Annotated in this window: 49 protein-coding genes and 6 pseudogenes (2 of these 55 only partly in view); 39 read left to right on the plus strand and 16 right to left on the minus strand. The window is 73.1% G+C overall.

Annotated elements, in window-relative coordinates:
* The 6 genes and pseudogenes from QUE40_RS06880 to QUE40_RS19825 all read left to right on the plus strand — a co-directional run.
* Positions 1-57, plus strand: partial view of an SAV_6107 family HEPN domain-containing protein gene (locus QUE40_RS06880; protein ID WP_289232695.1) — the end only. It extends 489 nt beyond the left edge of the window; 57 of the gene's 546 nt are visible here — the last part of the coding sequence; its start codon lies off the left edge, out of view; it ends in the stop codon at positions 55-57.
* 3 nt (positions 58-60) lie between these two features.
* Positions 61-591 (plus strand): PHP domain-containing protein, encoded by a 531-nt coding sequence (locus QUE40_RS06885; RefSeq protein WP_289232696.1) that lies wholly within the window; start codon positions 61-63, stop codon positions 589-591.
* Between the two features lie 25 nt (positions 592-616).
* Positions 617-3,910, plus strand: coding sequence for a DNA polymerase III subunit alpha (gene dnaE, locus QUE40_RS06890; protein ID WP_289232697.1), 3,294 nt, complete (start codon positions 617-619; stop codon positions 3,908-3,910).
* Between the two features lie 8 nt (positions 3,911-3,918).
* Positions 3,919-4,101 carry a hypothetical protein gene (locus QUE40_RS06895; protein ID WP_289232698.1) on the plus strand — a complete coding sequence of 61 codons (183 nt, stop codon included), beginning with the start codon at positions 3,919-3,921 and terminating at the stop codon, positions 4,099-4,101.
* Complete coding sequence (dinB, locus tag QUE40_RS06900) at positions 4,098-5,267, plus strand: DNA polymerase IV (RefSeq protein WP_142005024.1); 1,170 nt, start codon at positions 4,098-4,100, stop codon at positions 5,265-5,267. The genes QUE40_RS06895 and dinB overlap by 4 nt, the downstream gene beginning before the upstream one ends.
* A gap of 479 nt (positions 5,268-5,746) precedes the next feature.
* Positions 5,747-5,962, plus strand: a pseudogene (locus tag QUE40_RS19825) (DUF3040 domain-containing protein); the annotation flags it as partial.
* Positions 5,963-6,186: 224 nt separating this feature from the next.
* Here the strand turns inward: QUE40_RS19825 and QUE40_RS06910 are convergent.
* Positions 6,187-6,669, minus strand: coding sequence for a DUF456 domain-containing protein (locus QUE40_RS06910; protein ID WP_289232700.1), 483 nt, complete (start codon positions 6,667-6,669; stop codon positions 6,187-6,189).
* A 101-nt stretch (positions 6,670-6,770) separates the two neighbouring features.
* Positions 6,771-6,992: a DUF7455 domain-containing protein gene (locus tag QUE40_RS06915; RefSeq protein WP_142005027.1), complete on the minus strand. Its 222-nt coding sequence runs from the start codon at positions 6,990-6,992 to the stop codon at positions 6,771-6,773.
* A gap of 286 nt (positions 6,993-7,278) precedes the next feature.
* Between QUE40_RS06915 and QUE40_RS06920 the strand changes: the two genes are divergently transcribed.
* Positions 7,279-9,414, plus strand: coding sequence for a DNA gyrase/topoisomerase IV subunit B (locus tag QUE40_RS06920; protein WP_142005028.1), 2,136 nt, complete (start codon positions 7,279-7,281; stop codon positions 9,412-9,414).
* On the opposite strand, the gene QUE40_RS06925 is transcribed toward QUE40_RS06920, so the two are convergent.
* A complete protein-coding gene (locus QUE40_RS06925; protein ID WP_289232701.1) occupies positions 9,384-10,142 on the minus strand; it encodes a copper homeostasis protein CutC in 759 nt (252 codons plus the stop codon). The two genes, QUE40_RS06920 and QUE40_RS06925, sit on opposite strands and share 31 nt — an antisense overlap.
* Before the next feature lie 19 nt (positions 10,143-10,161).
* Between QUE40_RS06925 and QUE40_RS06930 the strand changes: the two genes are divergently transcribed.
* A complete protein-coding gene (locus QUE40_RS06930; protein WP_289232702.1) occupies positions 10,162-11,679 on the plus strand; it encodes a M81 family metallopeptidase in 1,518 nt (505 codons plus the stop codon).
* On the opposite strand, the gene QUE40_RS06935 is transcribed toward QUE40_RS06930, so the two are convergent.
* Complete coding sequence (locus QUE40_RS06935) at positions 11,661-13,160, minus strand: fused MFS/spermidine synthase (protein ID WP_289232703.1); 1,500 nt, start codon at positions 13,158-13,160, stop codon at positions 11,661-11,663. The genes QUE40_RS06930 and QUE40_RS06935 overlap by 19 nt on opposite strands.
* A gap of 69 nt (positions 13,161-13,229) precedes the next feature.
* Between QUE40_RS06935 and QUE40_RS06940 the strand changes: the two genes are divergently transcribed.
* The 3 genes from QUE40_RS06940 to QUE40_RS06950 are packed head-to-tail and all read left to right on the plus strand — an operon-like array spanning position 13,230 to position 14,583.
* On the plus strand, positions 13,230-13,808 hold the full coding sequence (locus QUE40_RS06940) for an HhH-GPD-type base excision DNA repair protein (RefSeq protein ID WP_289232704.1): 579 nt from the start codon (positions 13,230-13,232) through the stop codon (positions 13,806-13,808).
* 32 nt (positions 13,809-13,840) lie between these two features.
* On the plus strand, positions 13,841-14,203 hold the full coding sequence (locus QUE40_RS06945; RefSeq protein ID WP_142005032.1) for a YidH family protein: 363 nt from the start codon (positions 13,841-13,843) through the stop codon (positions 14,201-14,203).
* Positions 14,200-14,583, plus strand: a complete 384-nt coding sequence (locus QUE40_RS06950; protein ID WP_289232705.1) for a DUF202 domain-containing protein — start codon at positions 14,200-14,202, stop codon at positions 14,581-14,583. Before QUE40_RS06945 ends, QUE40_RS06950 begins: the two co-directional genes overlap by 4 nt.
* Before the next feature lie 11 nt (positions 14,584-14,594).
* Here QUE40_RS06950 and QUE40_RS06955 read toward each other — a convergent pair whose 3' ends face one another.
* A complete protein-coding gene (locus tag QUE40_RS06955; protein WP_289232706.1) occupies positions 14,595-15,017 on the minus strand; it encodes a hypothetical protein in 423 nt (140 codons plus the stop codon).
* A gap of 361 nt (positions 15,018-15,378) precedes the next feature.
* Here QUE40_RS06955 and QUE40_RS06960 point away from each other — a divergent pair, with 361 nt between their 5' ends.
* Positions 15,379-16,845, plus strand: coding sequence for an APC family permease (locus tag QUE40_RS06960; protein ID WP_236022283.1), 1,467 nt, complete (start codon positions 15,379-15,381; stop codon positions 16,843-16,845).
* Between the two features lie 80 nt (positions 16,846-16,925).
* Here the strand turns inward: QUE40_RS06960 and QUE40_RS06965 are convergent, their stop codons facing one another.
* The 6 genes and pseudogenes from QUE40_RS06965 to QUE40_RS06985 all read right to left on the minus strand — a co-directional run bounded on the left by QUE40_RS06965 (position 16,926) and on the right by QUE40_RS06985 (position 22,665).
* Positions 16,926-17,135 (minus strand): hypothetical protein, encoded by a 210-nt coding sequence (locus tag QUE40_RS06965; protein ID WP_289232707.1) that lies wholly within the window; start codon positions 17,133-17,135, stop codon positions 16,926-16,928.
* Between the two features lie 173 nt (positions 17,136-17,308).
* A pseudogene (locus QUE40_RS19005) lies at positions 17,309-17,728 on the minus strand (sucrase ferredoxin); the annotation flags it as partial.
* 293 nt (positions 17,729-18,021) lie between these two features.
* A pseudogene (locus QUE40_RS06970) lies at positions 18,022-20,462 on the minus strand (DNA gyrase/topoisomerase IV subunit A).
* Positions 20,463-20,585: 123 nt separating this feature from the next.
* Positions 20,586-21,149: an NADPH-dependent FMN reductase gene (locus QUE40_RS06975; RefSeq protein WP_142005036.1), complete on the minus strand. Its 564-nt coding sequence runs from the start codon at positions 21,147-21,149 to the stop codon at positions 20,586-20,588.
* Between the two features lie 59 nt (positions 21,150-21,208).
* Positions 21,209-21,805, minus strand: a complete 597-nt coding sequence (locus QUE40_RS06980) for a dienelactone hydrolase family protein (protein ID WP_289232708.1) — start codon at positions 21,803-21,805, stop codon at positions 21,209-21,211.
* Positions 21,806-21,906: 101 nt separating this feature from the next.
* Complete coding sequence (locus QUE40_RS06985; protein ID WP_433997050.1) at positions 21,907-22,665, minus strand: LLM class F420-dependent oxidoreductase; 759 nt, start codon at positions 22,663-22,665, stop codon at positions 21,907-21,909.
* Positions 22,666-22,682: 17 nt separating this feature from the next.
* Between QUE40_RS06985 and QUE40_RS06990 the strand changes: the two genes are divergently transcribed.
* Positions 22,683-23,756 (plus strand): alpha-hydroxy acid oxidase, encoded by a 1,074-nt coding sequence (locus QUE40_RS06990; RefSeq protein ID WP_289232709.1) that lies wholly within the window; start codon positions 22,683-22,685, stop codon positions 23,754-23,756.
* Between the two features lie 281 nt (positions 23,757-24,037).
* Here QUE40_RS06990 and QUE40_RS06995 read toward each other — a convergent pair whose 3' ends face one another.
* Both QUE40_RS06995 and QUE40_RS07000 read right to left on the minus strand, forming a co-directional pair.
* Positions 24,038-24,658, minus strand: coding sequence for a nitroreductase family protein (locus tag QUE40_RS06995; protein WP_289232710.1), 621 nt, complete (start codon positions 24,656-24,658; stop codon positions 24,038-24,040).
* On the minus strand, positions 24,658-25,413 hold the full coding sequence (locus tag QUE40_RS07000; protein WP_289232711.1) for a type 1 glutamine amidotransferase: 756 nt from the start codon (positions 25,411-25,413) through the stop codon (positions 24,658-24,660). The genes QUE40_RS06995 and QUE40_RS07000 overlap by 1 nt, the downstream gene beginning before the upstream one ends.
* Before the next feature lie 49 nt (positions 25,414-25,462).
* Here QUE40_RS07000 and QUE40_RS07005 point away from each other — a divergent pair, with 49 nt between their 5' ends.
* The 7 genes and pseudogenes from QUE40_RS07005 (at position 25,463) to QUE40_RS07035 (ending at position 34,942) form a co-directional block, all read left to right on the plus strand.
* Positions 25,463-25,951, plus strand: a complete 489-nt coding sequence (locus QUE40_RS07005; protein ID WP_289232712.1) for an RNA polymerase sigma factor — start codon at positions 25,463-25,465, stop codon at positions 25,949-25,951.
* The gene (locus QUE40_RS07010; RefSeq protein ID WP_289232713.1) at positions 25,948-27,603 is read left to right on the plus strand and encodes a WD40/YVTN/BNR-like repeat-containing protein; all 1,656 of its coding nucleotides are present in this window, start codon (positions 25,948-25,950) and stop codon (positions 27,601-27,603) included. Before QUE40_RS07005 ends, QUE40_RS07010 begins: the two co-directional genes overlap by 4 nt.
* A pseudogene (locus QUE40_RS07015) lies at positions 27,600-30,274 on the plus strand (bifunctional acetate--CoA ligase family protein/GNAT family N-acetyltransferase). Before QUE40_RS07010 ends, QUE40_RS07015 begins: the two are co-directional and overlap by 4 nt.
* A gap of 21 nt (positions 30,275-30,295) precedes the next feature.
* Positions 30,296-30,916: a DUF5998 family protein gene (locus QUE40_RS07020; RefSeq protein WP_236022285.1), complete on the plus strand. Its 621-nt coding sequence runs from the start codon at positions 30,296-30,298 to the stop codon at positions 30,914-30,916.
* Positions 30,917-30,920: 4 nt separating this feature from the next.
* Positions 30,921-31,991, plus strand: a complete 1,071-nt coding sequence (locus QUE40_RS07025; protein ID WP_289232714.1) for an alkaline phosphatase family protein — start codon at positions 30,921-30,923, stop codon at positions 31,989-31,991.
* A 123-nt stretch (positions 31,992-32,114) separates the two neighbouring features.
* Entirely contained in the window at positions 32,115-32,810 is a 696-nt protein-coding gene (locus QUE40_RS07030; RefSeq protein ID WP_142005046.1) for a thymidine kinase, read from the plus strand.
* A 284-nt stretch (positions 32,811-33,094) separates the two neighbouring features.
* A complete protein-coding gene (locus QUE40_RS07035) occupies positions 33,095-34,942 on the plus strand; it encodes an MFS transporter (protein WP_289232715.1) in 1,848 nt (615 codons plus the stop codon).
* 70 nt (positions 34,943-35,012) lie between these two features.
* Here QUE40_RS07035 and sepH read toward each other — a convergent pair whose 3' ends face one another.
* Complete coding sequence (sepH, locus tag QUE40_RS07040; protein WP_289232716.1) at positions 35,013-36,668, minus strand: septation protein SepH; 1,656 nt, start codon at positions 36,666-36,668, stop codon at positions 35,013-35,015.
* Between the two features lie 123 nt (positions 36,669-36,791).
* On the opposite strand from sepH, the gene QUE40_RS07045 reads away from it, so the two are divergent.
* The 6 genes from QUE40_RS07045 to QUE40_RS07070 all read left to right on the plus strand — a co-directional run bounded on the left by QUE40_RS07045 (position 36,792) and on the right by QUE40_RS07070 (position 41,268).
* Positions 36,792-38,057, plus strand: a complete 1,266-nt coding sequence (locus QUE40_RS07045) for a ferrochelatase (protein ID WP_338070554.1) — start codon at positions 36,792-36,794, stop codon at positions 38,055-38,057.
* Complete coding sequence (locus QUE40_RS07050) at positions 38,057-38,887, plus strand: inositol monophosphatase family protein (protein ID WP_289232717.1); 831 nt, start codon at positions 38,057-38,059, stop codon at positions 38,885-38,887. The genes QUE40_RS07045 and QUE40_RS07050 overlap by 1 nt, the downstream gene beginning before the upstream one ends.
* 284 nt (positions 38,888-39,171) lie before the next feature.
* Positions 39,172-39,471 carry a DUF4193 domain-containing protein gene (locus QUE40_RS07055; protein ID WP_142005049.1) on the plus strand — a complete coding sequence of 100 codons (300 nt, stop codon included), beginning with the start codon at positions 39,172-39,174 and terminating at the stop codon, positions 39,469-39,471.
* A 3-nt stretch (positions 39,472-39,474) separates the two neighbouring features.
* Positions 39,475-39,990 (plus strand): dUTP diphosphatase, encoded by a 516-nt coding sequence (dut, locus tag QUE40_RS07060; RefSeq protein WP_142005050.1) that lies wholly within the window; start codon positions 39,475-39,477, stop codon positions 39,988-39,990.
* Between the two features lie 4 nt (positions 39,991-39,994).
* Entirely contained in the window at positions 39,995-40,873 is an 879-nt protein-coding gene (locus tag QUE40_RS07065) for a DUF3710 domain-containing protein (RefSeq protein ID WP_289232718.1), read from the plus strand.
* Positions 40,874-40,875: 2 nt separating this feature from the next.
* Entirely contained in the window at positions 40,876-41,268 is a 393-nt protein-coding gene (locus tag QUE40_RS07070) for an OB-fold nucleic acid binding domain-containing protein (RefSeq protein WP_236022287.1), read from the plus strand.
* Positions 41,269-41,315: 47 nt separating this feature from the next.
* On the opposite strand, the gene QUE40_RS07075 is transcribed toward QUE40_RS07070, so the two are convergent.
* Both QUE40_RS07075 and QUE40_RS07080 read right to left on the minus strand, forming a co-directional pair.
* Positions 41,316-42,011 carry a potassium channel family protein gene (locus QUE40_RS07075; RefSeq protein WP_142005052.1) on the minus strand — a complete coding sequence of 232 codons (696 nt, stop codon included), beginning with the start codon at positions 42,009-42,011 and terminating at the stop codon, positions 41,316-41,318.
* Positions 42,012-42,027: 16 nt separating this feature from the next.
* Positions 42,028-42,674 (minus strand): annotated as a pseudogene (locus QUE40_RS07080) (potassium channel family protein); the annotation flags it as partial.
* A gap of 74 nt (positions 42,675-42,748) precedes the next feature.
* Here QUE40_RS07080 and QUE40_RS07085 point away from each other — a divergent pair.
* From QUE40_RS07085 to dxs, 13 genes and pseudogenes are all read left to right on the plus strand, one after another.
* Positions 42,749-44,752: an APC family permease gene (locus QUE40_RS07085; RefSeq protein ID WP_142005054.1), complete on the plus strand. Its 2,004-nt coding sequence runs from the start codon at positions 42,749-42,751 to the stop codon at positions 44,750-44,752.
* A pseudogene (locus tag QUE40_RS19010) lies at positions 44,749-44,946 on the plus strand (TRAM domain-containing protein); the annotation flags it as partial. The gene QUE40_RS07085 and the pseudogene QUE40_RS19010, both read left to right, overlap by 4 nt.
* Positions 44,947-45,080: 134 nt before the next feature.
* Complete coding sequence (locus tag QUE40_RS19015; protein ID WP_350227186.1) at positions 45,081-45,851, plus strand: class I SAM-dependent RNA methyltransferase; 771 nt, start codon at positions 45,081-45,083, stop codon at positions 45,849-45,851.
* On the plus strand, positions 45,845-46,066 hold the full coding sequence (locus tag QUE40_RS19020) for a hypothetical protein (RefSeq protein WP_350227092.1): 222 nt from the start codon (positions 45,845-45,847) through the stop codon (positions 46,064-46,066). Before QUE40_RS19015 ends, QUE40_RS19020 begins: the two co-directional genes overlap by 7 nt.
* 131 nt (positions 46,067-46,197) lie before the next feature.
* Positions 46,198-48,882 carry an aconitate hydratase AcnA gene (gene acnA / locus QUE40_RS07095; RefSeq protein ID WP_289232719.1) on the plus strand — a complete coding sequence of 895 codons (2,685 nt, stop codon included), beginning with the start codon at positions 46,198-46,200 and terminating at the stop codon, positions 48,880-48,882.
* A gap of 137 nt (positions 48,883-49,019) precedes the next feature.
* Positions 49,020-50,384, plus strand: a complete 1,365-nt coding sequence (locus tag QUE40_RS07100) for a C39 family peptidase (protein WP_289232720.1) — start codon at positions 49,020-49,022, stop codon at positions 50,382-50,384.
* 265 nt (positions 50,385-50,649) lie between these two features.
* Positions 50,650-51,408, plus strand: coding sequence for an ABC transporter ATP-binding protein (locus tag QUE40_RS07105; RefSeq protein ID WP_236022288.1), 759 nt, complete (start codon positions 50,650-50,652; stop codon positions 51,406-51,408).
* A complete protein-coding gene (locus QUE40_RS07110) occupies positions 51,405-52,274 on the plus strand; it encodes an ABC transporter ATP-binding protein (protein ID WP_289232721.1) in 870 nt (289 codons plus the stop codon). The genes QUE40_RS07105 and QUE40_RS07110 overlap by 4 nt, the downstream gene beginning before the upstream one ends.
* 2 nt (positions 52,275-52,276) lie before the next feature.
* On the plus strand, positions 52,277-53,161 hold the full coding sequence (locus QUE40_RS07115) for a branched-chain amino acid ABC transporter permease (RefSeq protein ID WP_142005060.1): 885 nt from the start codon (positions 52,277-52,279) through the stop codon (positions 53,159-53,161).
* Positions 53,154-54,350, plus strand: a complete 1,197-nt coding sequence (locus tag QUE40_RS07120; RefSeq protein WP_211344535.1) for a branched-chain amino acid ABC transporter permease — start codon at positions 53,154-53,156, stop codon at positions 54,348-54,350. Before QUE40_RS07115 ends, QUE40_RS07120 begins: the two co-directional genes overlap by 8 nt.
* Positions 54,347-55,624: an ABC transporter substrate-binding protein gene (locus QUE40_RS07125; RefSeq protein WP_142005061.1), complete on the plus strand. Its 1,278-nt coding sequence runs from the start codon at positions 54,347-54,349 to the stop codon at positions 55,622-55,624. The genes QUE40_RS07120 and QUE40_RS07125 overlap by 4 nt, the downstream gene beginning before the upstream one ends.
* A gap of 108 nt (positions 55,625-55,732) precedes the next feature.
* The gene (locus QUE40_RS07130; protein ID WP_170206790.1) at positions 55,733-56,101 is read left to right on the plus strand and encodes a hypothetical protein; all 369 of its coding nucleotides are present in this window, start codon (positions 55,733-55,735) and stop codon (positions 56,099-56,101) included.
* Between the two features lie 160 nt (positions 56,102-56,261).
* On the plus strand, positions 56,262-57,671 hold the 5' portion of the coding sequence (gene dxs, locus QUE40_RS07135) for a 1-deoxy-D-xylulose-5-phosphate synthase (RefSeq protein WP_289232722.1). Its footprint extends 465 nt past the window's final position; 1,410 of the gene's 1,875 nt are visible here — the first part of the coding sequence; the start codon lies at positions 56,262-56,264; its stop codon lies off the right edge, out of view.

Raw genomic sequence — 57,671 nt, forward strand, 5'->3', positions numbered from 1 at the left:
GGGCTGCCGGTGCAGGCCTCGGTCACCACCTGCATCACCCCGATCACCCGAGCCTGAGTCGTGAGCGCCGAGTTCAGCCACCTGCACGTGGCCTCCTCCTTCTCGTTGCGCTACGGCGCCTCGCCACCCGCCGAGCTGGTCGCGCGGGCGGTCGAGCAGGGCCAGGGCCGGCTCGCGCTCACCGACCGCGACGGGCTGTACGGCGCGGTCCGCTTCGCCCAGGCCTGTCACGAGGCCCGGGTCGAGCCGGTGCTCGGTGTCGACCTCGCGCTGCGCCCCTCACCGGTGCAGCCCCCACCGGCGGCCGGCGGCGCGCGGCGGCGCAGCGCCCCGGTCAAGGGCGGGGCGCTGCGCGACGACCAGCACCCGCGCATCACCGTGCTCGCCCGCGGTCAGCAGGCCGGGCTCGCCCCCGGCGCCGGGTGGGCCGCCCTGTGCCGGGTCGTCTCGGCGACCCACCTCGCGGGGAGCGCGGATCGCCCTGCTCGACCGCGCCGAGCTGGCCCGGTGGGTCGTCACCGGTGGCCCGACCGGCGGTGGCCCGACCGAAAGCAGAGGGGACGGGGAGTCGCCCCTGGCCGGCGACGGTGACCGCGCGGGTGTCCCGGCGCTCACCGTGCTGCTCGGACCCTGGTCCGACGTCGGGCAGGCGTTGCTGCAGCGCCAGCACGCCCTGGCCCGGGAGCTGCTGCGGCAGTGGCAGCAGCTGCTGCCACCCGCCTCGCTGGTGATCGAGGTCGTCTGCCACGCCGGTCCGCCCGGCACGCCGGCGAGCCTCCAGCACGCCGCGGCGCTGTGGGGTCTGGCGCTCGAGGCCGAGGTGCCCGCGGTGCTCACCGCCGCGGCCCGGCACGCCGCGCCCGACGAGGCCGCCACCGTCGACGTGCTCGACGCCGCCCGCCGCATGGTCGCGCTCGACACCCGCCACCTCGACCGGATCACCCGCGCCGGCCACCTGGCCCCCACCGCGGTCATGCAGCGCACCGCCCACGAGGTCGCCGACGCGGTCGGGGTGGTCGGCGGTCGCCCCGCCCGCGCGGCCGACCTGCTCACCGCCACCGAGCGACTGGCCGAGGAGTGCGTCCAGCACCCCCGCCGCGACCTCGGCATCGGCAGCGTCCACCTGCCCGAGCCGCACGTGCTCGGCCTCACCGGGCAGGACCCGCAGCAGGTGCTGACCGAGCGCTGCCGCGCCGCGGTGCCGACCCGCTATGCCGGCGCCCGCGACGCCGAGCTGCGCCGGGTGCAGCAGCGCCTCGACGACGAGCTGGGAGTCGTGCGGCAGCTGGGCTACCCGACCTACTTCCTCACCGTCGCCAAGGTGTGCGACCTGATCCGCGAGATGGACGTGCGGGTGGCGGCGCGCGGCTCGGGAGCGGGCAGCATCATCACCTACCTGCTCGGCATCAGCGGGGTCGAGCCGCTGCGCCACGACCTGCTGATGGAGCGGTTCTGCTCCCCGCTGCGGGCCCAGCTGCCCGACATCGACGTCGACGTCGAGTCGGCCCGGCGCACCGAGGTCTACGAGCGCATCCTCGACCGGTTCGGCGGCGACCGGGTCACCTGCGTGTCGATGATGGACACCTACCGGGTGCGGCACGCGATCCGCGACGTCGGGTCGGCGCTCGGCATGGCTCCGGTCGAGATCGACGCCATCGCCAAGGCCTTCCCGCACATCCGCGCGCGCGACGCGCGGTCGGCGATCCAGGAGCTTCCCGAGCTGCGCTCCCGCGGCCTGGGAGCACCCCAGCTGGAGCTGCTCTTCGAGCTGGTCGAGCGGGTCGACGGGCTGCCGCGGCACATCGCGCTGCACCCGTGCGGCGTGGTGCTGTCCGACGGCGGGCTGCTCGACCGCACCCCGGTCGAGGCCAGCTGGCTGGGGTTCCCGATGAGCCAGTTCGACAAGGACGACGTCGAGGCGCTGGGGCTGCTCAAGCTCGACGTGCTCGGCATCCGCATGCAGTCGGCGATGACGCACGCCGTCGCCGAGATCGAGCGGGTCGACGGCACCCGCATCGACCTCGACGACCGCGCCCAGGTGCCGCTCGACGACGAGCGCACCTTCGAGCTGGTGCGCTCCACCCGCACGCTCGGCTGCTTCCAGATCGAGTCGCCGGGCCAGCGCGAGCTGGTCGGCAAGTTCGCGCCCGAGACGTTCGAGGACCTGGTCATCGACATCTCGCTGTTCCGGCCGGGGCCGGTGAAGTCCGACATGGTCACCCCGTTCCTCGAGGCGCGGCAGGGCTGGCGCGAGCCGACCTACCTGCACCCCAGCCTCGAGCCGGCGCTGCGCAGCACCGGCGGGGTCGTGGTCTTCCACGAGCAGGTGCTGCAGATCGTCGCCGAGACCACCGGGGTCACCCTCGCCCAGGCCGACGAGGTGCGCCGGGCACTGGGCTCCCCGGCCGGGCAGGAGGAGGTCGAGCGCTGGTGGCGGCCGGCGGCGGCGGCGCGGGGATACGACCCCGACGACGTCGACCGCATCTGGGCGGTGCTGGCGGCGTTCGCCTCGTTCGGCTTCTGCAAGGCGCACGCGGCGGCGTTCGCCCTGCCGACCTACCAGTCGGCCTGGCTCAAGGCGCACCACCCGGCGGCCTTCCTCGCCGGGGTGCTCACCCACGACCCGGGGATGTATCCCAAGCGGCTGATCCTGGCCGACGCCCGCCAGCTCGGCATCCGGGTGCTGGGCCTCGACGTCAACCGCTCCGGCCGTGACTACCTCGTCGAGCGGGTCGAGTCCGACGCCGTCGTGTCGCACGCGCCGCACGAGGCCGACCTCGCCGACCCGCGCGACCTGGCGCGCTCGTTCGACCGCAGCGGCGCCGGTTGCGGCATCCGCATCGCTCTCGCCGACGTCAAGGGGATCACCGACGCCGAGATCGACCGGGTGGTCGCAGGGCAGCCCTACGCCTCGCTCGCCGACTTCTGGCAGCGGTCCCGAGTGAGTCGGCCGGTCGTCGAAAGACTCGTGCTGGCAGGCGGTTTCGACGACCTGTACGCCCTGCGCGACACCGCGCGACGTGGCCGGATGACCCGGCGCGACCTGCTGCTGCACATCAGCGAGCTCGACCGGTGGAGCCACTCCTTCACCCCGTCCGGCCGGCGCAGCACCCGGCGCCCGCGCGTGCTGCCGATGCCGCGCGAGCAGCGCGGCACCCCCGACGCCCCCGGCGCGCCACCGGCCCCCGGCGCGCCACCGACCTCCAGCACCCCGCAGGTCCCGGGGCGCCCCGACCCCGCCCAGCTGGCCGCGGCCCAGGCGCAGGGTGCGCGCCCCTCGGCCCGGCCGGCGGCGCCACCGCCGGCCCAGCTGCTGCTCGACCTCGGCGACGAGCCCGAGCTCACCGCCGGGTCCGGGTTGCCCGAGATGACCGACGAGGAGCGGGTGCAGGCCGAGCTGGAGATCCTCGGGCTCGACGTCAGCACGCACGTGGTGTCCCGCTACGCGCCGCTGCTCGAGGCGCTCGACGTGGCTCGCTCGGGCGACCTGGTGCGCCGGCGCAGCGGTGCCGAGCTGTGGGTCGCCGGAGTCAAGGTCGCCACCCAGACGCCGCCGGTGCGCTCGGGCCGCCGGGTCGTCTTCCTCACCCTCGACGACTCCACCGGTCCGGTCGACGCGACCTTCTTCGAAGACGTCCAGGGGCCCTATGCCGCCACCGTCTTCCACTCCTGGCTGCTGCTGGTGCGGGGCGTGCTGCGCCGCACCGGTCCGCGGGGGTCTCGCTGCGCGCGACGGGCGCCTGGGAGCTCGGTCCGCTGTGGGACGCCTGGCAGCTGGGCGGTCTGCCCGAGGTGCAACAGGCCTTGGCCACGGCCGAGACGACCGCCCGCCAGCTCGCCGAGGCCGGCGCCGCCTATGCCGACTCCGCGGCGGCAGGGGCCGCCCGGTCCCGCTCGTCCCGACCGGTGATGACACCGGTGACGGGGGAGCCGGGCTCCGCCGGCAGCACCGGGGTCGGGGCCGACGGCCGCCGCCGGGTGCTGGTGCACGCCTCGGGCTTCAAGCAGTCGCCCTACGCCGACATCCGGCCCGCCGGCGACGACACCCGTCAGGCGCCGCGCAAGCTGTGGCACTCCAGCCCCGGGAGCTCCGGCCGATGAGACGACACCGCGTGATCCTGCACGCCGACATGGACGCCTTCTTCGCCTCGGTCTCGATGATCGAGCGACCCGACCTGGTCGGCCACCCGGTCGCGGTCGGGGGCAGCGGCAACCGGGGCGTGGTGCTGGCGGCCACCTATCCCGCCCGGGTCTTCGGGGTGCACTCCGGCATGCCGATGGCCAGGGCGCGGCGGCTGTGCCCCCACCTGGTGGTGCTGCGGCCCGACTCCGAGCGATACCAACAGGTCTCGGGCTCGGTGATGCAGCTGTTCCGCACCGTCACCCCGTTCGTCGAGCCGGTGTCGATGGAGGAGGCGTTCCTCGACGTGACCGGGGTGCCCGAAGACCCGGTGCAGCTCGCCCACCGGCTGCGCGACCAGGTCAGCGACGAGCAGGGCATCACCTGCTCGGTCGGGGTCGCGCCCTCCAAGGTCGTGGCCAAGATCGCCTCCCGTGCGGCCAAGCCCGACGGGTTGCGGGTGGTCGCACCGCCCGACGTGGTCGCCTTCCTGCACCCGCTGCCGGTCGGTGAGCTGTGGGGCGTGGGCGAGCGCACCGAGGAGGTGCTGCTGCGGCTGGGGCTGCGCACGGTCGGCGACATCGCCCACACCCCCGTGCAGACGCTGCGGCGGGCGCTCGGCGACGGCCAGGGCCGGCACCTGCACGAGATCGCCTGGGGGCGCGACGACCGGCGGGTCACGCCGCAGCAGCGCGAGCGCTCGATCGGGTCCGACGAGACCTTCTCCAGCGACGTCGACGACCCGGTCGAGATCCATCGCCGGTTGCTGCGGCTCGCCGACCGCACCACCGCCCGGGTGCGCTCGGCCGAGCTGGTCGGCCGCACGGTCACCCTCAAGGTGCGCTTCTCCGACTTCACCACCATCACCCGGTCCCGCACGCTGCGCCAGCACACCGACGTCAGCCACGAGGTCTACGCCACCGCGCGCGACCTCTACGACGCGCTCGGGCTGCAGCGCGCCCGGGTGCGGCTGGTGGGGGTGCGCATGGAGGGGCTGATCGACCGGGCCGGCTGCCCCGTCCAGCCCCGCCTCGACGAGCCCACCCACGGCTGGGCCGACGCCGACCGCGCGGTCGACCGGGCCAGCGCGCGGTTCGGGGCCGGTGCCGTGCGACCGGCGAGCCTGCTCGTCCAGACCGCCCGGTGAGCCTGCTCGTCCAGACCGCCGGTGAGCCCCTACCAGCCCGGCTCCCGCTCCGGCGGAGGACCGTCAGGGGGTGCGCTGGGGCGCACGGGGCGGCGGAGGTCCGCACGGGCGTACGCGTGTGCACGGTTTGGCGGAGGACCGTCAGGGGGTGCGCTGGGGCGCACGGGGCGGCGGAGGTCCGCACGGGCGTACGCCTGCTCGAGGCTGCGCCTCGCGGGAGCCGGGCACTTCGGGCGAGCGTTGATCGTTATGACGAGGAACACCGGTCGGGATGTCCCAAAGGGTGGGGCGATCGAGGCGTGAAACCAGTTCTGGAGCCACGTTTCCGGCGCACCCCTACCACCACGAAGGCTCGCGACCTATCCTTGACAGACACGGGGGAACGGTCGGTCCCACGCCGCACCGCAGGCCCGGTCGGCACGATCTGATGGAGGTGTCCAGTGCCGCTCTCCGAGCACGAGCAGCGACTGCTCGACCAGATGGAGCAGGCGCTGTACGACGACGACCCGAAGTTCGTCAGTCGCCTCGCCGAAGACCCCGCGCGCACGCACACGCGCAAGCGGATGATCATCGGCGGAGCCGTCGTGCTCGCCGGACTGGCCCTGATCGTGCTGGGCGTCGCCAGCCAGCTGATCTGGCTGGGCGGGATCGGGTTCGCCGTGATGGTCGCCGGCGGCGGCTACGCGCTCACCCCCGGTGAGAAGCGGGCCGGTCTCGGCACCGTCGGCGACGACGGCACCGTCACTCCGCACCGGCGCAGCAAGGGCTTCGGCCGGCGCCGCGGCGGCACCGGCGGCAGCACGGGTGCCACGCCCAGCCGCTCGCTCCCCGGCGTCGGGGGTCGCAGGGCAGCTTCATGCAGCGGATGGAAGACCGCTGGGAGAAGCGCCGCCGCTCCGACGAGTGGTGACGGCCCGCGTCAGCGGGTGACCAGCAGACCGATCACCCAGGTCACCGCGACCAGCACGGCCGCCGCGAGCTCGATCCCGATGCTCATGATCACGCCGCGCAGCGCGATCTTCGTCTGCCGCCACGCGGCCGACCAGCTGCGCAGCCGCGCGTTCTCCACGACGAGGACGCCCAGCACGAACCCCACGAACAGGCCCACCACCGGGATCACGAAGAAGCCGATCACTCCGGCGACCGCCCCGACCAGCAGCACCGGGGTCGGCACCCCGGCGGCCTTCATGCGGCGGCCCGGGACGGCGTACTGCACCACCCAGCCCACCGCGGCGATCAGGGTGCAGATGCCCAGCACGACCCAGCCGGCGGTGTCCTGACGCTCCAGGGCCCAGATGCCCACGCCCAGCAGGGTGATGATCAACCCGGGCAGGATGGGGATGACCAGGCCGACGATGCCCACGGCGATGAGCAGGGCGGCGAGCACCGAGACAGGTTCCATGGCGAGAAACCTAGTGGCTGGCGCCCGCGAGGCCGCGCATGACGAGGCCCCCACGCCGATCGGCGTGGGGGCCTCCTAGGACCTGTGCGAGCGGCGCTCGGTCAGGCCTGGGTCTCGGGGGTGCGCTCGGCGGCGGTGAGCCGGTCGCTCTCGTCGATGATCTCTTCGGCCACGTCTCGCAGCGCGTCGAGGTGACGACGGCCGTGGTGCGCGCAGAAGGTCAGCTCGCTCCCGCCGGCGAGGCGGGCACGGATGAAGGCCTGGGCGCCACACCGGTCGCACCGGTCGGCGGCAGTGAGGGTGGGGGCAACGGCGGTCGTCATGTCAACCATCCTCTCGTCTGGCGCCGAAGCGCCGTCGGTGACCTCCTGACGGGGGTCTACTCCTTACGACGAACGAACCAGCCGAGGAGTTGCGCCTTCGCCACTTCTCGGGCCGACCCTGCGGGGCCGGGATCCGGTCCGTCTCGTGCGTTCGCAGTGGACAACAGTCAAGCACGCGAGGTGATTCCCACCCGGCAACCCCCGCCGGTGTGGCGCAGGTCATGCCCGCGGGGGCTGCCGGGGCGCCTCCGGGGCGTCGTCGGTGCCAGGAGCTAGCCTCCAAGCCGTGACCACGCGTACCGCCAAGAAGAGCACGTCCGCCGCGTCCGAGTACTCCGCGCGGCACCTGCAGGTCCTCGAGGGCCTGGAGGCGGTGCGCAAGCGCCCGGGGATGTACGTCGGGTCGACCGACTCCCGCGGCCTCATGCACTGCCTGTGGGAGATCATCGACAACGCCGTCGACGAGGCCCTCGCCGGCGTCTGCGACCGCGTCGAGATCACCCTGCACCAGGACGGCTCGGTCGAGGTGGGCGACAACGGCCGGGGCATCCCGGTCGACGTCGAGCCGCGCACCGGACTGACCGGTGTCGAGGTGGTCTTCACCAAGCTGCACGCCGGCGGCAAGTTCGGCGGCGGGTCCTACGCCGCCTCGGGTGGTCTGCACGGCGTGGGCGCGTCGGTGGTCAACGCGCTGTCCAGCCGGCTCGACTGCGAGGTCGACCGCGGCGGCAAGGTCTATCGGATGAGCTTCCGGCGCGGTGAGCCCGGCCAGTTCGACGACCCCCGCTCCGGGCCGGGTCCGGAGTCGGAGTTCACCCCGTTCGTCAAGGGCAGCGAGCTCGAGGTCGTGGGGAAGGCCAAGCGCGGCGTGACCGGCTCGCGCGTCCGTTACTGGGCCGACCCGCAGATCTTCCTCAAGGGCGCCCAGTTCGACTACGACGGCCTCGTCCGCCGGGTGCGCCAGACCTCGTTCCTGGTGCCCGGCCTGACGCTGGTGATCCGCGACGAGCGCCGCCTGCCGGGCACGCCCGGCGAGGACGGGCCGCACGAGGAGGTCTTCCAGCACGACGGCGGCATCTCGGAGTTCACGACGTTCCTGGCCTCCGACCCGCCCGTCACCGACGTGTGGCGGCTGCAGGGTGAGGCGTCGTTCACCGAGACGGTGCCGGTGCTCGACGACAAGGGGCACATGGTCTCCCGCGAGGTCGAGCGCACCTGCGGTGTCGACGTGGCGCTGCGCTGGGGCAACGGTTACGACACCCACGTGCGCTCGTTCGTCAACATCATCGACACCCCCAAGGGCGGCACCCACGTCTCGGGCTTCGAGCAGGCGCTGATGAAGGTCTTCCGCAAGCAGCTCGAGACCAACGCGCGCCGCCTCAAGGTCGGCAACGACAAGGTCGAGAAGGACGACATCCTGGCCGGCCTCACGGCCGTGGTGACGGTGCGTCTGGCCGAGCCGCAGTTCGAGGGGCAGACCAAGGAGGTGCTCGGCACCTCCGCGGTGCGCGGGATCGTCAGCAAGGTGGTCGAGACCGAGCTCACCCAGCGGCTCACCTCGACCAAGCGCGACGACAAGGCCGCGGCCACCCAGCTGCTCGAGAAGGTCGTCGCCGAGATGAAGACGCGCATCTCGGCGCGCCTGCACAAGGAGACCCAGCGCCGCAAGACGGCCCTGGAGTCCTCGTCGCTGCCCGGCAAGCTGAAGGACTGCCGCAGCACCGACCCCGACCGCACCGAGCTGTTCATCGTCGAGGGTGACAGCGCGCTCGGCACGGCCAAGGACGCCCGCAGCTCCGACTTCCAGGCGTTGCTGCCGATCCGGGGCAAGATCCTCAACGTCCAGAAGGCCTCGGTCGGCGACATGCTCAAGAACGCCGAGTGCGCCGCGATCATCCAGGTGGTCGGGGCCGGGTCGGGGCGCAGCTTCGACCTCGACCTGGCGCGCTACGGCAAGGTCATCCTGATGACCGACGCCGACGTCGACGGTGCGCACATCCGCACGCTGCTGCTCACCCTGTTCTTCCGCTACATGCGGCCGCTGGTCGAGGCGGGCCGGGTGTTCGCCGCGGTGCCGCCGCTGCACCGCATCGAGACGGTCGCGAGCGGCCGCAAGAAGGGCGATCTGATCTACACCTACTCCGAGGCCGAGATGCGCCGCACGGTCGCCGACCTCACCAAGAAGGGCCGCTCGATCAAGCAGCCGATGCAGCGCTACAAGGGGCTCGGCGAGATGGACGCCCACCAGCTGGCCGAGACCACGATGGACCCCGAGCAGCGCACCCTGCGCCGGGTCACGATGGCCGACGCCGAGGCTGCGGAGCGGGTGTTCGACCTGCTGATGGGCAGCGACGTCGCCCCGCGCAAGGACTTCCTGATCAGCTCGGCGGATCAGCTGGAGCGCGAGCGGATCGACGCCTGACGATCGAGCGTCGACGCCTGACGATCAAGGGCGGCCAGCACCTCGCGTACCAGCGCGGGGTCGGTGGCCTCGGGCCAGCCCTCGGTCGCGGGGGCGCGCAGGTGCACCTGGTCGACGCCGCTCCTGCGGATCACCTCGGCGACGTTGTGCGCCCGGATCCCGCCGCCGGCCACGAGGTCGAGTCGCCCGGCGGCCTGCTCGCGCAGCTCAGCCAGGCGGGGTGCGCCGGTGAGGGCGTCGGCGGCGCCGCCGGAGGTCAGCACCGCGGCGACGCCGAGCTCGGCGAGCGTCTCCAGGGCGCGGGCCTGGTCGGGGACCTCGTCGAACGCCTTGTGGAAGACCACCGGCAGCGCGCCCGAGGCCTCGACGAGCCGGGCGGTGGCTTCCTCGTCGATCTGACGGTCGCCGGTAAGGACGCCGGTGACCACGCCCAGCCGGTCACGGTCCGCGCCGAACGTCTCGCGCAGCGCCGCGACGTCGTCGAGCATGACCGCGAGCTCGGTTGTGTCGTAACGGAATCCACCACCCCGAGGGCGGACCATGACCCGGACGGGGACGGTGGTGCGGGCCAGCACCTGGCGCACCGTCCCGAGGCTCGGGGTCGTCCCGCCCGCGCCGAGGTCGGCGCACAGCTCCAGCCGGTCGGCCCCGGCGTCGGCAGCGGCGACCGCGCTCGCCGCGTCGCCGACGCAGATCTCCACGAGGGCGCGGCCGGGTGGGGGAGTCACGCGTCCTAGTCTCGCCTGCGTGGACGTCTCAGCGCACGACCGGCCGCTGCGCATCGCCGTCACTGGCCTGCACATCGAGTCGAGCACCTTCAGCCCGCACCGCAGCACGGCCGAGGACTTCGAGGTGACTCGGGGCGAGGCCCTGCTGGCGCGCTACGCCTGGCTCGGGCCGGAGCGCGACCCGGAGCTGACCGACGGCGTCGAGTGGCTGCCGGTGCTGCACGCGCGAGCGCTGCCGGGCGGGGTGGTGGAGCGACAGGCGTACGACGGGTGGCGCGACGAGATCCTCGCTCGCACAACGGATCTCGGGCCGGTCGACGGCGTGCTGCTCGACATCCACGGTGCGATGACGGTGGAGGGGCTCGACGACGCCGAGGCCGATCTGCTCATCGCGATCCGTGGGGTCATCGGCCCGGAGCCGGTGGTGAGCGCGGCGATGGATCTGCACGGCAACGTGTCGGAGGAGCTGTTCGAGGCGGCCGACCTGCTCACCTGCTACCGGACGGCGCCGCACGTCGACGTGTGGGAGACGCGGGAGCGTGCGGCGCGAAACCTGTTGCGCTGCCTGCGATCCGGACGACGGCCCGCGAAGGCGTTGGTGCACGTCCCGGTGCTGCTGCCGGGCGAGATGACCAGCACCCGCGACGAACCCGCCGCCAGCCTGTATGCCGACGTCGCCCGCGTCGCCGACCGCACCGGCGTCATCGACGCCGCCGTCTGGGTCGGGTTCGCGTGGGCCGACCAGCCGCGCTGCTCGGGGGCCGTCGTCGTCACGGGGGAGGACACCGAGGCGGTCACGAGCGGCGCGAGCGAGCTGGCCGAGCAGTTCTGGGACGTGCGACGCGACTTCCGGTTCGTCGCTCCCGCAACGGATCTCGACGACTGCCTCGACCAGGCGATCGCGAGCATCGCGGAGCGCGGCGGGCCGTTCTTCGTCAGCGACTCCGGTGACAACCCGGGCGCCGGGGGAGCCGACGACGTCACGGTCGCCCTGAGCGCTCTGCTCGACCGGCCCGAGATCGCCGACGGCCGGGTGCGGGCGCTCCTCGTCTCGCTGGTCGACCCGGTGGCGGTCGACGCGCTCGACGGGCAGCCGCTCGGGGCGCGGGTCGACCTCGACGTCGGCGGTCGCATCGACGACCGCCCGCCCGGGGCGACGCGCCTGCGCGGGGTGCTGGAGGCACGCACGCCGGATCCGGACGGCGGCCGGGTCGTCAGCGTGCGCGTGGGCGGCCTGAGCGTGGTGCTGACCGAGCGACGGATGCAGTTCCACAGCCTGGATTCCTACGCGCGCCTCGGGCTGCACCCGGTCGAGGCCGCGCTCGACCTGGTCGTGGTGAAGATGGGTTACCTCGAGCCCGACCTGCACGCGGTCGCGAACGGCTGGCTGCTCGCGCTCACCCCCGGCGGGGTCGACCAGGACCTGCAGCGGCTGCCCTACCGCCGGATCCGGCGGCCGATGTTCCCGCTGGACGACCCGGCCGAGGCCTCGCTGCGGCCGCTCCTGCGTCCGACCCGTCAGCTCGCGGAGCGATAGGGCTGCAGCAGCTGGTCGACGGGCGCGTAGTCGTCGGTGAGCACCTGCGCGTCGCCGGTCCACGCGCGCGTCCCGGCCTCGTCCTGCGCGGTCCAGCCGGTGCCGCGCCGGTCGAGGCCGGCCTGGATGGCTTGGCGGTCCAGCGGCCGGTCGGAGGCGACCACGACCAGGTTGCCGCCGTCGGGGCCGGCGGCGGGGTCGAGCCCGACGTCGCGGGGCTGGCCGAGCACCAGCACGTTGTCGAACACCGTGCGCATCGTCGTGACCTCGGCCCGGGCGAAGGCCTGGTCGCCGTAGTCGATGAGGTTGGCGACGTAGACCCCGTCCGGCCGCAGCACCCGGCGCACCTCGCTCAGCGCCTCGCGGGTGGTGAGGTGCCACGGCACGCTCACGCCGCCGAACGCATCACCGACGACCAGGTCGCGGCTGCCGTCGGCGATCCGTCGCAGCCCGGTGCGGCCGTCCTCCACACGCACGTCCAGCCCCGGCACGTCGTCCATCCCGAGCTGCTGGCGGTTGATGCGCACCACGCCACCGTCGATCTCCGACACGACGCTGCGGGTGCCCGGTCGCTCGGCGGCGAGGTAACGCGGCATGGTGAGCCCGCCGGCGCCGAGGTGGTAGGCGTCGATCGCCTCGCCCTCGGGGAAGGCGGTGTCGGCGACCGAGGCCATGGCGCGGATGTACTCGAACTCCAGGTAGGTCGGGTCGTCGAGGTCGACGGCGGAGTGCTGCAGGTTGTCGAGCACCAGGGTGCGGGTGTCGCCGGACGAGGCGACGACGTTCGCGCAGTGGTACGTCGTCTCGACCTGGCAGCCGCCCGGCGCCGCGAGCGCGGCGAGCCCGCCGGCACCCACGGCGACGGCCATGGCGGCGGCGCCCGAGCGGGAGCGGGCGCGCCACATCAGCGGCAGCGCGGCCAGCACGAGCGCGGCGCCGAGACCGAGCAGGATGGTGCTCACGGGCACCCGCGAGATCAGCACGAACCCGGTCACGACCGTCCCGACGATCGCGCCGAGCGTGCCGATGCCGGAGAGCTGGCCGACGACCGTTCCGGTGCGCTCGAGGCTGTCGAGGCGCAGCTTCGTCGCGATCGGCGTGACCGCGGACAGCAGGGTGCCCGGGACCATGATCGTCAGCAGCGCGGCCAGCATCAGCAGGCCGGGACTCGTCTCGGCGACGGTGCGCAGCAGCGCCGGCGTGAGCGCGACGACGGCGCCGGAGATCCCGAGCGCCGGTCCGAGCAGACGCTGCGGGTCGGTCTGGTCGGCGACCCGGCCACCGCCCCACGACCCGAGGGCGATCGCGGCCAGCGCGATCCCGATGACCAGCGTGCTGGTCTCCAGGGTGAGCCCCAGATAGGGCGCCAGCAGCCGCAGCGCGACGATCTCCACGACCAGCACCGCCGCGGAGGAGCCGAAGACGAGCGCCACCGCCGATCGGTGGCTGAGGGTCGGCGCGGGCTCGTGCGGCTCGGTCACGCCGGCGATCGTATTGACCGGACCTGGGAGCACCCGCCGCGCCGCCGAGCGGCCAGTACCGTGAGCACCATGCCCACGCTGCACCTCGCCCAGGACGAGACCGCCGACCAGGTGCTGTCCGACGATCCCTTCGCGCTCCTCGTCGGGATGCTGCTGGATCAGCAGTTCCCGATGGAGCGTGCCTTCGCCGGACCCGCCAAGATCGTCGAACGCTTCGGCTCGATCGACCCGACCGAGATCGCGCAGGCCGACCCGGAGAAGTTCGCCGACCTGGCCGCGACGCCGCCGGCGATCCACCGCTACGGCCGCTCCATGGCCGGCCGCATCCAGCAGCTCGCCGCCGCGGTGCGCGACGAGTACGCCGGCGACGCGAGCACGATCTGGTCGACGGCGTCCAGCACCAAGGAGCTCGTCACCCGGCTGAAGGCCCTGCCCGGGTTCGGCGACCAGAAGGCGCGGATCTTCGCCGCGCTGCTGGCCAAGCAGCTCGGGGTGCAGCTCGACGACGGGTGGCGCGACACCATCGGCCCGTACGCCGAGGACGGCTCGTTCCGGTCCGTCGCCGACGTGGTCGACGAGGAGTCGCTGCAGAAGGTCCGTGACTTCAAGAAGGCGGCCAAGGCGAAGGCCAAGGCCGCCAAGGCCTGACCCGTGTGCCCGTCGGGGTCGAAGGAGCGCAGGTGAGCCGAGCGCGGGTGCCCAAGCGGATCTTCGAAGTGGGCGAGGAGCCCGATCCGCGTTTCTCCCTGGCCAACGAGCGCACCTTCCTGGCCTGGATCCGCACGTCCCTGGCCCTGCTCGCCGGCGGTGTCGCCGTCGAGGTGGTCTCGCTCGACATCGCGGGCGAGCTGCAGCTCGTGGTGGCGGTGCTGCTGGTGCTCGCCGGCATCGGGGCCGCGCTGCGCGCGTGGTTCGGCTGGTCGCGGGCGGAGCGGGCGATGCGGCTCGGGGAGCCCTTGCCCTCCACGGTGTTCGAGCCGTTGCTCGTCGGCCTGGTGGCCGGCGCCGGGCTGCTGCTGCTGATCGGGACGTTCCTGGAATGAGCCACGGCACGCACGCCGTGCCCGATCCGGGGCTGCAGGCCGAGCGCACCGCCCTGTCCTGGCGCCGCACCGCGCTCTCGGTCACCGTGGGCTCGCTGATCGCGCTGCGGTTCGGGCTGGAGAGCGACGACCCGGTCGGGTTGCTCGGCGTGGCCGGCGGCCTGCTCGGTCTGCTCTGGGCGGCCACGCTGTGGTGGAGCGGACGGCGCCGCGGCCGGCTGGCCCTGGCGCGGATGCGGCAGGACACCGGAGCGACCTGCCCCGACTGCCCGCCGATCGAGGACCGGTGGGCGAGCGCGCACCTGTTCGGCGCCGCGGCCGGAGCGGTAGTCGCCGGCGTCTGTTGCCTCGCCGTGGTGCTGCTGCTCGGTCTGCGCTGAGGCGGCCCGGGTCAGTCCTCGTGGTCCAGCCGCACCAGCGCGGCGGTGAACCGGGCCAGGTCGTCACCGGCCACCAGCGCGGCGAGGTCGTCGGCGTTCGTGGGCAGCCCCGCCTTGCGCGCGACCGCACGCACCTTGGCGTCGATCTGCGGCCGCAGCCCCGGCCAGACCTGCTGCACCTCGCGGCAGAAGATGTCGGCGCCGGTCGGACCGATGCGGGGAAACTCCTGCAGCAGCTTCTTGACCGCCGCCGGGTCGCCGTCGGCCTCGTCGCGCAGCCGGCGCAGGTCCCCCGATACCGCTCCTGCAGCAGGGTGGCCGCGTCGGTCAGGTAGTTCGCGGTGCTCTCGTCGTAACGCCGGTAGCCGCCCCGGCCCAGCGCGTCGACCCGCTGCTGCCACGTCGAGTCGAGAAGCCGCTCGGGCGTACGCCATCCCGCCTCGCGGATCTCGCGCAGCGACGCCACAGCGGCCTCGGCCGAGATCGGCGCGGAGAACAGCATCGACAGCATCAGCAGCTGGAACAGGGGAGCGGGCTTGTCGCGCAGGGTGATCCCCGCCTCGTCGGCGTACGTCCGTCCCAGGCGCTCCAGCACCTCCCGGGCCGTGCTGCGCGCGTCGTCGTCGTCGGCGGGGCTCACGTCGGCATCCTCCTCGCGATGGGTCGCCTCCACCCTGCGCGATCCGGCCGCGCCGCACCACGCGCGAGCGGGTGGGAAGCCCGGCGCGAAACGCCACCTGAACCGCACATGTCGATTTCCTGGACAGAAGGCCCCCGGCGCGCCACGGTTGGGGCATGAGCCAGCAAGCACCCGCGCCGTCGACCCAGCACCAGGGGGACACACCCGAGCTGAAGCGGGTGATGGGCCCCAAGCTCCTCCTGCTGTTCATCGTCGGCGACATCCTCGGCACCGGCATCTACGCGCTCACCGGCGAGGTCGCCGCCGAGGTCGGCGGCGCCGCCTGGGCCCCGTTCCTCGTGGCGTTCGCGGTGGCGATGGTCACCGCCTTCTCCTACCTGGAGCTGGTGACCAAGTACCCCCAGGCCGGCGGCGCCGCGGTCTACGTGCACAAGGCGTTCGGCATCCACTTCGTGACGTTCATCGTCTGCTTCACGGTGATGTGCTCGGGCATCACCTCGGCCTCGACGGCCTCGCGCGCGTTCGCGTCCAACTTCGCCGCCGGGCTCGACTGGGACGCCTCGTCCAACGCGATCATGCTCATCGCGCTCGGCTTCATGCTGCTGGTGATGACGATCAACCTGCGCGGCGTCGGCGAGAGCGTCAAGGCCAACGTGGTGCTGACGATGGTCGAGCTGTCCGGTCTGCTGCTGGTCATCTTCGTCGGCCTCTACGCCATGACCCAGGGCCGCGCCGACTTCTCCCAGGTCACCGTCTTCGAGAGCCCGAGCGACAAGAACACCTTCCTCGCGGTCACCGCCGCGACCTCGCTGGCGTTCTTCGCGATGGTCGGCTTCGAGGACTCGGTCAACATGGCCGAGGAGACCAAGGACCCGGCCAAGACCTTCCCCAAGATGATGATCACCGGCCTCGGGATCACCGGCACGATCTACGTGCTGGTCTCGATCTGCGCGGTGGCCCTGGTGCCGCTCAGCGATCTCGAGGGCAACGACACCCCGCTGGTCTCGGTGGTCCGGGCCGGCGCGCCGGGCCTGCCGATCGAGGACATCCTGCCGTGGATCTCGATGTTCGCGGTCGCCAACTCGGCCCTGATCAACATGCTGATGGCCAGCCGCCTGCTCTACGGCCTCGCCAAGCAGGACGTCCTGCCGCACCCGCTGGCGCGGGTCGGCGCCAAGCGCCGCGTGCCGTACGTCGCGGTCGGCTTCACCACCGCCATCTCGCTCGGCCTGATCACCTATGTCACCAGCCAGTCCGAGAGCAACGTCGTGAAGAACCTCGGCGGCACCACCTCGCTGCTGCTGCTCGCGGTGTTCACCGTCGTCAACGTCGCCGTCATCGTGCTGCGCGGCCGCGACGACTCCGAGGTGCCCGAGGAGGACCGCTTCCACGCGCCGCGCTGGCTGCCCTACGTCGGCGTCGTGACCTGCTTCTTCCTGGTGCTGCCCAAGGTGTCCGGTCGCGACAACGAGCAGTACGTCATCGCCGGCTGGCTCTTGCTGCTCGGCCTGATCCTGTGGGCGCTGACCTGGTTCCTCAACCGCGCGGTCTACTCCAAGCGCACCTACATGCGCGACCCCGACCACCTCGAGTCCGACGACATCGAAGGCCCGAGGAACTAGATCCTCTTGGTCTCGGCTCCTCCTCCGGGAGCCGCTTGCTGCGCTGCGCGCCGTCCCGGAGGAGGAACTGAGACAGAGAGCTACAAGACCTCCCAGGCGCGGACGGGGCCGAGGGGCTTGCGGCAGGAGTCGCGCAGCTCCGGCACGGTGACCCGGCGCAGGGCGACCCGGTCTTCCCGGCCGTCGCGATGACGTACGACCACGTCGAACCGGTCGGGGTCCAGCGCGTCGGGGTGCACGTCGGTCTCGACCCCGCCGTGCGCCAGCTCGCCCGAGCGCGCCCGCCACACGACCTCACCGGCCTGGGCCGGGGAGGCAGGCAGCTGCGCCCGCGGTTGTGCAGCGGGTCGTTGAGCTCGGCGGGGATGCGCCGGCGCTGCTCCTCGTCGAGCGCGCGCACCGCGAGGTCGGCGGTCAGCCGGCCCCACATCTGTCCTGACGGCAGCGTGATGGCGGTCGGCGCGAACCGGTGACCGCCGGTGTGCGAGCACTCCCACACGCGACCGGGCCGCGCCTGCGCCGCCGCCGTGACGACCGGCCGGCCACGCACCGCGCAGCACACGTCGCGCTTGCCGTTGGTGCACACCAGCAGCACCGCGTCGCGGGTCTCCTCCAGCAGCGGGAGCCGCGCGGTGACCCGGTCGGGGTCGTCGCCGAGCAGGGAGTCCCAGGGGAGGGTCAGCAGGTCGGCGGGGTCGTCGACCTCGCCCTCGAGGAGCCACGGGTCGCCGGTCAGCCCGCCGGCCACGATCACCTGGCGCGGCGCGTCGGGGTCGTGCTCGTCGGAGTGCTCGCCGGGGCGGCGGATCAGCAGCAGCCGACCACCCGCCTGCTCGCACGCTCGCGCGAGCTCGGCGCCGAGGCCCTCGTCGAGGTGCGACATCACCGAGGCCTCCCGCCCCCACGGACCGGTCTGCTCCAGGGCCACCCAGAAGTCGGCGCGCGACGCGGTGCCCGCGGCCGGGAGCGAGCTCTCCTCCCACAGCACGGAGCAGGCGTCGGGCTTGCTGACCGGTCGAGCACTCACCCGGTCAGCCTAGGAGCCGCGTGCGGTGTGGCCTGTGCCGCCCTCGTCGACGGCGGCCCACATACGACGAGGGCGGCACAGAAGTTTTCTGTGCCGCCCTCGTGCTATCTGTGCCGCCGTCGTCGGGCGGGGCCGGGCGTACGTCCGGCTCACCGGCCCGCACGCCTCACCTCACTCCGGGGGAGCGCACCACCGATCGCGGCGATCGGGCCGGGCGCGGCGGTGCCGGAGCCGTCGCGGCGCCCCTCGGCGGGCGGCAGGTCGACCGCGGTGCCCGACGCGCTCGCGGCGCGGGCCGGCTGCGTGCCGACCCAGGCCAGCAGCAGCTCGTCCTCGCCGCGCAGGAACCGGTGGCTGCGCACCCCGCCGGTGCCGCGGCCCTTGCGTGGGTACTCCGCGAACGGCGTCACCTTGATCGCGCCCGAGTCGGTGCCGGGCAGCGCGCCCGAGGACCCCGACACGGTCACCACGACGTTGTCGTCGCTCTCGCGCACGACGCCGAAGAAGCGCACGCGCGCGCCTGCCGAGAGGCGCACGCCGGCCATCCCGCCGGCCGTACGCCCTTGTGGCCGCACGAGACTCGCCGGGAACCGCAGCAGCTGGGCGTCGGTCGTGACGAACACCAGCTCGGCGTCGTCGGGCGCCGGTCCCGCCCCGACGACCTGGTCGCCGTCCTTGAGCGCGATGACCTCGAAGGAGTCCTTGCCGGCGGGGAAGTCGGGGAGACCCGCTTGACCACACCCTGCGCGGTGCCGAGCGCCAGCGGTGCCGCCTCGTCGTCGAGCGGCACGATGGTCAGCGGCTGCTCGCCCTGCGGCAGGTCGGCGTACGCCGCGAGCGGGGCCCCGCCGGACAGGTTCGGCGCGTCGTTGCTCGGGGGCAGCGTCGGCAGGTCCAGCGCGCCGATGCGCACGACCCGGCCGGCGCTGGTGACCACGCCGATGTCGCCCCGGGCGGTGGTGCGCACGGCGCCGATCACGGCGTCGTGCTTGCGCCGGTTGCCGCCCGTGCCGAGCGGGTCGGCGGTGGTGGTGCGCGCCAGCAGCCCGGTCGAGGACAGCAGCACCCAGCACGGGTCGTCGGCGACCTCCAGCGGCGTCGCGCTGGCCGCCGGCCGTCCGGCGGACTCCAGCAGGATCGTGCGGCGGGGCGTGCCGTGCTCCTTGGCGACGGCGGCGAGCTCGTCGGAGACCGTCTTGCGCAGCAGCTTCTCGTCGTCGAGGATCGCGCGCAGCCGCGCGATCTCCCGCTGCAGCTCGTCCCGGCGCTTCTCCAGCTCGATCTGGCTGAACTTCGTCAGCCGGCGCAGCTGCAGGTCGAGGATGTACGTCGCCTGCGGCTCGGACAGGTCGAACACCTGCATCAGCCGCTCGCGCGCGATCGCCGCGTCGTCGGAGGAGCGGACGATCTGGATGACCTCGTCGATGTCCAGGATCGCGACGAGCAGTCCCTCGACCAGGTGCAGGTCGCGCTCGTGCCGGTCGAGCCGGAACTGGGTGCGACGGCGTACGACGTCGATGCGGAAGTCGACGTAGACGGTCAGCAGCTCCTTGAGCCCTAGCGTGCGCGGCTGCCCCTCGACCAGCGCGACGTTGTTGATGCCGAACGACTCCTCCATCGGCGTGAGGCGATAGAGCGTCTCGAGCACCGCCTCGGGGTTGAAGCCGTTCTTGACCTCGATGACCAGCTGCAGGCCCTGCGTGCGGTCGGACAGGTCCTTGACGTCGGCGATGCCCTGGATCTTCTTGGCGTTGTGCAGGTCCTTGATGCGCTCGATGACCTTCTCGGGGCCGATGAGATAGGGCAGCTCGGTGACCACGATGCCCTTGCGGCGCGGCGAGGTCTTCTCGATGCGCACGGTCGCGCGGGTGCGGAACGAGCCGCGGCCGGTGAGGTAGGCGTCGCGGATGCCCTCGAGCCCCACGATCTGCCCGCCGAGCGGCAGGTCGGGCCCCGGCACGAACTTCATCAGGTCGTCGAGGGAGCAGTCGGGGTGGCCGATCAGGTGCCGCGCGGCGGCGATGACCTCGCCGAGGTTGTGCGGCGGCATGTTGGTGGCCATGCCGACCGCGATGCCGCTCGCGCCGTTGACCAGCAGGTTGGGGAACGCCGCCGGCAGCACCGAGGGCTGGGTGAACTGGTCGTCGTAGTTCGGCACGAACTCGACGGTGTTCTCCTCGAGCGAGGCGGTGAGCAGCATCGCCGCGGGCGCGAGGCGCGCCTCGGTGTAGCGCGGTGCCGCGGGGCCGTCGTCGAGCGAGCCGAAGTTGCCGTGGCCGTCGACCAGCGGCAGCCGCATGGTGAACGGCTGCGCCATCCGCACGAGGGTGTCGTAGATCGCCTGGTCGCCGTGCGGGTGGTACTTACCCATCACCTCGCCGACGACGCGGGAGGACTTCACATGGCCGCGGTCAGGGCGCAGACCCAGCTCGTCCATCGCGAACAGGATGCGCCGCTGCACGGGTTTGAGGCCGTCGCGCGCATCGGGCAGCGCCCGCGAGTAGATGACCGAGTAGGCGTACTCCAGGAAGGCCGACTCCATCTCCTCCTCGACGGAGATGTCGACGATCTTCTCCTTGCTGGTGGCCATGAGGCGTTGCGTCTCCTGCGGCATTGCGGGGCTGACTGGCGGGTGCCAGCGTCCCATTCTGGCCGCAGCGGGCATACGTCCGGGGCAGGCTCGCCGCGTCGGCGAGCCCACCCCGGAAGGTGGTCACGAGCGCAGCGGCTCGAGGACCTTGGCCATCTGCACCAGCTGGTCGAAGACGGTGCCCAGCTCGTCGGCGCGGCGGTCGTGCGGGGTGAACCCCGACTCGCCCCACTCCTCGAACAGCTGCAGCGCGACCTGCGCGCGCACGTCGACCATCATCGCGTTGGCCACGATGCAGCGCCACTGCTCGACCGCCCGCACCCCGCCGTCGGCGCCGTAGCTCACGAACGCGATGGCCTTGTGGTTCCACTCGGGGTAGAGCACGTCGAAGGCGTTCTTCAGCGCCGCCGAGACACCGTGGTTGTACTCCGGGCTCACCCAGACGAAGGCGTCGACGCTGTCGACCTTCTTGCCCCAGGCGATCGTCTCGGGGCGCTGGTAGTCACGGTTCGCCGCGCCGGGCACGGTCGGCTCGCTGAGCAGCGGCAGGTCGAAGTCGGCCAGCTCGATGAGCTCGTACTCGACGCCGTCGTCGCTGCGCTGGTCGGCGTGCTCCTTGACCCAGGCGCCGACGGCGCTGCCGAGCCGGCCGGGACGGGTGCTGCCGACGAGGATGCCGATCTTCACGGGGTGCCTCCAGGGGTTGGGGGGACGGGCGTACGTCGGTGGTCAGGGTAGTTGTTCGTTCAACTCCGAGGGGTGGTCGGCGAGCCATCGCCGGCCTCCGCCCGCAGCAGCGCGTCGACCTGGTCGACGGTGTCGGCGAGCGCCTGCTCGTGGCCGTCGGCGGTGCCGAGGTCGGTGAACAGGTGCCCGCGGCCGGGGACGACGTGGTCGGTGAACGTGGCGCCGCTGGCGCGCACCGTCGCCCCCAGCGCCTCGACGTCGGCGGGGTCGATCCAGTCGTCCTCGGCGTAGCGGTGCACCTGCACCGGCTGGCCCTGCCAGTCGCCGCGGGGCGCCGCCACCGAGTGCATGAGGATCACCGCACGCGCCTGCGGGCGGCGGGCCGCGAGCGTCTGGGCGAACGCCGAGCCGAGCGAGAAACCGCCGAGCGCGGCGTCGTCGGGCAGCGCCGCGACGGTCTCGCTCAGGCGTCCGAACAGCTCCTTGGTGCCGACGGCGTCGCGGTGCGCGATGCCGGCCTGCTCGTCGTCGAACACCGTGCCGTCGTAGTAGTCCGGCGTCTCGACGGTGTGGCCGCGCTCGCGCAGCCGGTCGGCGAAGTCGGTGACGGCCGGGCGCAGCCCGAGCGCGGAGTGCAGCAGCAGCAGGTGGCTCATGGGCTCAGCCTGTCAGCCGCGGATCTCCGGCGTGGGTGCGGCGCCGTCGCCGAGCGCGGCGTTGCGCTGGTCGCGCCACTGCAGCCACGGCTCGAGCGGGGTCAGGTCGTAGTCGGGGCCGCCGACGCCCATCGTGAACATCGTCGCGCCGAGCTCCAGGAGCGGCGTGCCCTCCTGCTCGGGCGTCTCGGGGAGCGGCCCTCGCGGCCACGGCCGCCGACGCCCACGGAGATCTCGATCTCGTCGCGGGAGCGCCCGACCTTGGCGCAGTGGCCGTCGAGCACCTCGAGCTTGTGGCGCAGCGTGTCGGCGTCGGAGAAGGAGTGCCAGATGTCGGCGTGCTCGGCGACGATGCGCAGCGTCTTCTTCTCGCCGCCGCCACCGATCATGACCGGGAGCTGGCCGACCGGCTGTGGGTTGAGCTTGCCGAGGCGCTCCTTGAGCACCGGCAGGTCCGCGGCGAGCTGGTCGAGCCGCCCGCCGGCGGTGCCGAACTCGTAGCCGTACTCGTCGTAGTCCTTCTCGAACCAGCCCGACCCGATGCCGAGCACGAGGCGGCCGTCGCTGATGCAGTCGACGGTGCGTGCCATGTCGGCGAGCAGCTGCGGGTTGCGATAGCTGTTGCAGGTGACCAGCGCGCCGATCTGCGCGCGGCTGGTCTGCTCGGCCCAGGCGCCGAGCATCGTCCAGCACTCGAAGTGCTTGCCCTCGGGCTCGCCGTAGAGCGGGAAGAAGTGGTCCCAGTTGAAGATCATGTCCACGCCCAGCTCCTCGGCGCGGGCCACGGCGTCGCGGATCGCGGGGTAGTCGGCGTGCTGCGGCTGGATCTGGATCCCGATGCGAATCGGTCGTGAGGTCATGCCGCCATGCTAGGGACGTGACCGATCCTGCCGTGAGTGCCGAGCCACCCGTCTCGTTGCGCGAGCTGCGCGCCCGCGCCGAGGAGGTGGTCACGCCCGAGGCGTGGGAGTACCTCGAGACCGGCGCCGGCGCCGAGGTGTCGCTGGGCGAGGCCGAATCAGCTTGGCAGCGTTGGCGATTCAGGCCGTACGTCCTGCGCGACGTCGCGCAGATCAGCACCTCGTGCCGGCTGCTGGGTCACGACCTGGCGACGCCCGTGCTGGTGGCGCCGACGGCGTACCACGAGCCCTATCACCCGACCGCCGAGCTCGGCACGGCAGAGGGCGTGCGCGACGCCGGCTCGCTGCTGTGCCTGTCGACGCGCTCCTCCCGCACGGTCGAGCGGGTCGCCGAGCACGCCGGGCCGTGGTGGCTGCAGGTCTACGTCATGACCGACCGCGACATCACCGAGGCGATGGTCGACCGGGCCGTCGCCGCGGGGGCGAGCGCGCTGGTGCTGACCGGTGACACGCCGTACGTCTCGCGCCGGGCGAGAGGAACCGCGCTGCCGCTGCAGGACGAGGTCGCGCTGGTCAACGTGCAGCAGCACCTGGCCGGCCGCACCTGGTCGAGCCTGGAGCAGGACCCGCGGGTGACGTACGCCGACATCGAGTGGCTCGCCTCGCGCTCGGGCCTCCCGGTGCTGGTCAAGGGCGTGCTGCGCGCCGACGAGGCGCGGGCGTGCGTCACGGCGGGCGCCGCGGGCGTCGTGGTGAGCAACCACGGCGCGCGGCAGCTCGACCGGGTCGTGCCGACCGCGCTCGCGCTGCCCGAGGTCGCCCGCGCCGTCGCCGACCAGGTGCCGGTGCTCGTCGACGGCGGCATCCGCAGCGGCCACGACGTCGCGACCGCGCTCGCCCTCGGCGCCGACGCGGTGCTGGTCGGCCGCCCCACGATGTACGCCCTCGCCACCGGCGGCGCGCCCGGCGTCACCGCGATGCTGCGCGCGCTGACCGCCCAGCTCGCCGAGGCCATGGGCCTGCTCGGGATCTCTTCGCTCGCCGGGTTCGACCGGTCCCTGGTCGAGGACATCACGCACGCGCGAGGTTGACGGCGAGCTGACGATCGCGCCGTCGCGGTCCTCCGCGTGAAGGTGCGCCCGGGCGCACGGTTCGGCGGTGGACCGCCAGAGGGGGCCGGCCGTACGTCGTCGCGGTCCTCCGCGTGAAGGTGCGCTGGGGCGCACGGTTCGGCGGTGGACCGCCAGAGGGGGCCGGCCGTACGCCCTCGCGGTCCTCCGCGTGAGGGTGCGCCGGGGCGCACGGTTCGGCGGTGGACCGCCAGGGGTGCGTCGGCGAACCCGAACCCGCTCGCGCGGCCGGCCGCCCGCAGCTACGCCCGGTACGGCGTCCCGAACGTCCCCTCGTGCACGACCTCCTCGAGCGGTCGGCGCCGACGGGTGCGGGCGCTGCCGCTGGAGGTCTGCTCGGCGGGGTGACCGAGGGCGACCACGCCGACGATCGAGCGGTCCTTGGGGATCTGCAGCGCGTCGAACACGTCGTCGTGCGCCTCGGCGGGGACGCCGAAGAACAGCCCGCCGAGCCCTTCGTCGACGCCGACCAGCAGCATCAGCAGCGCGGCCATGCCGGTGTCGATGTCCCAGTACGGCACCGGCCAGTGCGTCTCGTCCAGGTCCTGCCAGGGCTTGTCGGCCTCGGCGTAGCGACGCAGGTAGGCGTCCTTGTCGGAGCAGCAGACGATGAGCACCGGGGCCGTCTGCACGCCGGCCAGCCACGCGTCGGGCTCGTCGTCCTCGTCGGTCGTGGCGGCCCAGAACCGTTGCCGCTGCTGCGGATCCGTCAGCACGACGAAGTCCCACCCCTGGCTGAACCCGGCGCTCGGCGCGCGCAGGCCCAGCTCGAGCGCGCGGGTCAGCAGCCCGCGGTCGACCGGCCGGTCGGGGTCGAACCGGCGCACCATGCGCCGCCGGCGGATGACGTCCTGCAGCTCCATCAGACAGCCTCCTGCTGCTCGTCGACGCGCTGGGCGGCGAGGGCGACGAAGCGCCCCACGAAGGCCGACCAGGCCTGCTCCATGGCGAGTGCGTGCCGCCGCGCCTGGGCGGCCATGACGTCGGGGTCGAGCCCGCGGGCCCGCAGCCGCGACCGGTCCCAGGAGGCCACCCGGTCGGCGTCGGCCTCGGGGTGGAACTGCACGCCCCAGGCCCGGTCGCCCACCCGGAACGCCTGGTACGGGCAGGCCGAGGTGGCCGCCAGCCAGGTCGCGCCGTCGGGCAGCGCGGTGATGGCGTCGGCGTGGTTCTGCACGACCGGGACCTCGTCGAACAGCCGCGCGAACAACGGGTCCTGGCGGGTGCTCGGCCGCAGGCTGAGCGCGACGACGCCACGCTCGGGCGTGCCGTGGTTCTCACGCACCTCGCCGCCGAGGGCGTACGCCATGAGCTGGCCGCCGAGGCAGATCCCGAGCAGCGGCACACCCTGGCGCACGCACGCGCGCACCAGCTCCCGCTCGGCCGGCAGGAAGGGGTGGTCCAGGTCGGTGTCGGGCATCAGCCCGCCGCCGAGCAGCACCACCGCGTCGGCGCCGGTCTCGGCGGGGTCGGTGGACACGGCGACCCCGTCGTGCGCCGCGACCAGGTGCACCCGCCCGCCGGCAGCCGTGATCCACGCGGGGAGTCGCCCCGGCCCGCTGTCGGCGTCGTTCTGCACGACCAGCACGGTGGGGACATGGCCGTCGATCGCGCTCATCAGGGGCCACTGTGGCACGGCTGACAGGTGGCGTCGGCATACTGCCCGAGTGGCAGACGTGCGCGAGACCTTCGACGCGACGTACGGCCCGCTCGTGGGATGGACCACCCGGCTGGTCGGTGACCCCGACGTCGCCCACGACCTGGTGACCGAGGCGTTCGCGCAGCTGCTGCGTGGGCGCGGGCGGGGCCGGCTCGACGCCCCCCACGACTGGCTGTACGCCTGTGTCGCCGGGCTCGTGCGTGACCACTGGCGTGGTGAGCCGGACAGCAGACCGGTGCGGCCGCCGCTGCGCCGCGCGCCCGCCACCGCGGCCGGCTCGCCGCAGGACCCCGAGCTCAGTGGGGAGCGACCGGCGCTGCAACGGGTCGTGCAGCAGCTGCCCGACCGCTGCCAGCAGACCGCGCTGCTGCACTTCTACGCCGGGCTGCCGGTCGAGCGCATCGCGGCGGCCACCGGCCGGTCGGCGAGCGCGGTCGAGCGCGAGCTGAGCGACGCCGGGCGGCTGCTCGCCGACGCGCTGGCGGAGGTGCCGTGAGCGAGCGCGACAGCCGTGACCCGCGCCCGGTCGAGGAATTCTTCGCCGCCGAGCGCGCGGCGGTGCACCCGGCCGAGGCGGGGGAGGACCGGTGGGAGCAGATCGTCCACCAGTCGACCCGCGGCGGGCGCCCCTGGTTCGCCCTGTTCATGGGGGCGCTGGGCGCGCTCGCGGCCGTGGTGCTGTTCTGGTCGACCCAGCAGGCGCCGTTCGGCGAGGGGTCGGTCGACCCCGGCCGCGAGGTCGAGGCCGCGACCAACAACGCTCCGGTCGAGGCCAGCGGCGACCCGCGCGACACCTCCCCGGCGCAGGCGCCGATCGAGGTGCCGGCGTCGTTCGTGCCGTGGTCGATGAGCAACGCGGGCAGCGGCACGGTCTTCGCCATGGGTGCCGCGCCGTGCGGCGCCGACGAGGAGGTGTGCCCGACGGTCGTGCGCAGCACCGACAACGGCTCGACCTGGACCGCCGTGCACCGCTTCCAGCGCACCGACACCGCCAGCGTCACCAGCGACGAGGTGCCCCGCATCCAGCCGCCGCGGGCCGTCAGCGAGGTCCGGTTCGCCACGCCGAAGATCGGGTACGCCTTCGGCGGCGACCTGTGGATGACCCGCGACGCGGGCCGCTCGTTCACCCGCTACGCCCACCCCGGTCAGACCGTGCTCGACGTCGAGATCTTCCGCGGCGACGTGCTCGTGCTGAGCGCCGACGGCTGCTCCCAGGGCCGCTGCTCGGGGCCGTTGATGCTCTCGCGCACCACCGTGCAGGCCGGTGCGGTGCAGCAGCCGGTCGCCGTGCGTGACCTCGACACCCCGGTCGACGACGCGCAGGTGGTGGTGCGCGACGGAGCGGTCTACGTGCAGCCCTACCGCGTCGACGCCGGCAACGTCGGCTCCCCGTGGCGCCTGGAGGAGAACCAGCTGGTGCCGATGACCGCGCGCGACGGCTGCGGCACCAACCCGCTGCAGTCGCTGACCGCGTCCACGAACGGCGCCGGCACCCTGTTCGCGCTGTGCGGCGGCGACCTGCGCGGCGACCAGGCGGAGTACCGGCTGATGCGCAGCGACGACCGCGGCAAGACCTGGCGCCCGGCCACCACGACCCCGGTCGTGCTCCCGCGCGTCGGGCGGCTGACCCTGGCCGCGAGCGACGCCCAGCACCTGGCCGTCGCGACCGGGGGCCGCGGCAGGTGTCGGCCCCGACCCGGGTCACCGACCTGTCGCGGCTGCTGCAGGTCACCGACGACGGCGGCAAGACCTGGCGCCCGGTCGACCAGCCGCAGCCGCCGCCGCAGGGCTTCGACTGGGTCGCGAGCCCCGGCGGCCAGGAGCTGTACGCCATCACCCGCTCCGGCACGAGCGTCTGGCGCTCGGCCGACCTGGGCGCCACCTGGCAGCTGGTCGACCCGACCAAGCCGGTCAACCCGCCGCCGAGCTCCTCCCCACCGCCGACCTCGGGGGAGCCGTCGTCCCCGTCGGGCTCGCCCACCTCGCCCTCTGCGAGCCCCGCGTCGCCCACGACCTGAGCGGGGCGCACCCGGCCGGTGCCGGGCACGCGGTGTCAGGCACCCGATGGCGACGCCCGATGTCGGCCCCCGATGTCGGGCCCCGATGTCCAGGCTGGCGTCAGGGCTGCCTGACATGCTGAGCGCATGAGTGAGGCCGAGGCGCAGCTCCCTGCGGGATACCCCAGCGCGTGGGAGGCCGACGTGGTGCTGCGCGACGGCAGCGTCGCCCAGGTCCGCCCGATCACGCCCGCCGACACCGAGGCGCTGCAGCGCTTCCACGGGTCGCAGTCGGAGGAGTCGATCTATCTGCGCTTCTTCGCGCCGCTGCGCGAGCTGAGCGACCGTGACGCCAAGCGCTTCACCCACGTCGACTACCGCCAGCGGGTCGCGCTGGTCATGTTCATCGGCGACGCCCTGGTCGGCATCGCCCGCTACGACCGGCTCGGCGGCCCCACCGACGGCACCGCCGAGGTCGCCTTCAACGTGTCCGACGCCTTCCAGGGCCGCGGCATCGGGTCGGTGCTGCTGGAGCACCTGGCGGCCATCGGGCAGGAGGCCGGCGTCGAGCGCTTCGTCGCCGACGTGCTCCCGCAGAACCGCAAGATGCTGTCGGTCTTCCGCGACGCGGGTTACGAGGTCAAGCACCGGTTCGACGACGGCGTCGTGGCGCTGCGCTTCGACATCCGGCCCACCGAGCAGAGCGAGCAGGTGCGCGCCGACCGCGAGCAGCGCGCGGAGTCGGTGAGCGTCAAGGCGCTGCTGTCGCCGCAGTCGGTGGCGGTGATCGGGGTGAGCACCCGCGACCCCTCGGTGGGCCGCACCGTGCTGCGCAACCTGCGGGACTCCGGCTTCACCGGTGACGTCTACGGCATCAGCCGCGAGGGCGAGGAGATCGACGGCCACCCGACCTACGCCAGCCTCGCCGACCTGCCCGGCCCGGTCGACCTCGCGGTCCTGGCGGTCCCGGCCGACTCGGTCCTCGATGTCGTACGCCGGTGCGCGGCGCGCGGGGTCAAGAGCCTGCTCGTGGTGTCGGCCGGGTTCGCCGAGGCCGGGCCCGAGGGCGTGCGCCTGCAGACCCGGCTGCTGCGCGTCGCGCGCACGCACGGGATGCGGGTCGTCGGGCCCAACAGCTTCGGGGTGATCAACACCGCGCCCGAGGTGTCGCTCAACGCCTCGCTCGCGCCGGGCATGCCGGGCCCGGGCTCGCTCGGGCTGTTCGCGCAGAGCGGCGCGCTCGGCATCGCGATCCTGGAGCTGCTCGGCAACCGCCGGCTCGGGCTGTCGGCGTTCGTCTCGGCCGGCAACCGGGTCGACGTCAGCGGCAACGACCTGATGCAGCACTGGTTCGACGACGAGCGCACCAACGCCGTCGGGCTCTACCTGGAGTCGATGGGCAACCCGCGCAAGTTCTCCCGCATCGCCCGCCGGCTGGCCGCCCGCAAGCCGGTGATCGTGGTGAAGTCCGACCTCACCGCGTTCGGCACGCCGCGCGGCCACCGGGTGCGCAACACCAAGGCGCGGCCGCAGGCGTTCCGCTCGATGCTGCGCCAGGCCGGTGTGATCCGGGTCGACAGCGCGCACCAGATGTTCGACGTCGCCCAGCTCGTCGTCAACCAGCCGCTGCCGGCCGGTGACCGGGTGGCCGTGGTCGGCAACGCCGACGCGCTCGGGGTGCTCGCGGCCGACGCCGCGGCCAGCCGCGGCCTCGACGTGACGCACGGCCCGGTGTCGCTGCAGCCCGAGGCGTCGGCGGCGGAGTTCGAGGACGCGCTGACCGCCGCGTTCGAGGACCCCGACGTCGACAGCGTCATCGCCTGCTTCATCCCGCCGCTGGCCACCGACGGGCTCGAGGTCGCCCGGGTGCTGGCCCGCACCAGCGCCCAGCACCGCAAGCCCTGCGTGTCGACCTTCCTCGGCATCCACGGCGTCCCCGACGCCCTCTCCGCGCTCACCCCGGACGGTGTCGAGCAGACCGTGCCGTCGTACTCCATGCCCGAGGACGCCGTGCGCGCGCTGGCCGCCGCGACCCGCTACGGCGAGTGGCGCCAGCGCGACCGCGGCCACCTCGTCGCGCCCGAGGGCATCGACCGCTCGCGCGCCGAGGAGATCGTGCGCGGTGTGCTGGAGGAGTCGCCGCAGGGGCGCCGGCTGCGCGGCGACGAGCTGGACGCGCTGCTCGGGTGCTACGGCATCTCGCTGTGGCCGGTGCGCGCCGTCGCCGACCCCGACGAGGCGGTCGCCGCGGCGCGCGAGCTCGGCTACCCCGTGGTGCTGAAGTCGGTGTCGCCGCTGGTGCGCCACCAGCCGGTCACCGCGGTGCGCGCCGACCTCGGCAGCGACGCCAGCGTGCGCGAGGCCTTCGCCGCGCTCGACGCGCGGCTCGCCCCGCTGCACGCCAACCGGTTCGTCGTGCAGCGCATGGCCACGCCCGGCATCGCCTGCGTCCTCGGCACCAGCGAGGACCCGCTGTTCGGCCCGGTGGTGCGGTTCAGCCTCGGGGAGCGCCCACCGAGCTGCTCGACGACATCGGCTATCGCATCCCGCCGCTGAGCACCGTCGACGTGCGCGACCTGATCGGCTCGGTCAAGGCGGCGCCGCTGCTCAACGGCCACCGCGGCGCGGCTCCCGTCGACCGCGCCGCGCTCGAAGACCTCGTCGCCCGGGTGTCGGTGCTGGCCGACCAGCTGCCCCAGGTGGTCGACCTGGAGCTCAACCCCGTCAACTGCCACCGCGACGGGCTCGAGGTGCTCGGCGCCAGCGTGAGCATCGCCCCGCCCGAGCGCCGGGCCGACACGGGACGCCGGTCGCTGACCTAGGTCAGTGCCACAATGCCGCCCATGCCGTCGACACCACCCGTGACCAGCGAGTCGCTGCCCGCCGACCTGCTCGAGGAGATCCAGCAGGCGGGGTACTACCCCGCGCTCGTCAGCGACGTCGTCGCCGCCGCGCTCGCGGGCGAGGCCGTGGAGGCGCACCTGGTCCACCAGGAGACGACGCTCGACCACGACGCCGCGGTGCGCCGGCACATCACGGTGCTGGCGCTCACCGCCACCCGGCTGGTCATCGCCCACGCCGACGACCATGCGGCCGAGCCGGGCGCGGGCGGCTCTGCGGCCGGCGGCGCCGGCTCGGTCGCCACCGCGACCACCGAGACCGTCCCGCTCAGCCTGGTGCGCGGCGTGATGCTGACCCACGTCGTCGCCGACCCCGACCGCTACACCAGCGGCAGCCTCGGGCGCGAGCTCACCCTGACCATCGGCTGGGGCACGGTCTCGCGCGTCGACCTGCTGCCGGCCGCCTGCGCCGACCCGCAGTGCGAGGCCGACCACGGCTTCGAGGGCACCATCACCAGCGACGACATCGCGCTGCGGGTCAGCGCCGACGCCGAGGGCGAGCACGTGCTGCGCCAGGCCCACGCCTTCTCCGCCGCCCTGTCCGGCGCGGTCGGCCACCGCTGATCCGGTGACCGACGCACCCACCCCGCTGCTCCCGCGGTACGACAGTGGCGGCCTGGCCGGGGTCCTGCCCCGGGTCGTGGGCTCGCTCGGTGTGCGACCGAAGGGCGCCGCGGCCGACGTCCTCGCCGCCGCCGGCGCCGCGCCGCTGCCGCCCGCCCGCCGAGCCGTCGTCGTGCTCGTCGACGGCCTCGGACTGTCCCTGCTCGAGCAGCGCCGCGGCCACGCGCCGTTCCTGCGCTCGCTGCTCGGAGAGGCCACCCCGCTGACCGCCGGCTTCCCGGCGACCACCGCGACGAGCATGGGCTCGTTCGGCACCGGCCTGCCGCCGGGCGCGCACGGCCTCACCGGTTACCAGGTGCGCGACCCCGACACCGGGCGGCTGTTCAACGAGCTGTCCTGGGAGGACGGTCCGCGACCCGAGCGCTGGCAGCCCGACGACACCTGGTTGCAGCGAGCCACGCGCGGTGGCGTCGCGACCACCATGGTGGGTCCGGCGTACTTCGACGGCTCCGGCCTCACCCGCGCCGCGCTGCGCGGGGCCACGTTCGCCGCCGCCGACGACCTGCCCGAGCGGGTCGACGCCGCCCTGGCCGCGGTGCGCGCCGACCGCCGCGCGCTGGTCTACGTCTACTGGGGCGAGGTCGACCGCGTCGGGCACGAGCTCGGGGTCGCCTCGCCCGCGTGGGGCGCCGAGCTGGAGCGCGTCGACGCCGAGCTGCGCCGGCTGCACGGGTCGCTGCCGCCCGACTGCTCGCTCACCGTCGTCGCCGACCACGGCATGGTCGACGTGCCGCTCGACGCCCGGGTCGACGTGGCCCACGACCTCGAGCTGGCGGCCGGGGTCGAGGTCGTCGGGGAGACCCGCGCGCCGCCCAGCTGTACTGCCTCCCCGGAGCCGCCGACGACGTACGCCACACCTGGGCCGCCCGGTTCGGCGACCTGGCGTGGGTGCGCACCCGCGAGCAGGCCGTGGCCGACGGGTGGTTCGGTGCGGTGGCCGAGCGGGTGCTGCCGCGCATCGGCGAGGTGCTGGTCGCCTTCCACGCCGCGCACGCCGTCGTCGACAGCCGGGTGATGCGCGAGCCGCTGCTGAGCCTGGTCGGGCAGCACGGCTCGCTCACCGAGGCCGAGCTCACCGTGCCGATGCTGCACCTGCCGGCCGCGCGCCCCGCGTGAGCGCGATCTAGGGTGGCTGCCCGTGGCTGAGCTGGTGTTCTTCTCCGGGACGATGGACTGCGGCAAGTCCACCCTGGCGCTGCAGATGGACCACAACCACCGCGCCCGCGGTCGCTCCGGGCTGGTGATGACCAAGCTCGACCGGGCCGGCGAGGCGGTGCTGTCCTCGCGGCTGGGGCTCTCGCGCGACGCGCTCGAGGTGCGCGACGACCTCGACCTGTGGGACCTCGTGGTCGACCAGATGACCCACGGCCGCAGCATCCACTACCTGATCTGCGACGAGGCGCAGTTCTACACGCCCGCCCAGATCGAGCAGCTCGCGAGCATCGTCGACGAGCTCGGCATCGACGTCTACGCCTTCGGCATCACCGCCGACTTCCGCACCCAGCTGTTCCCCGGGTCGCGCCGGCTCATCGAGCTCGCCGACCGCACCCAGGTGCCGCAGGTCGAGGCGCTGTGCTGGTGCGGCCGCCGCGCCACCCACAACGCGCGCGTCGTCGACGGGCACATGGTCGTCGAGGGCGAGCAGGTCGTCGTCGGCGACACGGGCGACGGCGACGACGGCGACGTGCCCGTCGGCACGGTCGAGTACGAGGTGCTCTGCCGCCGCCACTACATGCGCCGGATGACCTCGCACGCCGCGCGGGCGCACGCCGGCGACCCCGACGTCCTGCCCTTCGACCTCGACCTGTGCCCGCTGCCCGGCGCCTCGAGCTGAGCACGGTCGCTCGCCCCGCGGGTCGATATCGACCCGATCTGCCCGGTGGGGAGGGCGCAGGTGTGTCGTTCCGGGTCGGTATCGACCCGATCTGCCCGGTGGGCGCCGCCGTCGCCCGCGTGGATGAGCCCCACGCCGGCTCCCAGGTTGGATAATGCGCGCATGGACCAGGGGAGCGATCGCGTGACCGCCCGCACCCCCGCCCCGCCCCCGGGCGCCGCGACCCGCACGACCGGCGCGACCCCACCGCGCCGCAGGCGCGCCGGCCCGACACGACCCGGCCGATGCCGGGCGAGGGGCGGCCCGGCGACGGCGTACGTCGGGGGTCGGCCGATCACGACGCCGCACCTCCCGCGGCGCACCCACGGCGCGAGACCGCCGCCGCGGCCGGGCGCGGGCTGCTGCGCGGCGGCAAGGCCGTCGGCCGGGTGACGGCGCGGGCCGGCAAGGGCACCGTGCGCATGGCGCGCCGCGCGAGCGAGGCCCAGGGCGCCGGCGAGACCGGGCTGCACCGGCTGATCCAGGTGCACGCGTTCAGCTCGGCCGGTGACACCGCGGTGATGGTGGGTCTGGCCGGGACGCTGTTCTTCCAGGTGCCGCAGGGCCAGGCCAAGAGCCAGGTGCTGCTGTTCCTGCTGCTGACGATGCTGCCGTTCGCGATCGTCGCCCCGCTGATCGGACCGTTGCTCGACCGGTTCCGGCACGGCCGGCGCTGGTCGATCGGCGCCACGCTCGCGCTGCGGGCGTTCCTGTGCTGGGTGCTCGCCGGAAGCATCACCGAGCAGTCGACCTGGCAGTTCCCCGCGGCGCTCGGGGTGCTGGTCGCCTCGAAGGCCTACCTGGTCACCAGATCCTCGGCCACGCCCCGGCTGCTGCCCGACCAGCTGACCCTGGTCAAGGCCAACGGCCGGCTGTCGCTCGCGGGCACCGTGGGCGCCGGCATCGGCGGCGGGCTCGCCGGGCTCGCGGCCCAGCTCGGCGCCGAGTGGGCGCTCAAGGTCGGCTTCGTGCTGTTCGTGATCGGCACGATCCTCGCGGTGCTGCTCTCGCCGCGCGTCGACTCCGCGCAGGGCGAGCAGCAGGCGTCGATGCGCGACCTGGTCGATGAGTCCGAGGGCGGTCAGCGGCGCGGCATCTCCGGCTCGCTGGTCACCGCGCTGCGGGCCAACGCCGGGCTGCGCTGGCTGTCGGGCTTCCTCACGATCTACCTGGCGTTCCTGCTGCGCGAGCACCCGTTCCCCGGCTGGGAGGACAAGGGCACGCTGCTGCTGGCGCTGGTCATCGGCGCCGCCGGTGTCGGCAACGCGATCGGCACCATGACCGGCGCCCTGGTGCGCACCAGCACCCCCAAGGTCATCGTGCTCGCGACGTTGCTCGCCGACGCCATCGTCGCGGTGGTCACGGCCGCGCGGTTCAACGTCTACACCGCCGTCGCGCTCGCGCTCGTCGCCGGCATCGGGCAGCAGATGGGCAAGCTGGCCCTCGACGCCCTGATCCAGGACACCGTCGCCGAGCGCATCCGCACCTCGGTGTTCGCCCGCTCCGAGACGCTGCTGCAGCTGTCGTGGGTGCTGGGTGGTCTCGTCGGCGTGCTGCTGCCGACCACGGCGCTGCTCGGCATGACCACCGCCGCCGTGCTGCTCGTGCTGTGGAGCGTCGCCGTCGTGATCTGGAACAGCGGGCACCACATCCCCGGCCCCAGGGTGGGCCGCCGCCGACGTGCCGGCGAGGTGTCGGGGGAGCGGGCCCGGCCGGGGAGGAGCTGGCGTACGACGAGGACGACGGTATGGCGTACGGCGGGGTGGGGGCGATCGCCCCGGTCGCCGCGACGAGCGGGGGCACCGCGACGAGTGGCGTGCCGGCGACGACCGCCCCGCGACCCGCCCGGTGCCGCAGCCGCGCGACCGCGGGGACTATCGCACCGCGGCGTTCGCCGACCACGACCGCGGTGGCGGCGAGGGGCTGTACGCCGACGAGGAGACCACCCAGTCGCTGCGCCGCGACGAGTCGTGGCCGCGCCCGCCCCGCTCCGGCGCCCCCGACGCCGACGACCGCCGCGACCGCTGGCGCAGCCGCTTCGGCGACGAGCACTGACCCGCCGCCTGCATTTCGTACGTCAACGCACGATCTGAGCGGCCGGCTCGCGGGTTTCCGGGGCGGGCGGCTGCATTTCGTACGTCAACGCACGATCTGCAGGGCGCGTCACTCCTCGGTGCGGGGGCGGGAGCCGAACATGATGTCGTCCCAGCTCGGCACGCTGGGGCGGCCGCGGCGGGCACCGCTGGAGCGCTGCGGCACCGACTCGGCGGCGGACGGGCCCTCGTCGGCCTCGCGCGCGGCGGTCTCTGCTCCCTTGGACGAGCCCTTCGCCTCGTCCGTGCCGCGCGCCTGCCCGGCCGCGTCGTCCGATGTCGACCCCTTCGACGTCGCTGCGTCCGGGTCCCCGCTGCTGGCCTCGCCGGATCCGCGGCCGGGCCGCTCGTCAGCGTCGGCGTCGTCGTCGGTCGAGGTCGCCTGCTCGACCTCCGGCTCGCCCGCGCGCTTGGTCGCGCGCCGCCGCCGCGACCGCTTCGGCTTGGCCGCCTGCTTGGTCTCGCGGCTGTCGGAGACCGCCTCGAGGTCGTCGAACAGGTCGGCGGTCCCGGTCACCGGGTCGTGCCGCGGGCCTTCCTGGTCGTCCACGTCGTCGCCGCCGTCCGCAGCCCCGTCCGTGTCGTCGTCGGCGTCATCGCCCGCCCCGTCGACCAGGTCCGGGACCTCGAGCTCCTCGGTCCGGTCCACGACGTCCAGCTCTGCGGTGTCGTCGTCGCCTGCTCGCTGGTCCAGCTCGTCCTCGGGCGGGCCGTCGAGCTCCTCGGGCCGCGCGTGCGAACCGTGCGGCGGCTCGGGGGCGTCGGCCAGCCGCAGCCGCTCGACCGGACGCGCCTGCTCAGGCATGTCCTCAGGAGCGATCGGGGTGTCGGTGGGCGCCGGGCGCTTGCGCGACGGGCGGCGCTTGCGGGTCGCGGCGCGCTGCCGCATGGCCGACATCAGGTCGACCGCCTCGTCACCCTCGCCCGCGTCCTCACCGGACGCGCGCTGCCCGCCCCGGGCCTCGCCCTCGGCATCCGGCCGGTCCGTGCCGCCCTGGCCCGGCTCTGCCTGACCAGGCTGACCAGCCTTGCCCTTGCCCGACGGGCGCGCCCGCACCGCGGCCGCGACCCCACCCTCGGCCTCGACGTCGTACACCGTGCTGTTGCGCCCCGACGGCGCGATGGCCGGCGCGGGGAGCGGGCCCGAGGCCTGCTCGTCCTCACCCAGCCAGCGGGCCTCGTCGTCGGCGGCGATCAGCGTGCGGTCGGTCGGGGCGAAGCGCCACGAGGCCCGCCGCTCGCGGCCGCCGGCCGGGAACAGCGCGACGACCAGCCAGCTGGTCTCGTCGTCCTTCCAGGCGTCCCAGGAGACGCGCTCCATGTCGACGCCGCGCTCGGTGAGCCGCCGGATGACGCGGGTGCCGAGGGTCGGGGCGACCTCGCCGTGGCCGCGGCCGCGCAGCTCGACGGCGCGGGCCAGGCTGGCGACGTAGTCACGCTCGGCGCGGATCGGCGGCTCGTAGCGGCGGACCTTCTCGACGTCCCACCCGGAGCGCTCGGCGACCTCGTCGACGCTCGCGCCGGACCGGATCAGGCTCTGCACGTCGCGGGGGCGCATCGGCTCGGGCTCGGCCCCCTCGGGCGAGCCGTCACCGCGCGGCCGCTCCCGGCGTACGGCCTCGCGCAGCGCGGCGTCCACGGGCACCCGGAAGCGCTGACCGTCCTCGTCGGACAGCAGCAGGTGCTCTCCGTCCTCGTGGATCCCGACCAGTCGCAGGTCCTGCATCGCGTTCGTCCTCCCGTAGGGCCGAACGGCCCTTGTCGTCACCCGTGGCGCGCAGCCACCCGCAGGATGCCACCCGCACCACCTGGGCGCTCGCAGGGCACGCCGCGCGAGTAGCGTTCAGTTGTGCGCGAACGCCGGTCAGAACCCCAGCTCAGCTCTCCCATCGCCGACCCCGCGGACCCCGCCGGCCAGCAGGACCAGAAGGCGGTGCCCGGTGCGGTGGACCCCTCGTCGGTGACGCCCGACGAGCAGGTGCTCGAGCCCGAGACCGATCCGCAGGCCGGCCCCGAGGAGGAGGAGCTGCCGCCGTACGACGCGGTGCTGGTGCTGTCCTTCGGCGGGCCCGAGGCCCCCGAGGAGGTCCTGCCCTTCCTGCGCCGCGTCACCGCGGGCCGCGACATCCCCGACGAGCGGCTCGAGGAGGTCGGCGAGCACTACTACCTGTTCGGCGGCCGCAGCCCGATCAACGAGCAGACCCGCGCGCTGCGCAAGGCGCTGCACGACGAGCTGCGCCGCCGCGGCATCGCGACCCCCGTGCTCATCGGCAACCGCAACAGCGACCCGTTCCTCGTCGACGCGCTGCGCGAGGCGCACGACCAGGGCTTCCGCAAGGTGCTCGTCGTCACGACCAGCGCCTACTCCTCCTACAGCTCCTGCCGGCAGTACCGCGAGAACCTCGCGGAGGCGCTGGACGAGCTGCGCGAGGAGGGCCGCGAGCTGGAGGTCGCGAAGGTCCGTCAGTACGCCACCCACCCCAGCTTCGCGCGCACCAACATCCGCCTGGTGACCGAGGGCGTACGCCAGATCGGGCAGGACGACGACGCCAAGCTGCGCGTGGTGTTCGTGACCCACTCGATCCCGGTCGCGATGGACGACACCTCCGGCCCGGGCGACGGCGAGGGCAACCTCTACTGGCACCAGCACGACGAGCTGGCGCACGTGATTCTCGACGAGGTCGGCATCACGCTGGACCGGTCGATCGAGGGTGCGCTGGTCTACTGCTCGCGCAGCGGCCCGCCGAGCCAGCCGTGGCTGGAGCCCGACGTCAACGACCACCTGCGCCAGCTGCGCGAGCAGGGCATCACCGACGTCGTGGTCGCCCCGATCGGCTTCGTCAGCGACCACATGGAGGTCAAGTACGACCTCGACACCGAGGCCGCGCAGACCGCCGAGGAGATCGGCCTGAACATGCTGCGCGTGCCGACCGTGGGCGTCGACCCCGAGTTCGTGAGCGGGCTGGTCGACCTGCTGCAGGAGCGCGCCGCCGAGGAGCGCGGCGAGCAGGTGGTGCTGCAGGCGTGGCCGGGCGAGGCGATGCCCTCGATCTGTGCGCCGGGCTGCTGCCCCAACCTGCGCACGGCGCTGCCGGCCGCGTGCGGTCGCGACTGATGGGGCCGCAGCTGTCGGCCGCGGCGCTCGCGACCCTCGAGCGCCTGGCGCGCGACCTCGCGATCGAGGCCGGGCGCCTGGTGATCGAGCGCCCGCACGGTCTCGGCGTCGCGGCGACCAAGTCGAGCGAGACCGACGTCGTCACCGTCATGGACCAGCGCAGCGAGCAGCTGCTGCGCGACCGCCTCGCCGCCGAGCGCCCCGACGACGCGATCCTCGGCGAGGAGGGCGACAGCGTGCCCGGCACCAGCGGGATCACCTGGGTGCTGGACCCGATCGACGGCACCGTCAACTACCTGTACGACATCCCGCAGTACGCCGTCTCCGTCGCCGCCTGCGTCGGCGACCCCACGACACCGGGCGCCTGGGAGACGGTCGCCGGCGCGGTCTACCACCCCTCGCTCGGCGAGCTGTTCCACGCCCACCGGGGCAGCGGGGCGTTCCTGCGCACCGACGCCGGCGACGTCGAGGCGCTGTCGGTGAGCGGCGAGACCGCGCTCGGCCGCTCGCTGGTGGGCACCGGGTTCGGCTACGCCGCGGACGTACGCCGTCGGCAGGGTGAGATCGTCGCGCGCGTGCTGCCGCAGGTGCGCGACATCCGGCGCGCGGGCAGCGCCGCGATCGACCTGTGCTGGGTGGCGGCCGGGCGGCTGGACGCCTACTACGAATCCGGGCTCAACCCGTGGGACCTCGCCGCCGGTGCGCTGGTGCTCACCGAGGCCGGGGGAGCGCTGCGCGGACCCGGCGGCGAACCGGCCCAGACGCGGCTCACCGTGGCCGGCCCGCAGGCGCTCGTCGACCAGCTCGCCCCGCTCGTCGACACCCCCTGACCCACCCCCGAGGCGGTCGCGGAGACGCCTTCGGGCGGCCCCTCGGAGGGGGCGACCGGCGCACCGCCCACCCCTTCGGACCGTGTGTCCCGCGTCACGGAATGCCCGGCACCTGTCCGACGTTCGGGAAGGCACCGGGCGGATATCACCCCGGGTGTCGCGGTGGCGAGCGGGATGAGGCACAATCCCCGCCGAACCTGGCACGCGGTCGTGGTCTTCGACGCATGGCGCACGGAACCACCACGCAGCCCGGCACTGGGCATCTGCATCTGTGAGGAGTGAGCATGGCGACCGACTACGACGCACCGCGCAAGACCGACGACGACCTCAACGAGGACTCCATCGAGGAGCTGAAGTCCCGGCGCGTCGACAAGACCGCCAGCAGCGTCGACGTCGACGAGACCGAGCAGGCCGAGGGCTTCGAGCTGCCGGGCGCCGACCTGTCGGGCGAGGAGCTGTCGGTGCGGGTGCTGCCGCGCCAGGCCGACGAGTTCACCTGCTCGCGCTGCTTCCTGGTGCACCACCGCAGCCAGCTGGCCGGCGAAGAGGGCGGCCTCCCCGTCTGCACCGAGTGCGCCGCCTGACCGGTGAGCACACCCCAGGGCGCTGACCCCGCCTGCACCGTGCCGGTGCAGCGGCTCGACCCTGGTCTGCCACTGCCGACCTACGCCCACCCGGGCGACGCAGGCCTCGACCTGCACGCACGGGTGGGCGTCGTGCTGCAGCCGGGACACCGCGCGCTCGTCCCCACCGGCATCGCGCTCGCGCTGCCCGAGGGGTTCGCGGCGTTCGTGCACCCGCGCTCGGGGCTCGCGGCCCGGCACGGCGTCACGACCCTCAACAGCCCGGGCACCGTCGACGCCGGATACCGCGGCGAGATCCAGGTCAACCTGGTCAACCTCGACCCGCGCGAGACGTTCACCGTCGAGCGCGGCGACCGCATCGCCCAGCTGGTCGTGCAGCGCGTCGAGCAGGTGCGGCTGGTCGAGGCCGATTCGCTGCCGGACAGCGTTCGGGGCCAGACTGGGCACGGAGCCAGTGGTGGCTTCGGCAGCGCCGTGACGGACCCGTCACGGACGACGACGACAGCAGCAGGGGACTGAGCCCGTGGGCATCTTCCGGCGCAACAAGCGTGACGACGACCGGGTCGAGGTCGACGAGGTCGACGACGCCGTCGAGAGCGACGAGACCGGCACCGAGGTCGACGACGTCGACGGGGCCGGCAGCAGCGACGACACCGGCACCGAGCGCGCGGCCGACCCGACCGACGAGCGTGCCACCGACGGTGACGCGGCCGACGCCGGCGAGGACGACGTACGTCAGCGGTTGCCTCGTCCGCACGACCTGGACCGGTCCGAGGGCCCGTTCGACCGCGCCGAGATCGACGACCTCGGCGAGCGGCTCGACCTGGGCGCGCTGGTGCTCAGCCCGTTCGCCGGCAGCGAGCTGCGGCTCGACGTCGACGAGGCCGGGCAGACCATCACCGGCGTGACCGTGGTGTCGGGCGAGTCGGCGGTGCAGGTGCAGGCGTTCGCGGCGCCGAAGTCCAGCGGTGTCTGGGACGACATCCGCGACGAGATCGCCGACAACCTGATCGCGAACGGCGGCACCGCCGAGGAGAAGCTCGGCACGCTCGGCATCGAGCTGCACGCGCGGATGCCCGCGCGCGGCAACGACGGCCGCACCACCTATTCGCCCGTCCGGTTCGTCGGCGTCGACGGACCGCGCTGGTTCCTGCGCGGCGTGCTGTCGGGCCGGGCCGCGGTCGAGGACAGCGCGGCCGAGCCGCTGATGACCTTCCTGCGGCAGGCGATCGTCGTGCGCGGCAGCGAGGCGCGGGCGCCGCGCGAGCTGCTGGAGCTGACCATCCCGCAGGAGCTGCTGCAGCAGGCCGAGGCCAACGCGCAGCCGGTCGACGACAAGCCCGGGTCGGTCGATGACCTCAAGCCGTTCGAGCGCGGGCCCGAGATCACCGAGGTGCGTTGACGATGCCCACCCGGCACGAGGCAGGTTGGCGCAAGGTGCTCGGCCGGCTCACCCGGCCCGACGAGCAGCTGGAGGCCGAGGAGAAGCGCGAGACCAGCGCCCAGCTCGGCGGCACCCCGATCTGCGACGTGCACGACCGCGAGCTCGCCCAGGTCTGCGGCGAGGTGCGCGCGGTCAGCGTGCGCCCGCGCAGCGACCAGGTGCCCGCGCTGGTGGTCGACCTCGACGACGGCAGCCAGGCGATGCGCCTGGTGTGGCTGGGGCGCCGGCACATCGCCGGCATCGAGCCGGGGCGCTACCTCAAGGCCAGCGGCCGGGTGTGCGTCAAGGGCGGCGTGCCGACGATCTTCAACCCCACCTACGAGCTGAAGACCGGCGGCCGGCCGCCGCAGTGAGGCTCACCGCAGTGCGGCTCATCGCCGTGGCGCTCAGCGCGTGAGGCTCACACGTCCTCGCGGCTGACCGTGCGGATCTCCTCCGGGCGTCGCCCGGTGAGCATCGACGCCAGGTCGATCTCGGCCTCCGGCGTGGTGATGAACAGCAGCTCGTCCAGCGCCTCGATCGAGTCGTCCGCGGCGGGCGCGATGGGCTTCTCGTCGCGGATGATGCAGGTGAGCACCACCTCCGCGGGCAGGCTCAGGTCGGCGACCCGGCGACCGACGTACGGGCTGTCGGCCGGCAGGGTGATCTCGGTCATCGTGGCCCGGCCCTGCTGGAACTCGAACAGCCGCACCAGGTCGCCGACGCTGACCGCCTCCTCGACCAGGGCGGTCATCAGGCGCGGGGTCGAGACGGCCACGTCGACGCCCCAGCCCTCGTCGAACATCCACTCGTTGCGCGGGTTGTTGACCCGGGCGACCGTGCGCGGCACCCCAAACTCGGTCTTGGCCAGCAGCGACACGACGAGGTTGACCTTGTCGTCACCGGTCGCGCAGACGACAACGTCGCTGTGCTGCACCGACGCCTCCTGCAGCGTGGTGATCTCGCAGGCGTCGGCGAGCAGCCACGACGCGTTCGGCACCGAGCCGGTGCGCGCGTCGGCGTCGTTGTCGATGAGCAGCACCTGGTGCTCGTTGTAGAGCAGCTCCCGGGCGATCGAGCGGCCCACGCTGCCGGCGCCCACCACGACGACGCGCATCAGTCGTCCTCGCGCGGGGAGCGGCGAACAGCTGCTCCACCGACGGCAGTCGGTCGGCGGTGGTGATGACGTGCACGAGGTCTCCTCCTGGTGGACCATGTCGGGCGTCGGGAGCATCCCTGCGCCGAGCCGGGTGACGTAGGCGACGGTGACGTCGCCCGCGGCGGCGACCTGGGCGTACGGCGTGCCGACCCAGGCGGTGTCGAGCGGCACCTCGGCCACGACGACGTTGCCGCTGGGGTCGGTGTGCACCGAGACCGCGCCCTGGGGGAGCAGCCGGCGCAGCACCTGGTCGGCGGTCCAGCGCACGGTCGCCACGGTGGGGATGCCGAGCCGCTGGTAGATCTCGGCGCGGCCGGGGTCGTAGATGCGGGCGACGACGTGCTGCACGCCGAACGTCTCGCGCGCGACCCGGGCCGAGAGGATGTTGGAGTTGTCGCCGCTGCTGACGGCGGCGAAGGCGTACGCCTCCTGCACCCCGGCCTCGACGAGGGTGGCCCGGTCGAAGCCGACGCCCTGCACCCGGCGCCCCTCGAAGCGGGTGCCGAGGCGGCGGAAGGCAGCGGGGTCACGGTCGATCACGGCGACCGTGTGCCCCTGGTCCTCGAGGTTCATCGCCAGGGTGGAGCCGACGCGGCCGCAGCCCATGATCACGACATGCACGGCGGCGACGCTACTCCGTCCGAGACGGGATAGGTGCTCGGCCCCGGCCGGACCTACACTCCTCGTTCGTGCCCATGACCGGTCGAATCCTCAAACGGCTGCTGGTCGGCCGGGCGATGCGCAGCGACAAGATGGGCGAGACCCTGCTGCCCAAGCGCATCGCGCTGCCGGTGTTCGCCAGTGACGCGCTGTCGTCGATGGCGTACGCGCCCGACGAGATCTTCCTGACGCTGTCCCTCGCGGGCGGCGCGTTCGCGGCCACCCACTCCTGGCAGATCGCCCTGTGCGTGGTGATCGTGATGGCGGTCGTCATCGCCTCCTACCGGCAGAACGTGCACGCCTACCCCTCCGGCGGCGGCGACTACGAGGTCGCGACGGTGAACCTCGGTCCGCGCGCGGGCCTGGGTGTCGCGAGCGCGCTGCTGGTCGACTACGTGCTCACCGTGGCGGTGTCGATCTCCTCCGGCGCGCAGTACGCCGCGACCGCCGTGCCCGCGCTGCGCGGCCACGAGGTGCTCATCGCCGTCTCGGCGATCGTCCTGCTGGCCGCGATGAACCTGCGCGGCGTGCGCGAGTCGGGGACGCTGTTCGCGATCCCGACCTACCTGTTCCTGGTCACGATCATCGGGATGGCGCTGCTCGGCCTGATCAAGCTGTTCACCGGCACGCTCGGCACGGCCGACAGCGCGCAGTACGACCTCGCGCCCGAGACGGGGTACGACCAGCTCGCCGGGTTCGCGATGTTCTTCCTGCTGCTGCGCGCGTTCAGCTCCGGCTGTGCGGCGCTCACCGGTGTCGAGGCGATCAGCAACGGGGTGCCGGCCTTCCGCAAGCCCAAGAGCCGCAACGCCGCGACCACGCTGCTGATGATGGGCCTGATCTCCACCACGCTGCTCGTCGCGATCGTGGTGCTGACGATCCGCACCGGCATCAAGTTCGCCGAGGACCCCGGCGCCCAGCTCACGCTCGACGGCGCTCCGGTGGGGGAGGCGTACGTCCAGGACCCGGTGCTCGGCCAGCTGGCCGCGGTGGTGTTCGACGGGTTCGGCCTCGGCATCGTCCTGGTCGCGGTGGTGACCGGCGTGATCCTGGTGCTCGCCGCCAACACCGCGTTCAACGGCTTCCCGGTCCTGGCCTCGATCCTGGCCCAGGACAGCTGGCTGCCGCGTCAGCTGCGCAACCGCGGCGACCGGCTCGCCTTCTCCAACGGCATCCTGATCCTCGCCGCGGCCGCGGTGTTCCTCGTGATCCTCTACGACGCCGAGGTCACCAAGCTCATCCAGCTCTACATCGTCGGCGTGTTCGTCTCGTTCACGCTGAGCCAGATCGGCATGATCCGGCACTGGAACCGCGAGCTGGGCGCCGGCCCGGAGCCGGCCACCGCGACCCGGATGCGCCGCTCGCGCGCGATCAACGCGGTGGGTGCGGCCATGTCGGGCACCGTGCTGGTCGTCGTGCTCGCGACGAAGTTCCTGCACGGCGCCGGTTACGCCGTGGCGGCCATGGCCGTCCTCTACGTGATGATGCTCGCGATCCGCAAGCACTACCGCTCGGTGAGCGCGGAGCTCGCGATCGACGACGGCTCGCTGGAGGACCAGGTGCTGCCCTCGCGGGTGCACGCGGTGGTGCTGGTCTCCAAGATCCACAAGCCGACGATGCGCGCGCTGGCGTACGCCCGCGCCACCCGGCCCTCGACGCTCGAGGCCCTCGTGGTCGACGTCGACCACGAGGAGACCCAGGCGCTGGTCGGCGAGTGGGAGCGGCGCGACATCCCCGTCACGATCAAGGTGCTCGCGAGCCCCTACCGCGAGATCACCCGCCCGATCGTGGACTACGTGCGTTCGATCCGGCGCGACAGCCCGCGCGACGTGGTCATGGTCTACATCCCGGAGTACGTCGTCGGCCACTGGTACGAACAGCTCCTGCACAACCAGTCGGCGCTACGGCTCAAGGCCCGGCTGCTGTTCACCCCCGGCGTGATGGTCGCGAGCGTGCCCTGGCAGCTGCACTCGGCCGAGGGCGTCGACAAGCAGGAGACGCCGGCGCCGGGCGCCACCGGCGTGCGGCACGGGCAGTGACCCCGCCCCGCTCCCGCCGCGGCCGGCCGCAGCACGGCCGCCGCGGTCGTCGTGGCCCCACCCGCCAGCCGCAGGGCACGTCGCTGGTCGGGCAGCGGTTCGTCGTCGACGTCGAGGACGTCGCCCACGGAGGGCACTGCGTCGCCCGGCACGACGGGCGCGTGGTCTTCGTGCGGCACACGCTGCCGGGGGAGCAGGTCGTGGTCGAGGTGACCTCGGGAACCGACCGCACCTCGTTCCTGCGGGCCGACGCCGTCGAGGTGCTGCGGGCCGCGCCGCAGCGCCGCGAGGCGCCGTGCCCGGTCGCCGGTCCGGGCGGCTGCGGCGGGTGCGACTGGCAGCACACCGACGCGGCCTTCGGCCGCGAGCTCAAGGCGCGCGTGGTGCGCGAGCAGCTGCGCCGGCTGGCCGGGCTCGACCTGCCCGTCACCGTCGAGCAGGTGCCGGGCGACGAGGAGGGCTGCGCTGGCGCACGCGCCTGGAGCTGGCCGTCGACGACGCGGGCCGCGCCGGGCTGCACCCGCACCGCTCGCACGAGGTCATCCCCGTCGAGGACTGCCTCATCGCCACCCCCGCGGTCGTCGGCTCCGGCGCGGTCGGCAGCGAGGGCAACCGCGGGGTGCGCGCGCTCGACGTCGCCGCGACCTCGACCGGCGAGGTGGTCGTCACGCCGCGTCCGTCGCGCGACCCGGCGCCGGTCGTGCACGAGCAGGTCGCCCTGCGCGGTCACACGCTCGACTTCGCCCTCGACGCCACCGGCTTCTGGCAGGTCCACCCGGGCGCCGCCCGCACCCTCGTCACGGCCGTGCTCGACGGGCTGCGGCCGCGCCAGGGCGAGCTCGTGACGGACCTGTACGCCGGCGTCGGCCTCTTCGCGGCCGAGCTGGCCCGCCGGGTCGGACCGACCGGCCAGGTCATCGCCGTCGAGGGCGATCGCCGGGCCGCGGAGCACGCGGGCGACAACCTCGCCGGCGTCCCGTGGGCCGAGGCCGTGCACGCCGACGTGACCCGGTGGGTGACCGAGGAGCCCGAACCGCTCGCGCAGAGCGACCTGGTGGTGCTCGACCCCCGCGCACCGGCGCCGGCAAGGACGTGCTGACCGCCCTGCTGGCCGGACGCCCGCGCGCCGTGGCCTACGTCGCCTGCGACCCGGCGGCGCTCGCCCGCGACCTCGCGACCGCGAAAACCCTTGGTTACCAGGTGGACTCGCTGCAGGCGTACGACCTGTTCCCGATGACCCACCACGTCGAGTGCGTCGCGGTGCTCACCCCGACAGAGGGACCGCCCGAGCTCGAGCCGCTCGACCCGTACTGACGACGGCGGTGCGCCCAGCCCTCGATCGTTGCGCCGGGTTAGGCGAGCCTTCCGGACTAGCCTGGGGGTGGACGTGATTCACTTGTCTTGACGTCAAGATAAAACCGGCGAGGACCGCGAAGGAGTCCGCTGTGAGCGAGAGCACGAACAGCTTCGGGGCAAAGGACACCCTGACGGTGGGTGACCAGTCCTACGAGATCTACCGCATCGACAAGGTCGAGGGCAGCGAGACCCTGCCGTTCAGCCTCAAGGTGCTGCTGGAGAACCTGCTGCGCACCGAGGACGGCGCGAACATCACCGCCGACCATATCCGGGCCCTGGGCGGCTGGGACGAGAACGCCCAGCCCGACATCGAGATCCAGTTCACGCCCGCGCGCGTGATCATGCAGGACTTCACCGGCGTGCCCTGCGTCGTCGACCTGGCCACCATGCGCGAGGCCGTCGCCGACCTCGGTGGCGACGCCAAGAAGATCAACCCGCTCGCGCCGGCCGAGATGGTCATCGACCACTCGGTGATCATCGACGTGTTCGGCCGCCCCGACGCCTTCGAGAAGAACGTCGAGATCGAGTACGCCCGCAACAAGGAGCGCTACCAGTTCCTGCGCTGGGGCCAGACCGCGTTCGACGACTTCAAGGTCGTCCCGCCGGGCACCGGCATCGTGCACCAGGTCAACATCGAGCACCTCGCGCGCACGGTCATGACCCGCGACGGCAAGGCCTACCCCGACTCCTGCGTCGGCACCGACAGCCACACCACGATGGTCAACGGCCTCGGCGTGCTCGGTTGGGGCGTCGGCGGCATCGAGGCCGAGGCGGCCATGCTCGGCCAGCCGGTCTCGATGCTCATCCCGCGCGTCGTCGGCTTCAAGCTGACCGGCGAGATCCCCTCGGGCGCGACGGCGACCGACGTCGTGCTCACGATCACCCAGATGCTGCGCGAGCACGGTGTCGTCGGCAAGTTCGTCGAGTTCTACGGCGACGGCGTCGCCTCGGTGCCGCTGGCCAACCGCGCCACCATCGGCAACATGAGCCCGGAGTTCGGCTCCACCTGCGCGATCTTCCCGATCGACGACGTGACCCTGGACTACCTGCGCCTCACCGGCCGCCCCGACGAGCAGGTCGCGCTGGTCGAGGCCTACGCCAAGCAGCAGGGCATGTGGCACGACACGGGCAGCTCCGACTACGCCGAGCCCCGCTTCTCCGAGCGCCTCGAGCTGGACCTGTCGACCGTGGTGCCCTCCATCGCCGGGCCGAAGCGTCCGCAGGACCGCATCGTGGTCTCCGACGCCAAGACCCAGTTCGACCTCGACGTCAAGAACTACGGCGTCGAGGGGAACTTCCGCGAGGTCGAGGTCACCCCCGCCGAGGGGAAGGCGTACGGCCTCAAGGACGGCGCGGTCGTGATCGCCTCGATCACCAGCTGCACCAACACCTCCAACCCGTCGGTGATGATGGCCGCCGCGCTGCTGGCCAAGAACGCCGTCGACAAGGGTCTGTCGGTGCCGCCGTGGGTCAAGACCTCGATGGCGCCCGGCTCGCAGGTCGTCACCGGCTACTACGAGAAGGCCGGCCTGTGGCCCTATCTGGAGAAGCTCGGCTTCTACCTCGTCGGCTACGGCTGCACCACCTGCATCGGCAACTCCGGCCCGCTGAACGAGGAGATCTCGCAGGCGATCCAGGAGAACGACCTCAGCGTCGTGTCGGTGCTGTCGGGCAACCGCAACTTCGAGGGCCGCATCAACCCCGACGTGAAGATGAACTACCTGGCCTCGCCCCCGCTGGTCATCGCCTACGCCCTCGCCGGGACGATGAGCTTCGACTTCGACTCCGACCCGCTGGGTCAGGACCAGCAGGGCAACGACGTCTTCCTGAAGGACATCTGGCCGAGCCCCGACGTCGTCGAGCAGACGATCGCCGACTCGATGAGCAAGGAGATGTTCGTCAAGGACTACGCCGACGTCTTCGCCGGCGACGAGCGCTGGCAGTCGCTGCAGACCCCCGAGGGCGACACCTTCGAGTGGGACAGCGAGTCAACGTACGTCCGCAAGCCCCCGTACTTCGAGGGCATGCAGCCCGAGCCCGCCCCGGTCGAGGACATCACCGGTGCGCGCGTGCTGGCCAAGCTGGGTGACTCGGTCACGACCGACCACATCAGCCCGGCCGGCTCGATCAAGGCCGACAGCCCCGCGGGCCGTTACCTCAACGAGCACGGCGTCGAGCGCAAGGACTTCAACTCCTACGGCTCGCGCCGCGGCAACCACGAGGTGATGGTGCGCGGCACGTTCGCGAACATCCGGCTGCGCAACCAGCTGCTGGACGGGGTCGAGGGCGGCTACACCCGCGACTTCACCCAGGACGACGCGCCGCAGGTCGCGATCTACGACGCCGCGACGGCGTACGCCGACCAGGACATCCCGCTGGTCGTCCTCGGCGGCAAGGAGTACGGCTCGGGCAGCTCGCGCGACTGGGCCGCCAAGGGCACCCGCCTGCTGGGCGTCAAGGCCGTCATCGTCGAGTCCTTCGAGCGCATCCACCGCTCGAACCTGATCGGCATGGGCGTGCTGCCGCTGCAGTTCCCGCAGGGGCAGAACGCCGACTCGCTCGGGCTCGACGGCACCGAGACGTTCGACATCGCCGGCATCACCGAGCTCAACGAGGGCCGCGTCCCCAAGACGGTCAAGGTGACCGCGACCAAGGACGGCGGCCAGAAGGTCGAGTTCGACGCCACGGTGCGCATCGACACCCCCGGCGAGGCGGACTACTTCCGCAACGACGGCATCCTGCAGTACGTCCTCCGATCGCTGGTTCGTAGCTGACCTGACGCGCGCGACCGCGAAAGCCCCGCTCCCCCGAGGGGAGTGGGGCTTTCGCGGTCCTGGGCCGGCGCGGTGTGCAAGGGTGGACGGGCGCGAGCGCGGCTGCGCTCGACAGGGGATGACAAGGGGATACAGGCATGAGCGACCGCAGCGCGCGGGTGCGACCGGACGGGGCGAGCCTGGAGGACGACGAGCGGCGGCGGCTCCCGACGCTGACCCGCCGGGCGGCGCTGAGCACCAGCCTGGCCGTGGGAGGGGCGCTGGCCACGGCCGTACGTCCGCCGCTGGCCCGGGCGGCGACCGACGGGCGCGACATCCGGCTCCACCGGTTCGACTCCGCGACGGGGTTCCTGCGCGGCCAGGGCGAGGGCACGCGCGTGGTGCGTGACGGGATCGAGCTCGCCGCACCGCGCGAGACGCGGACGTACGTCGACCCGTTCGCGCCGGTCGCGAGCCCGGCGACGTTCGAGGTCGGGACGTGGACCTCGCCCACGCTGCAGTCCGGCTTCGACCTGACCCAGCTGGTCGCGTCGTGGAACGCCACCACCCCGAGCGGCACCTGGATCGAGGTGGGCGTGCGCGGCCGCACGCCCGACGGGCGGCGCACCGACTGGTTCGTGCTCGGCCGCTGGTGCTCCGAGCACCCCGAGCAGGGCGGCGCGATCCACCGCACCAGCGTCGACGGGCAGGAGACCGAGATCGCGACGGTCTGGACCGACACGCTCGCGACCGTCGACGACCGCACGCTGAGCTCGGTGCAGCTGCGGGTGCAGCTCATGCGCCGGCCCGGCACCGACGTCACGCCCCGGGTCACCCTGCTGACCGCGATGGCCTCGGCGCTGCCCAGCGCCTCGAGCGTGCCGGTGAGCCAGCCCGGCCCGGCGCGCGGCGTCGTGCTCCCGGTGCCGCCGCTGTCGCAGGAGGTGCACGCGGGGCACTACCCCGAGTGGGACAACGGGGGAGAGGCGTGGTGCTCCCCGACGTCGGTGTCGATGATCGCCGACTTCTGGCGGCGCGGACCGAGCGCCGCCGACACCGCGTGGGTGACCGTGCCGCCCGACCCGCAGGTCGACCACGCCGCGCGCGCCACGTACGACCACGCCTACGACGGGTGCGGCAACTGGCCGTTCAACCCGGCCTACGCCGCGACGCTCGGGCTGCGCGGGTTCGTCACCCGGCTGCGGTCGCTGCGCGAGGCCGAGGTGCTGATCGCCGCGGGCGTCCCGCTGGTCCTGTCGGTCTCGTTCGACGCCGGCGAGCTCGACGGCGCGGGCTACTCCACCAGCGGCCACCTGCTCGTGCTGTGCGGGTTCGACGCCCAGGGCGACCCGGTCTGCAACGACCCGGCCAGCCACCTGGTGCCCGACAACGGCCAGGTGCGGGTGACGTACCGGCGCGACCAGCTGGAGAACGTCTGGCTGCCGCACTCCGGCGGCCTGGTCTACGTGCTGGCACCGCCCGACCGCCGGCTCCCGGCGGCGCCCGACCAGCCGAACTGGTGAACTAAGCGAGCGCTTGCTCAGCCCGATGAGACCCCCTCCCGTCAAGAGGGTTCTCGCCGGACGACCGAGTAAGGTCACGAAAAGGTCACGGAAAGTGGTCCGACCAACAACCGCTGTGTGATCTGCCTCATAGTCAAGCCCAGCGCGACAGGGGGCCGGCTTCTTGCCGGCCCCTTTTTGGATCGCGAATCGGATTGCGGGACAAGGGAGTTCGGTGCTCAGCATCAATGACCTCTCAGTGAGGTACGGGCGTTCTGTCACCGCCTTGCGCGGTGTCAGCTTCGAGGTGCCCGACGGTCAGGTGGTCGCGGTCCTGGGCAGCAACGGGGCCGGCAAGTCGACGCTGCTGCGTGCGATCTCCGGCACGCTCGGGCTGCACGGCGGCTCGATCATCGGCGGCAGCGTGGAGTACGCCGGTGAGCGGCTCGACCGGCTCGACCCGGCCGGCGTCGTGCGCAAGAAGGTGCTGCAGGTCCCCGAGGGCCGGCAGATCTTCGGACGGATGAGCGTGGAGGAGAACCTGCGGGCCGGCGGCCTCGCGGCACCGGCCTCCGCGCGCGACGAGGCGCGCGAGCGGGTCTACGACCTGTTCCCGATCCTCAAGGAGCGCGCGGGGCAGCCGGGCGGGCTGCTGTCCGGCGGCGAGCAGCAGATGCTCGCGATCGGCCGGGCGATGATGGCCGACCCCGAGGTGCTGCTGCTCGACGAGCCCTCGCTCGGGCTCGCGCCGCAGATGATCAACCGCATCGGGCGCATCGTGACCGAGATCAACGAGCGCGGCACCGCGGTGGTGCTGGTCGAGCAGAACGCCACGATGGCGCTGCGGGTCAGCGACCTGGCCGTGGTGCTCGAGGTGGGCGAGCTGGCGCTGCAGGGCCCGGCCCGCGAGCTCGCCGACTCCGAGGACGTGCAGCGGCTCTACCTCGGCGGGCACGCCGAGAGCGAGGACGCCGCCCAGCTGGAGACCCAGGCGGCCGCCCGCTCGGCGCGCAGCCGCCGCGGACTGGAGGTGTGGCGCGGATGAGCACCCTGGCACCCGAGACCCCCGAGACCCCCGGGCAGCCGGTCGAAGTCGGCCGTGACGTGCAGCCGCTGGAGGTCGACGGGATCACCGTGCGCTTCGGCGGCATCGTGGCCCTCGACGACGTGTCCTTCACGGTGCGGCCCGGCACGATCCACGCGCTGATCGGCCCCAACGGCGCCGGCAAGTCGACCTGCTTCAACGCCATCACCGGCATCTACCGGCTCGCCTCGGGCACCATCCGGCTCGGCGACACCGACCTGACCCGCACCGCGGCGCACAAGATCCCGGCGCTCGGCATCGGGCGGGCCTTCCAGAACCTGGCCCTGGTCGGCACCTCCAGCGTGCTCGACAACGCGATGCTCGGTCGCTACGCCCTGACCAAGGGCGGGTTCGTGCAGTACGCCGTCCGCGCCCCGTGGACCATGCGCCAGGAGCGCCGGCACCAGCAGCGGGCCGCCGAGATCTGCGACTTCCTCGGCCTGAGCGCGCACCTGCACAAGCCGGCGGCCGCGCTGTCCTACGGCGACCAGAAGCGGGTCGACATCGCGCGGGCGCTCAACGTGGAGCCGACCGTGCTGCTGCTCGACGAGCCGGCCGCCGGCATGAACGCCAGCGAGACGGCCGAGATGGCCGAGCTGATCCACCAGATCCGCGACGAGCTGGGCATCTCGATCCTGCTGGTCGAGCACGACATGGGGCTGGTCATGGGCATCGCCGACCGGGTCACGGTGCTCGACTTCGGCCGCCGCATCGCCGACGACGTGCCCGCGGCGGTGCAGCGCGACCCCGAGGTGATCCGGGCCTACCTCGGCAGCGACGACGACGAGTCCGGGCGCGACGGCAACCACGACGAAGGGAAGGCCTGAGCATGGACACCCTGATCCAGGTCCTGGTCAACGGCCTCGGCAAGGGCGCGGTCTTCGCGCTGCTGGCCGTCGGCTTCGTGATCATCTACAAGGCCACCGAGACCGTGAACTTCGCCCACGGCTCGATCGCGATCTTCGCCGGCTACATCGCCTACCTCGTCAAGGACGCCTCCGGCAGCTGGCTGCTCGGCGCCGTGGCGGCGGTCGTCGCCGGCGCCGCGCTCGCCCTGTTCATCGAGCGGGTGCTGCTCGCCAACGCGCGCAACGCGCACAGCGACAGCCTCGCGATCCTCACCATCGGTGTCGACATCTTCGTCTTCACCGAGATCGTGCGGCGGATCGGCACCCAGTCGCCACCGTTCCTCGGCGACCCCTACGACGCCAAGCCGGTGAGCCTGTTCGGGGTCAGCGTCGCGCGCACCTTCCTCGTGGCGCTCGCCGTCGCGATCGTGCTGCTCGCGATCTTCTTCCTGGCCTTCCGCTACACCACCTGGGGCCTCGCGATGCGCGCCCAGTCGGAGAACCGTGAGGCCTCGGCGCTCATGGGCATCCGCAGCTGGCGGGTCACCGCGAGCGCCTGGCTGGTCGGCGGCGCCCTCGCCGGCATCGCCGTGCTGTTCCTCGCCACCACCGACATCGGCGGCGGCACCGGACTGCTGGCCAGCCACACGATCGCCTTCGCCGCGTTCCCCGCGGCGATCATCGGCGGGCTCACCTCGCCTGGCGGCGCGGTGGTCGGCGGCCTGATCGTCGGGCTCACCGACGCCCTCGCCGCGCAGTACGTCAACCTCGACTTCGCCAAGGTCGCGGTCTACCTCGTGATGCTGGCCGTGCTCGTCGCCCGCCCGTCGGGCCTGTTCGGGAAGGTGGAGCAGCTCCGTGTCTGACCTCACCACGACGCACCCGTCGGCCGACGCCGGCGACACCCCTGAGTCCACGCCGAGCACGCAACCCGTGACCGCCGTACGCGCCGACGCCGGCCGCCGCCGGATCATCGGCTGGGCCCTGGCCGCGCTGGGCGTGCTCGTCGTCTGGGCGATCCCGCTGTTCGTCACCGACCCCTACCTGCTGGTCCTCAACTGGATCATGGTCGGCGCGGTCGGCGGCATGGGCCTGACCATGCTCATCGGCCAGGCCGGCCAGCTGTCGCTGGCGCACTCCTTCTTCGTGCTCATCGGCGGCGCGGCGTACGCCGTCCTCGCCGGCCCGCGCACGGGCGACGACTACTTCGGGCTGGGGCTGCCGTCCTGGATCGCCGCGATCCTCGCGGTGGTCATCACCGGCGGTGTGGGGGCGGCGTTCGCGCCGATCTCCGGCCGGCTGCGCGGCATCTACCTCGGTGTCGCCTCGCTCAGCCTGGTGTTCCTCGGCTACTGGCTGGCCCGCACCTTCACCGACATCTTCGGCTCGACCTCCAGCGGCCGTTACGCGCCGGCGCTGAACCTGTTCGGCTTCGACTTCGGCACGAACGAGGGCCAGCTGCACGTGCTGAACGTCCAGATCGGCAAGGACGAGCGGATGTTCTGGCTGTTCGCCGCGCTGACCGCGCTGGCGTACTTCGTCGGCCGCGGCACCGTCAACGGCCGGATCGGCCGCGGGTGGCGCTCGCTGCGCGACAACGAGGCCGTCGCGACCGTGATGGGCGTGCCCGTCGCGAAGCAGAAGGCCAACGCGTTCGCGGTGTCGTCGGCGTACGCCGGGCTCGCCGGAGTGATGGTCGTCTGGTGGTACGACGGCCTGCTCAAGCCCGACGAGTCGGTCGACGCCGGCACCTACAGCACCGTCGTCGCGATCGCCTTCCTGGCCATGTGCGTCATCGGCGGCCTCGGGTCGCTGACCGGCGTGCTGTTCGGGGCGGCGCTGGTCTTCGGGCTGCCCCAGCTGATCCCGCTGCTGCGGGGTGAGAGCGACCTGTCCGGCACCGGGTTCACCCCGGTCGTCGTCACCAACCTGCTCTACGGCGCGCTCGTCGTGCTCATCATCATCTTCGAGCCCGGCGGACTCGCCGGCATCGGCCGACGGCTGCGCGGCCTGGTGCAGCGCTCGGCCACCACCGGGAAAGGAACCTCCTCATGACCCGCCCCAGCCGTCGTACGTTCCGCGCCACCGCCGCGACCGGGGCCGCGCTGGCCCTGGTGCTCACTGGGTGCAGCCTGAAGACCCCGGAGAGCGTCGGGGGAGGCGGCGGCGCCCGCGGCCTGAAGACCGACGTCGGGGTCACTGACGACACCATCACGCTCGGGTCGCTCACCGACACCTCCGGCGTGTTCAAGGTGCTCGGCCTGGCCATCACGCAGGGCTCGCAGATGTGGGCCCAGGACGTCAACGCCACCGGTGGCATCTGCGGCCGGCAGATCAAGCTGGTCTCGGCCGACCACGGCTACTCCGCCGAGAAGGCGGTGCCGCTGTACAACCAGATGAAGCCGAACGTGCTGGGCCTGGTCCAGCTGCTCGGCTCGCCGATCCTGGCCGCCCTGAAGAAGCCGATCGTCAACGACAAGATCGCGGCCATCCCGGCCTCGTGGGCCTCGGACAACCTCGACGTGCCCAACGTCGTGATGGTGGGCCCGACGTACGACGTCGAGGTGATCAACGGGCTCAGCTACCTGCAGGAGGAGGGGAAGATCAAGAAGGGCGACACGATCGGCCACATCTACATCGACTCCGAGTACGGCAAGAACGGCCTCAAGGGCTCGCAGTACTACACCAAGCAGAACGGCATGCGGCTGGTGAGCGCGTCGGTGACCTCGACCGAGAGCGACCTGACCTCGGCGGTGACCCGGATGCGCTCGTCCGGCGTCAAGGCGCTGGTGCTGACCACGACGCCCGCGCAGACCGGTTCGGCGCTCGGTGTCGCCTCGTCGCAGGGCATGCGGGTGCCGATCTTCGGCAGCGGCCCGTCGTTCACCCCGCAGCTGCTGCAGTCGCCGGCGCGCAGCGTGCTGCTGAGCGGGCAGTTCACCAGCTCGGCGCTGCAGGTGCCCTACAACTACGACAAGACGCCGCTGGCGCAGGAGATCTCCACCCGGTTCGCCAAGGACCAGCCGAACCAGGTGCCGACGTACGGCCCGAACCAGGGGTACGCCAACGGCCTGGTGTGGGGCGCGATCCTCAAGCAGGCATGCTCCGACGGCGACATGACCCGCGAGGGGATCCTCAAGGCGGTGCGCAAGACCTCGGTGGACACGCGCGGTCTCACCCCGCCGCTGGACTTCACCCAGCCGGGCCAGCCGTCGACGCGCGCGGGGTACCTGATGCAGCCGGCCGCCGTTCCGGGCGGGCTCAAGGTCATCGAGGGTCCCGCGGCCTCGGACGCGGCCCTGACGTACAAGACGCCGTTCCAGAAGTGAGCCGCACGCTGGTCGAGTAGCCGCGCGAGGGACGAGCGCGGCGTATCGAGACCCTCGCCCGCACCGCCCCACTGGCCCGTACTCGAACAGGTGTTCTAGTCTGGTGGCATGATCGACGCAGGCCCGCCGGGATGGCCGCGCGGCGTGCCGCCACCCGACGCGCCGGGCTGGGAGCGGGCGGCCACCGCCTGGCTGCTCGACCAGTGCCCGGCCGACTTCCGGGCGTACGACGCCTGGCGGCGGCACCCGCGCGCGCTCGCCTGGGTGGCCACCTGGCACGTCCAGGCCCAGCTCGACGCGATGCGCCAGGCGTACCGGCGGGTGCGGGTCGACCTCGGCGACGAGCTGTCCGAGCGGGCGCTGCCGCAGGTGATGGAGCATCTCGCGGCCGAGGGGCTGCGGCTGCGGGCCACGGCGCGCAGCGTGGAGCTGGTGCACGAGGCGATGCAGGGCAAGCGCTACGTGCCGCGGCTGTGAGCGGCGCGCGCTGCTGCCCACCCCGCCGGACGTGGCGCGGGCGCGGCTCGAAAGGGTGGAATTTCCGACGGGGAGCGCGGACGCGCGAACCCGGGTCGCGGCCCGGACGTCCACCACCGCATAGACTCGTGCGTCACGTATGGGAAGGCGCCAGCACCACATGACACTGCTGAAGCACATCAACTCCCCGGCCGACCTCAAGCGGTTGGAGCCGGGCCGCCTCGACGACCTCGCGCAGGAGATCCGGGACTTCCTGGTGACCTCCGTCGCCAAGACCGGCGGGCACCTTGGCCCCAACCTCGGCGTCGTGGAGCTGACCATCGCGCTGCACCGCATCTTCGACTCCCCGCGCGACACGATCGTGTTCGACACCGGGCACCAGTCGTACGTGCACAAGCTGCTCACCGGGCGGCACGACTTCTCCGCGCTGAAGAAGAAGGACGGGCTGTCCGGCTACCCCAGCCGCGCCGAGTCCGAGCACGACGTCGTCGAGAACTCCCACGCGTCCACCTCGCTGTCCTGGGCGGAGGGCATCGCCAAGGCGCGCCGGCTTGCGGGCGAGGACGACCGGCACACCGTCGCGATCATCGGTGACGGCGCGCTCACCGGGGGCATGGCCTGGGAGGCGCTCAACAACATCGCCGTCGACGAGACCCTCAAGCTGGTCATCGTCGTCAACGACAACACCCGCTCCTACGCGCCGACGATCGGCGGCATGGCCCAGCACCTGGCGTCGATGCGCGCGACCCGGCGCTACGAGAAGATGCTCGACTGGGGCCGCGGGGCGCTGAACCGCACGCCCGTCGTGGGCGGCCCGATGTACGACACCCTGCACGGGGTCAAGAAGGGCCTGAAGGACATCGTGTCCCCGCAGGGGATGTTCGAGGACCTCGGGATCAAGTACCTCGGCCCGGTCGACGGGCACGACGAGCAGGCGCTGGAGGACGCGCTGACGCTCGCGCGCGACTTCGGTGGCCCGGTCATCGTGCACACCTTCACCGAGAAGGGCCGCGGCTACGACCCGGCGGCGCTCGACGAGGCCGACCAGTGGCACGGCGTCGGCAAGTTCAACCCCGAGACCGGTCTGCCGTTCGAGGTCAGCGGGCGCATCTGGACCGACGAGTTCAACGACGAGATGGTGCGGCTCGGCGCCGAGCGGCCCGACATCGTCGCGATCACCGCGGCCATGCTCATCCCGGTCGGGCTCGACGGGTTCGCGAAGGCGTACCCCGAGCGCGTCTTCGACGTCGGCATCGCCGAGCAGCACGCCGTGACGATGGCCTCGGGTCTGGCGTACGCCGGTCTGCACCCGGTCGTCGCGGTGTACGCCACGTTCCTCAACCGGGCGTTCGACCAGCTGCTGATGGACTGCGCGCTGCACAAGCAGGGCGTGACGTTCGTGCTCGACCGCGCGGGCGTGACCGGCAGCGACGGTCCGTCGCACAACGGCATGTGGGACATGACCGTCGCCTCGATCGTGCCCGGGCTGCGCCTGGCCGCGCCGCGCGACGGCGAGCAGGTCAAGCAGCAGCTGCGCGAGGCGGTCGCGGTCGACGACGCCCCGACGATC

Source organism: Barrientosiimonas endolithica, from assembly GCF_030296655.1.
Taxonomy (GTDB): domain Bacteria; phylum Actinomycetota; class Actinomycetes; order Actinomycetales; family Dermatophilaceae; genus Barrientosiimonas; species Barrientosiimonas humi.

Excerpts from the sequence above, each read along its gene's own strand:
- QUE40_RS07070 (WP_236022287.1), top strand. The coding sequence starts at position 40,876 with ATGCCCACCCGGCACGAGGCAGGTTGGCGCAAGGTGCTCGGCCGGCTC.
- QUE40_RS07000 (WP_289232711.1), bottom strand. The coding sequence starts at position 25,413 with ATGAGCGCGATCGACGGCCATGTCCCCACCGTGCTGGTCGTGCAGAAC.
- sepH (WP_289232716.1), bottom strand. The coding sequence starts at position 36,668 with ATGCAGGACCTGCGACTGGTCGGGATCCACGAGGACGGAGAGCACCTG.
- QUE40_RS06985 (WP_433997050.1), bottom strand. The coding sequence starts at position 22,665 with ATGACCTCACGACCGATTCGCATCGGGATCCAGATCCAGCCGCAGCAC.
- QUE40_RS06995 (WP_289232710.1), bottom strand. The coding sequence starts at position 24,658 with ATGGAGCTGCAGGACGTCATCCGCCGGCGGCGCATGGTGCGCCGGTTC.
- QUE40_RS07100 (WP_289232720.1), top strand. The coding sequence starts at position 49,020 with ATGAGCGACCGCAGCGCGCGGGTGCGACCGGACGGGGCGAGCCTGGAG.
- QUE40_RS07110 (WP_289232721.1), top strand. The coding sequence starts at position 51,405 with ATGAGCACCCTGGCACCCGAGACCCCCGAGACCCCCGGGCAGCCGGTC.
- QUE40_RS07050 (WP_289232717.1), top strand. The coding sequence starts at position 38,057 with ATGGGGCCGCAGCTGTCGGCCGCGGCGCTCGCGACCCTCGAGCGCCTG.
- QUE40_RS07020 (WP_236022285.1), top strand. The coding sequence starts at position 30,296 with ATGCCGTCGACACCACCCGTGACCAGCGAGTCGCTGCCCGCCGACCTG.
- QUE40_RS06910 (WP_289232700.1), bottom strand. The coding sequence starts at position 6,669 with ATGGAACCTGTCTCGGTGCTCGCCGCCCTGCTCATCGCCGTGGGCATC.
- dinB (WP_142005024.1), top strand. The coding sequence starts at position 4,098 with ATGAGACGACACCGCGTGATCCTGCACGCCGACATGGACGCCTTCTTC.
- QUE40_RS06980 (WP_289232708.1), bottom strand. The coding sequence starts at position 21,805 with ATGAGCCACCTGCTGCTGCTGCACTCCGCGCTCGGGCTGCGCCCGGCC.
- QUE40_RS07075 (WP_142005052.1), bottom strand. The coding sequence starts at position 42,011 with ATGCGCGTCGTCGTGGTGGGCGCCGGCAGCGTGGGCCGCTCGATCGCC.
- QUE40_RS06960 (WP_236022283.1), top strand. The coding sequence starts at position 15,379 with ATGAGCCAGCAAGCACCCGCGCCGTCGACCCAGCACCAGGGGGACACA.
- QUE40_RS06940 (WP_289232704.1), top strand. The coding sequence starts at position 13,230 with ATGCCCACGCTGCACCTCGCCCAGGACGAGACCGCCGACCAGGTGCTG.
- QUE40_RS06915 (WP_142005027.1), bottom strand. The coding sequence starts at position 6,992 with ATGACGACCGCCGTTGCCCCCACCCTCACTGCCGCCGACCGGTGCGAC.
- QUE40_RS06955 (WP_289232706.1), bottom strand. The coding sequence starts at position 15,017 with ATGGCGTACGCCCGAGCGGCTTCTCGACTCGACGTGGCAGCAGCGGGT.
- QUE40_RS07125 (WP_142005061.1), top strand. The coding sequence starts at position 54,347 with ATGACCCGCCCCAGCCGTCGTACGTTCCGCGCCACCGCCGCGACCGGG.
- QUE40_RS07130 (WP_170206790.1), top strand. The coding sequence starts at position 55,733 with ATGATCGACGCAGGCCCGCCGGGATGGCCGCGCGGCGTGCCGCCACCC.
- QUE40_RS07085 (WP_142005054.1), top strand. The coding sequence starts at position 42,749 with ATGACCGGTCGAATCCTCAAACGGCTGCTGGTCGGCCGGGCGATGCGC.
- QUE40_RS07115 (WP_142005060.1), top strand. The coding sequence starts at position 52,277 with ATGGACACCCTGATCCAGGTCCTGGTCAACGGCCTCGGCAAGGGCGCG.
- QUE40_RS07035 (WP_289232715.1), top strand. The coding sequence starts at position 33,095 with ATGCCGGGCGAGGGGCGGCCCGGCGACGGCGTACGTCGGGGGTCGGCC.
- QUE40_RS06950 (WP_289232705.1), top strand. The coding sequence starts at position 14,200 with ATGAGCCACGGCACGCACGCCGTGCCCGATCCGGGGCTGCAGGCCGAG.
- QUE40_RS07055 (WP_142005049.1), top strand. The coding sequence starts at position 39,172 with ATGGCGACCGACTACGACGCACCGCGCAAGACCGACGACGACCTCAAC.